This window comes from Chitinophaga rupis (assembly GCF_900109685.1).
Classification (GTDB): Bacteria; Bacteroidota; Bacteroidia; order Chitinophagales; family Chitinophagaceae; genus Chitinophaga; species Chitinophaga rupis.
This window is the reverse complement of the sequence record NZ_FOBB01000002.1, coordinates 596771-654441: the sequence shown is the minus strand read 5'-3', so window position 1 is coordinate 654441 and position 57671 is coordinate 596771. Positions and strand designations below refer to the sequence as shown.

General features: G+C 49.6%; 39 protein-coding genes (1 of these 39 cut by a window edge). 28 read left to right on the top strand and 11 right to left on the bottom strand.

The window, feature by feature from the left end; translation table 11 throughout:
• The first annotated feature begins 101 nt into the window (after positions 1-101).
• The 5 genes from BMZ54_RS09725 (at position 102) to BMZ54_RS09705 (ending at position 12803) form a co-directional block, all read left to right on the top strand.
• Positions 102-617: a DUF4402 domain-containing protein gene (locus BMZ54_RS09725; protein WP_089909882.1), complete on the top strand. Its 516-nt coding sequence runs from the start codon at positions 102-104 to the stop codon at positions 615-617.
• Between the two features lie 87 nt (positions 618-704).
• On the top strand, positions 705-1574 hold the full coding sequence (locus BMZ54_RS09720; protein WP_143080951.1) for a fimbrial biogenesis chaperone: 870 nt from the start codon (positions 705-707) through the stop codon (positions 1572-1574).
• Positions 1575-1616: 42 nt separating this feature from the next.
• Positions 1617-9590 (top strand): T9SS type A sorting domain-containing protein, encoded by a 7974-nt coding sequence (locus BMZ54_RS09715; protein WP_089909876.1) that lies wholly within the window; start codon positions 1617-1619, stop codon positions 9588-9590.
• A gap of 4 nt (positions 9591-9594) precedes the next feature.
• Entirely contained in the window at positions 9595-10128 is a 534-nt protein-coding gene (locus tag BMZ54_RS09710; protein WP_089909873.1) for a DUF4402 domain-containing protein, read from the top strand.
• 14 nt (positions 10129-10142) lie between these two features.
• Positions 10143-12803, top strand: coding sequence for a hypothetical protein (locus BMZ54_RS09705; protein WP_089909871.1), 2661 nt, complete (start codon positions 10143-10145; stop codon positions 12801-12803).
• Here BMZ54_RS09705 and BMZ54_RS09700 read toward each other — a convergent pair whose 3' ends face one another.
• Positions 12804-13238, bottom strand: coding sequence for a hypothetical protein (locus BMZ54_RS09700; RefSeq protein WP_089909868.1), 435 nt, complete (start codon positions 13236-13238; stop codon positions 12804-12806).
• Between the two features lie 238 nt (positions 13239-13476).
• Here BMZ54_RS09700 and BMZ54_RS09695 point away from each other — a divergent pair, with 238 nt between their 5' ends.
• The 7 genes from BMZ54_RS09695 to BMZ54_RS09665 all read left to right on the top strand — a co-directional run bounded on the left by BMZ54_RS09695 (position 13477) and on the right by BMZ54_RS09665 (position 25265).
• Positions 13477-14343, top strand: a complete 867-nt coding sequence (locus BMZ54_RS09695) for a COG1470 family protein (protein WP_202909196.1) — start codon at positions 13477-13479, stop codon at positions 14341-14343.
• 5 nt (positions 14344-14348) lie between these two features.
• On the top strand, positions 14349-15368 hold the full coding sequence (locus tag BMZ54_RS09690) for an ABC transporter ATP-binding protein (protein ID WP_089909863.1): 1020 nt from the start codon (positions 14349-14351) through the stop codon (positions 15366-15368).
• A complete protein-coding gene (locus BMZ54_RS09685; RefSeq protein ID WP_089909860.1) occupies positions 15310-16317 on the top strand; it encodes an ABC transporter permease in 1008 nt (335 codons plus the stop codon). Before BMZ54_RS09690 ends, BMZ54_RS09685 begins: the two co-directional genes overlap by 59 nt.
• A gap of 270 nt (positions 16318-16587) precedes the next feature.
• Positions 16588-17394 carry a helix-turn-helix domain-containing protein gene (locus BMZ54_RS09680; protein WP_089909857.1) on the top strand — a complete coding sequence of 269 codons (807 nt, stop codon included), beginning with the start codon at positions 16588-16590 and terminating at the stop codon, positions 17392-17394.
• Between the two features lie 65 nt (positions 17395-17459).
• Positions 17460-18899 carry an alpha/beta fold hydrolase gene (locus BMZ54_RS09675; RefSeq protein WP_089909854.1) on the top strand — a complete coding sequence of 480 codons (1440 nt, stop codon included), beginning with the start codon at positions 17460-17462 and terminating at the stop codon, positions 18897-18899.
• Positions 18900-19061: 162 nt separating this feature from the next.
• Positions 19062-20099, top strand: a complete 1038-nt coding sequence (locus BMZ54_RS09670) for a chemotaxis protein CheB (protein WP_089909852.1) — start codon at positions 19062-19064, stop codon at positions 20097-20099.
• Between the two features lie 120 nt (positions 20100-20219).
• Positions 20220-25265, top strand: coding sequence for a CheR family methyltransferase (locus tag BMZ54_RS09665; protein ID WP_089909849.1), 5046 nt, complete (start codon positions 20220-20222; stop codon positions 25263-25265).
• On the opposite strand, the gene BMZ54_RS09660 is transcribed toward BMZ54_RS09665, so the two are convergent.
• Positions 25262-25627, bottom strand: coding sequence for a response regulator (locus BMZ54_RS09660; protein ID WP_089909846.1), 366 nt, complete (start codon positions 25625-25627; stop codon positions 25262-25264). The genes BMZ54_RS09665 and BMZ54_RS09660 overlap by 4 nt on opposite strands.
• A 205-nt stretch (positions 25628-25832) precedes the next feature.
• A complete protein-coding gene (locus BMZ54_RS09655) occupies positions 25833-26738 on the bottom strand; it encodes an SDR family NAD(P)-dependent oxidoreductase (RefSeq protein ID WP_089911861.1) in 906 nt (301 codons plus the stop codon).
• A 418-nt stretch (positions 26739-27156) separates the two neighbouring features.
• On the opposite strand from BMZ54_RS09655, the gene BMZ54_RS09650 reads away from it, so the two are divergent.
• Entirely contained in the window at positions 27157-28575 is a 1419-nt protein-coding gene (locus BMZ54_RS09650; RefSeq protein ID WP_162277507.1) for an MmgE/PrpD family protein, read from the top strand.
• 71 nt (positions 28576-28646) lie between these two features.
• On the opposite strand, the gene BMZ54_RS09645 is transcribed toward BMZ54_RS09650, so the two are convergent.
• Entirely contained in the window at positions 28647-29018 is a 372-nt protein-coding gene (locus BMZ54_RS09645) for a response regulator (RefSeq protein ID WP_089909840.1), read from the bottom strand.
• A gap of 153 nt (positions 29019-29171) precedes the next feature.
• Positions 29172-30896, bottom strand: coding sequence for a tetratricopeptide repeat protein (locus BMZ54_RS09640; RefSeq protein ID WP_143080950.1), 1725 nt, complete (start codon positions 30894-30896; stop codon positions 29172-29174).
• 283 nt (positions 30897-31179) lie between these two features.
• Between BMZ54_RS09640 and BMZ54_RS09635 the strand changes: the two genes are divergently transcribed.
• The 10 genes from BMZ54_RS09635 (at position 31180) to BMZ54_RS09590 (ending at position 45330) form a co-directional block, all read left to right on the top strand.
• Positions 31180-35295 (top strand): DUF6531 domain-containing protein, encoded by a 4116-nt coding sequence (locus tag BMZ54_RS09635; RefSeq protein ID WP_089909834.1) that lies wholly within the window; start codon positions 31180-31182, stop codon positions 35293-35295.
• Between the two features lie 42 nt (positions 35296-35337).
• On the top strand, positions 35338-35919 hold the full coding sequence (locus tag BMZ54_RS09630) for a DUF416 family protein (RefSeq protein WP_202909195.1): 582 nt from the start codon (positions 35338-35340) through the stop codon (positions 35917-35919).
• Between the two features lie 38 nt (positions 35920-35957).
• Positions 35958-36539 (top strand): Crp/Fnr family transcriptional regulator, encoded by a 582-nt coding sequence (locus tag BMZ54_RS09625; protein ID WP_089909828.1) that lies wholly within the window; start codon positions 35958-35960, stop codon positions 36537-36539.
• 99 nt (positions 36540-36638) lie between these two features.
• Positions 36639-37172 carry a YceI family protein gene (locus tag BMZ54_RS09620; RefSeq protein ID WP_089909826.1) on the top strand — a complete coding sequence of 178 codons (534 nt, stop codon included), beginning with the start codon at positions 36639-36641 and terminating at the stop codon, positions 37170-37172.
• Positions 37173-37303: 131 nt separating this feature from the next.
• Complete coding sequence (locus BMZ54_RS09615) at positions 37304-38704, top strand: Gfo/Idh/MocA family protein (RefSeq protein WP_089909823.1); 1401 nt, start codon at positions 37304-37306, stop codon at positions 38702-38704.
• Positions 38705-39176: 472 nt separating this feature from the next.
• Positions 39177-40184, top strand: coding sequence for a glycosyltransferase (locus BMZ54_RS09610; RefSeq protein WP_089909820.1), 1008 nt, complete (start codon positions 39177-39179; stop codon positions 40182-40184).
• Positions 40185-40240: 56 nt separating this feature from the next.
• Entirely contained in the window at positions 40241-42130 is a 1890-nt protein-coding gene (locus BMZ54_RS09605) for a glycosyltransferase (RefSeq protein WP_089909817.1), read from the top strand.
• 3 nt (positions 42131-42133) lie between these two features.
• A complete protein-coding gene (locus tag BMZ54_RS09600) occupies positions 42134-42703 on the top strand; it encodes a D-glycero-alpha-D-manno-heptose-1,7-bisphosphate 7-phosphatase (protein ID WP_089909814.1) in 570 nt (189 codons plus the stop codon).
• A gap of 6 nt (positions 42704-42709) precedes the next feature.
• Complete coding sequence (gene rfaE2, locus BMZ54_RS09595) at positions 42710-44182, top strand: D-glycero-beta-D-manno-heptose 1-phosphate adenylyltransferase (RefSeq protein WP_089909812.1); 1473 nt, start codon at positions 42710-42712, stop codon at positions 44180-44182.
• 5 nt (positions 44183-44187) lie between these two features.
• The gene (locus BMZ54_RS09590) at positions 44188-45330 is read left to right on the top strand and encodes a glycosyltransferase family 9 protein (protein ID WP_089909808.1); all 1143 of its coding nucleotides are present in this window, start codon (positions 44188-44190) and stop codon (positions 45328-45330) included.
• Here the strand turns inward: BMZ54_RS09590 and BMZ54_RS09585 are convergent.
• From BMZ54_RS09585 to BMZ54_RS09575, 3 genes are read right to left on the bottom strand one after another with little or no spacing between them, the layout of a single operon-like run.
• Positions 45277-46284 (bottom strand): glycosyltransferase family 9 protein, encoded by a 1008-nt coding sequence (locus tag BMZ54_RS09585; protein ID WP_089909804.1) that lies wholly within the window; start codon positions 46282-46284, stop codon positions 45277-45279. The genes BMZ54_RS09590 and BMZ54_RS09585 overlap by 54 nt on opposite strands.
• 12 nt (positions 46285-46296) lie before the next feature.
• Positions 46297-47268 (bottom strand): glycosyltransferase family 2 protein, encoded by a 972-nt coding sequence (locus BMZ54_RS09580; protein ID WP_089909801.1) that lies wholly within the window; start codon positions 47266-47268, stop codon positions 46297-46299.
• A 19-nt stretch (positions 47269-47287) separates the two neighbouring features.
• Positions 47288-49006 (bottom strand): carbamoyltransferase family protein, encoded by a 1719-nt coding sequence (locus BMZ54_RS09575; RefSeq protein ID WP_089909798.1) that lies wholly within the window; start codon positions 49004-49006, stop codon positions 47288-47290.
• Between the two features lie 313 nt (positions 49007-49319).
• Between BMZ54_RS09575 and BMZ54_RS09565 the strand changes: the two genes are divergently transcribed.
• Positions 49320-50762, top strand: coding sequence for an MFS transporter (locus BMZ54_RS09565; RefSeq protein ID WP_089909792.1), 1443 nt, complete (start codon positions 49320-49322; stop codon positions 50760-50762).
• A gap of 6 nt (positions 50763-50768) precedes the next feature.
• Here BMZ54_RS09565 and BMZ54_RS09560 read toward each other — a convergent pair whose 3' ends face one another.
• Positions 50769-51932, bottom strand: a complete 1164-nt coding sequence (locus tag BMZ54_RS09560) for a zinc-dependent alcohol dehydrogenase (RefSeq protein WP_089909789.1) — start codon at positions 51930-51932, stop codon at positions 50769-50771.
• A 211-nt stretch (positions 51933-52143) separates the two neighbouring features.
• Positions 52144-53127, bottom strand: coding sequence for an App1 family protein (locus tag BMZ54_RS09555; RefSeq protein ID WP_202909193.1), 984 nt, complete (start codon positions 53125-53127; stop codon positions 52144-52146).
• A 24-nt stretch (positions 53128-53151) separates the two neighbouring features.
• On the opposite strand from BMZ54_RS09555, the gene BMZ54_RS09550 reads away from it, so the two are divergent.
• A complete protein-coding gene (locus BMZ54_RS09550) occupies positions 53152-54030 on the top strand; it encodes a diacylglycerol/lipid kinase family protein (RefSeq protein WP_089909784.1) in 879 nt (292 codons plus the stop codon).
• Between the two features lie 136 nt (positions 54031-54166).
• A complete protein-coding gene (locus BMZ54_RS09545) occupies positions 54167-55042 on the top strand; it encodes an OmpA family protein (protein WP_089909781.1) in 876 nt (291 codons plus the stop codon).
• Positions 55043-55136: 94 nt separating this feature from the next.
• Here the strand turns inward: BMZ54_RS09545 and BMZ54_RS09540 are convergent, their stop codons facing one another.
• Positions 55137-55646, bottom strand: a complete 510-nt coding sequence (locus BMZ54_RS09540; RefSeq protein WP_089909779.1) for a DinB family protein — start codon at positions 55644-55646, stop codon at positions 55137-55139.
• 83 nt (positions 55647-55729) lie between these two features.
• On the opposite strand from BMZ54_RS09540, the gene BMZ54_RS09535 reads away from it, so the two are divergent.
• Both BMZ54_RS09535 and BMZ54_RS09530 read left to right on the top strand, forming a co-directional pair.
• Positions 55730-56830, top strand: a complete 1101-nt coding sequence (locus BMZ54_RS09535) for a glycoside hydrolase family 43 protein (protein ID WP_238386539.1) — start codon at positions 55730-55732, stop codon at positions 56828-56830.
• Between the two features lie 41 nt (positions 56831-56871).
• On the top strand, positions 56872-57671 hold the 5' portion of the coding sequence (locus BMZ54_RS09530; protein WP_089909776.1) for a TPM domain-containing protein. Its footprint extends 706 nt past the window's final position; only the first 800 of its 1506 coding nucleotides appear in the window; it begins with the start codon at positions 56872-56874; its stop codon lies beyond the right edge, outside the window.

Here is a 57671-nt window from a genome sequence, read left to right as displayed (position 1 = left end):
ATCATTATCACCGAATACATTCATAACACTAATTAAACTACACTGAACGGAGAACAACTGTACATCTATGTACATCCTTCCTTGAAATTAAAATTCAAACTATGAAAAGTACGACTATTTTTTACACACTTACATTAGGGCTCATGAGCCTCGGGATCAGCACCAAAGCCCAGGAAACAGCAAGCGCTACTGCAACAGCAACTATTGTAACGCCCATTGCCATTACCAAGGACGTTGACATGAACTTCGGGATTGTATCAGTACAATCCACCACCGGCGGAACGGTTGTATTAACCCCTGCAGGTGTGCGTTCAGCCACCGGCGGTGTATCACTGCCCGTTGATAACGGAACGGTAACCGCTGCATCTTTCACCGTAACAGGGGTATCTGGCTACACTTACAATGTCACCTTACCCTCTTCAGCCCTTACCATTACGAGCGGTTCAAATACAATGACCGTTACCAATTTCACAAGCGATCCTGCAGGCACAAACGGCACCTTAACCGGCGGCACAGAGACGCTGAATGTAGGCGCCACCCTGAATGTTAGCGCAGCACAGCCCGCAGGCACCTATGTGTCCGGTACGCCTTTTAATGTAACGGTTAACTATAACTGATCCTTTATTAAGCTCCATATCCTATTCTGGCAATGGTCCGCCGTACATACGGCCGGATCCATTTCCGTATTATGAACATATAAGAGAATGCTACGTACACTGAAACGTTATTTCCCCTCTCCTTCTCTCATGCTGGTTATTGCGTTCGCAGGTGGGCTGCTTTTTATAAACACCCAAACACTTGCACAGGGCAACCTGCTGGTAACACCTATGCGGGTGGTCTTTGACGGTAAAAAAGGATTGCAGGAGCTGAACATTGCCAATACCGGGAAAGATACAGCCCGGTATCTGGTGTCCTTCATTGAGATCAGGATGAACGAAGACGGCACTTTTGAAAAGATCAGCGAACCGGATTCCGGGCAGCATTTCGCCAGCAGCTTTGTCCGCTTTTTCCCACGCAGCGTGGTATTACCCCCCAATGAGGCCCAGGTAGTGAAGCTGCAGCTGATAAATACCAGCCAGCTGGATTCCGGTGAATACCGCTCGCATATTTACCTGCGGGCAGAGCCAAATGAAAAGGCCCTGGGGGAAGATGAGCCGGCATCCGCTAAGGAAGGTGAAGGTATATCTGTCAGGCTAACGCCGGTATTTGGTATATCCATTCCCGTTATTATCCGCTATGGCCCGAAAACAGGCGCCGTCAGCCTTTCAGACCTCAACCTGGTTACTGATGGCGGCGGGACAAAGCTGCAGATGGTATTTAACCGCAGCGGTAATACCTCCGTGTATGGGGACATTACGGTAGATCATATTTCTTCCAGGGGGAAAACCACCCGGGTGGCTAATGTAAGAGGCATGGCTGTTTATACACCTACCCGCTTGCGGCATATGCAGGTGCAGCTGGACGCAAAGCCCGGTATTAACTATCACAGCGGCAAGCTGGTAGTGGTATATGGAACAACAACAGATGATGGCGCCATGACTACATTGGCGCAGGCAGCGCTGATATTGAAATAACGGCCGCCGGCAGTCACGCCCTGCTACATTCACCATATAAAAATGAATAGTAAGAACTATAAATTATCATTTTCAACGGTCATTATACAGGGCGCGCTCCTGTTTTCACCTCTGCTGTCTTTTAGCCAAACCAGCTGGAAGGGCACAGCCAGCACCTCATGGAATAACTCCGCCAACTGGACAGCAGGCATTCCCACTGCCTCGGTGGACGCTACTGTTGGCGATGCCAGCTTCACAGGACCTTATCAGCCTACCATAAGCACAAATTCAGCTACAAAGAACCTTACCATCGGCACAACCGGCACACCGGTATTAACAATAGCCAAGAACTTAACGGTGGCAGGCAATGTTACTATACAGGCCGGAGGCACTATTACCCAAAGAGGGGTTACTGTTACGGTAAAAGGGAACTGGGACAATGCAGGTACCTATACCACTACCCAGAACAATGCCAGGGTAGCTTTCGGCGGAACTACACAATCTATCGGCGGCGCAGTAGCCACCACCTTCAGAAGGCTGGCCGTGAACGCCGGCAGCACCGTTACCCTGAATACAAACATGAGTGTTTCCAATAGCTTTACGGTCAGCGGCACATTTATCCCCGCTGAAAATGCCACGCCCCGCGTAATAACAGGTACCACCCTGACCGTGGATGTTACCGGCATATTAAATGTGACCGCCGCCAACTTTACGGATAATTACGTGCTCTCGGGCGCTGTTACATTAAGCGCAGGATCTGTTGTGGCCTACAGCGCCACTCTGATCAATCAAACTATCCTCCCTACCCTTACTTATTCTACCCTGCGTGTAAGCGGGGCAGGCACTATAAAAACACCTTCTGCAAACCTGAATGCGCTGAATGCGACCACCGCCGCTACCGGGCGCATTGAAGTGCTTTCAGGTACCCTTAACCTTTCCACGTTCACCGCTAACAGGGGCACTACTGTTGCAGGAGGCGGGCTCAGTGTATCCAATGGAGCAACCCTTCAAATTGGCGGCGCCGGTAACTTCCCGGCGAACTTTAGTACCAATGCGCTGAGCCTGAATAGTACGGTGAGCTATAATGGTGGCAGCCAAACCGTTTCCCCGCAAAGCTATGGTAACCTGCTGCTCACCGGATCAACCGGAACAGCCGTGAAAACAATGCCAGGCACCGCTTTTACCATAGAAGGTAATTTAACCAGCACCCAGGGTGGCGCTACTGCCGTTAGTTTTACGGCCGCTTCCAATATTACGGTGAATGGCAGCGTGAGTATTGGCGCCGGCACTACCTTTAACGGTGGCAGTTTTATACACAATGTTGCAGGCAGCTGGGCAATAGCGGGCACTTTCAGCGGGGGTACCAGCACCGTGAGGATGACCGGAGCCGGTTCCGTGATCAGCGGCACGGGCACACATGGTTTTTATAACCTCACCATTGCTGCCAACAAGATCACCGCCACCCCGGACGCCGCCATAACCATAGCAGGCGACCTGGCCGATATAGAGCCCGGTTCTTTCACCCATACAACAGGCGGCACCGTAACTATGACCGGTGCTTCTAAAACAATATCGGGCCCTGACTTCGTTTTCGACAATCTTGTTATAAGCGGCACAGTAAGTGCGGCAACCACTATCACATTGAATGGTAATCTTAGCGTAACAGGCACTTTCAATGGCACAGGCGGAGAGGTGGATATGCTGGGCGCCGGCAAAACTATTTCCGGTGCAGGCAGCATTACGTTTGGCACCATAAAGCCCCAGGGTACAGTTACCACTGCTATTTCTTTTTCCATTAATGCTTTCCTGGATGTAAGCGGCAGCTTTACGGCCACTGCCGGTACCATTACCTTTACCGGCACCAGCAGCTTAAACGGCACAGCTAATCTTTTTAATGCCACCATTGCCGGTACTTCCCTGCGGCTTTCATCCAACGCTGTTATGGGTATTGCCGGCACCTTTACTGTTAGCAGCGGCGTGCTTGATGTTACTACTTCCACACCTAATACCATCAGCTATAACGGTACCACATCGCAAACTATTTATGCCGGTACTTATCACCACCTCCTGCTATCCAATACAGGCGCTAAAACCGCCGGTGGCGCTATTACTGTTAACGGTGATATTAATATAGCCAGCGGCTGCACCTTCAACGGATCTTCCTTTACGCATAACCTCCTGGGCAACTGGACAAATGCCGGCACCTATACTGCAGGCAGCAGCACCGTAGCAATGACAGGTACCTCCAGCACTACTATCAGCGGGGTCACTACCTTTAATGCGCTAACGGTAAATAAAACCACTTCGTCCCAGAACGTAACCTTATTAGCCAATGTAACAGCCGATGTAGTGAACATGACAAACGGCGGCCTGAGAACAGGCGCCAATACGCTGACCATTACCACTACCCGGAACGGCAGTGGTATTATACTGGGAAATATCCGGCGCCAGCATGGTTTTTCACTTGGAACAGCCTACGCATTTGAAAGCCCGGACAATACCATCACATTAACCGGCGTAAACTCGCTTACCGCCATCACCGTATCTGTAACATCCGGCGCTGTCAGCGACTTCCCTGCCGGTGGCAGCGTTAACCGGGAATACTCCATTGCCATGACGGGACTGCTGAACTTATCACTGGTCACGCTCCGGCTGCATTACGAGGATAATGAGCTGAATGGTAATGCGGAAGCTAATATAGGATTATGGCGGAACACCGGAAGCGGCTGGAGCACGGTAGGAAAAACAGCTAACAGCACAACAGCCAATTATGTAGAGCAAAGCGGCTTGCTGAGCGCAACCGGCAGGTGGAGCTTATCTGATAACGCCAATATAGTCAGGTGGAACGGTTCTGTAAGCAGCAACTGGGCTACCGCCGCCAACTGGACCAGCGTGCAGGGAGCCCCCACTACTCCCCCCGGCGCAAACGATATCGTGGAGATCGGTACTGCAGCATTTACTAACCAGCCTGTCATTAGCAGCAGCGTTACAGTTAAGAGCATTACCCTGGGCAGCGTACAGGCTGTAACCCTGGGGCTTGCAGCCGGCGGCTCCTTAACAGCGCAGGGTAATATCACCGGCGCCTGGACGGGCAACGCAACGCATACGCTTAACGTTAATGACCAAACGATGACTGTCAATGGCAGCCTCGCGCTAAGCGACGGTGTAAGCGGGCACGCCATCAACCTGAATACCGGGTCCGGCACGGTAAATATAGCAGGCGCGCTTACACATTCCGGCGGAGCCAATATTACTTTCACCGGCGCCGGCGCACTGAATATCGGGGGCGACTATACGTATACCAACGGCAGCTTTACTGCCGGCAGCAGCACGGTTACCTACAACGGCACTGCCGCACAGAACGTGGCGGGTCTTACCTACAATAACCTGGTTGTTCAGAAAACCGGCGGTACAGCCACTACCACCGCCGCTGCAACTGTTAACGGCAACCTTTCCGTAACAGCCGGTACCCTTACCCTGAATGCTGCCACCAGTATTACCGGCAATGTAACCATTGCCTCCGGCGCAGTGCTCGGCGGCAGTAGCGCTGATATTACCGTTAATGGTAACTGGGCTAACAGCGGCACTTTTACACCCGCAGGCAGCACCGTTAATTTTACCGCTTCCGGCGCCCAAAGTATATCTGCTTCCAATTTCAACAACCTGAATATTAACAAAGCATCCGGTACCGCTACCCTCACAGGCAACCTGGCTGTAAACGGTAGCTTGTCAATAGCATCCGGCACGTTGGACCTGTCTTCCTTTACTGCTAACCGCGGCTCCCTGGGCGGCACTATGTCGCTGGCCGCAGGCACGCTGCTGCTGGCAGGCGGTGCAAACAATTTCCCGGCCAATTACTCTGTATATACGCTGAACAGCAGCAGCACAGTGCATTACAATGGCACCGTTGCACAAACCGTGGCAGGCGGGCAAACATATGGCCATCTTATATTCAGCAACGGCGGCGCAAATGCAAAAACCCTCAGTGCCATCAGTACCGTGAACGGCGACCTTACCATCAACAGCGGCGCCACCTTAAACAGCGGAGGGTTTACCATGAACCTGTACGGAAACTGGGTCAACAGCGGTACTTACACCCCCTCCACCGGCACGGTAACACTGAACGGAACAAGTAAGACCATAACCGGCAACACTACCTTTAACAGGGTAACGGTATTTGGCAGCTATGCAGTAGCAGGCAGCGACATTAACTACAACGGGTTATTGCTGGTTGCAACGGGCGGCTCTTTTGACGGCGGCAGCGGCCAGGCTACTATTAACGGAGACCTTACCAACAACGGTTCGCTTATAAGCAACGGCACTACCACTTTCAGCGGCACCAGCCTGCAAACCATCCGCTTTGTGAATGCCGTTACATCTAACTCCAGCGGCATCATTAACTTCAATGGCAGTGTTTCGCCGGTATTGAACTCTACCAGCTCACCCTCTTACGCCACCCTCAATGTCAATAATACCGGGGGGGTTACCGCCAGCGTGGGATGGAATGTATTTGTTGCATTCAACATCAGCAGCGGCGCAACCTTTAACGGCGGCGCCAGTACCCATAACATTTTCGGAAGCTTTACAAATAACGGAACGGTAACCAGCAGTGGAACGCTTTTCTTCGGGCCTTCCTCCGCGCGAACCATTAAGCTAACCGGCACCGGCTTTACCAGCACAGGTACGGTATTATTCGGCGGCACAGGCGCCATAGCCGTTACCGGCACGCCTACCGCTTTAAACAATGTGGTTATTACCAACACGGCCGGCGTAACGCCTGCCACCGGTTGGAATATCGGGGGAAACTTTCAGATCGGCAATACCGGCATTTTTAATGCAGGCAGCAATACCTATACTGTTGGCGGAGATATTGAGAGCAACGGCACCCTGAACGGAGGCACCTCCATTTTCACCATGAGCGCAGCCGCCGGGTATATTACAGGCAGCCCGGGTACAACTTTTTATGATTTCACCATTACCGGCAGTATCACCGCAGAATCGGATTTCAACGTTAGCAGGAATTTCAACGTTAACAGCAGCAGCACTGCTTTTACCGCAACACCCGGCTCCCTGGTTATGACCGGTGCAGCAGCAGCTGTGATCAACGGCACACAAACTTCCTTTACGCTGGCCCAGCTGGAAGTGGCAAAAGATGCCGGCAGCACTGTAACGCTGTCCAAAAACCTTACCTCCGTTGCTTCACTGGATATTACCAGCGGCACGCTGGACATCTCAACTTTTACACTTACCCAGGATGTAGGTGACTTTAACATCGATGATAATGCCCGGCTTATCATCCGCGGCAATAACACGCTGCCGGTATTCACTACATATAACCTGGATACGCTCAGCACCGTTGAATACGCCGGCGTAACACAAGCCGTTTCAGCTGCAGCAACGTACGGCAATCTGACCATTTCAGCGGCCGGCACCAAAACAGCTGCCGCTGTGCTGAAGATCCTGAACGACTTTTCCTTATCCAACGGAACGTTTGTGCCGGGCAGCTTTGCAGATACTATCGGCGGCAACTGGAACATGACCAGCGGCGCTTTTACCAGCACCGGCTCTACCATGGTGTTTGCCGGTACCGGTACGCAGCAGGTATTTTCTACCGGCGCTTTCCAGAATTTCACCACTAACAAAACAGCCGGTTTAGTCAACTTATCTTCCAATATTACCATTAACGGTGTCCTGAACTTTATAGGCAGGAACATCCGTACCAGCAGTAATGTGGTGATCATACCAACTGGCGGCAGTGTAACCAATGCCGCACAGGCAACGGGCTGGGTGTACGGCAACCTTCAAAAGCAGGTAGCCACCGGATCCGGCATCAGCAGAACATTTGAGATAGGCGACAGCTTAAATTATACCCCTGCCACCGCTGTTTTTGCGTCGATATCAACCGGTGGCAGCCTGCAGGCCGTAACAGTATCCTCAGACCATCCTGCTATTGCTTCTTCGGGCCTTAATGCGCTTAAAAGTATTAACCGCTACTGGTCCTTCACTAACACCGGTACGGTTTTCACTACGGCTTCCGTAACCCTGAACTGGGTAGCCGGAGATATGGATGCAGGCATTGTTACAACCAGCCTTAAAGCAGGTAACTACAACGGTACTACATGGTCGCTGCCCAGCACCAATACAGCAACCTCCACCTCCATTACGGCCACCGGGGTAACTGCGCTGGGCAGCCTGGTTGTAGCGCAGCTCACAACAGCCACTACCTGGACCGGCGCTGTAAGCACCAGCTGGTTTGTGAACGGCAACTGGTCTACCGGGGCCATACCTACTGCAGCCACCAATGTGACCGTACCATCCGGCCTTACCAATTACCCGCTTATTAACACGGGAACAGCTACCGCGCAGGACCTCAGCATACAAACCGGTGCATCCGTTACCGTTAGCAGCGCATTATTACAGCTGGGCGGCGCCATTACCAGCACAGGCACCTTCACTGCTGCCAATGGCAGCATTGAGATGAATGGCACGGCGGCACAAACCATCCCGGCAAACACCTGGGCCACCAATACTATCCTGAACCTCACTATCAATAATACGGCAGGCGTTACGCTGGCAGGTACACTTAATATCAGCGGCGTACTGAAAGTTACTGCAGGGCAGCTGAACACCGGCGGTTATCTCATACTAACATCTACGGCCACACGTACCGCATTAATAGATGGCTCCGGCGGCGGGCAGGTGCTGGGAAATGTTACCATGCAGCGTTACCTGCCATCCCGTTTTGGCTATAAATATTTCAGCTCTCCCTTCCAGGCCGCAACGGTGAACGAGTTTGCCAACGAAATAAACCTGGGGGCCGCTTTCCCCGCCTTTTACCGTTATGAGGAGAACCAGGCTTCTTCCGGCTGGACCGCCTATACGAATACGGCGTCCCCGCTTGTGCCCTTACGGGGGTATGCTGCCAATTTTGGCGCCGCCACCACCCCGCTGACAGTGGACATAACAGGCGTAGTAAATAATGGTACGGTAAGCCTTACCCTGCTTAACCACAACCAGCCCTATACACTTGGCTTCCAGCTTGCAGGCAACCCCTATCCATCACCTATAGACTGGACCGCTGCCAGTGGCTGGACGCGTACTAACATTGACAATGCCATCTACTATTTTGATGCAGGCAGCACAAATCAATACACCGGCACTTACAGCTCCTATATAAACGGGGTGTCCAGCAACGGCATAGCCACTTACATTATCCCGGCCATGCAGGGATTTTTTGTGCATGTGAGCAATGGCGCCTACCCGGTAACCGGCACCTTATCTGTCAACAATAATGCACGGGTGAATGACGCAGCGCCGGTGTTCCACCGGGAAAAGCCGAACACCTCCCCCTTGCTGCGGCTGAGCGCCGGTTTTTCAGATGAAGGTTTTACCGCAGACCCGGTTGTGATCTATTTTGAAACAGGCGCTTCTAAAGCGTTTGACACGGACAGGGATGCACTAAAAATACTGAACACCAATCCGCAGGTGCCCAACCTTTTTGTGCAGGGAGCTGCAGACCAGGCCATCTCTATCTGTGCATGGCCTGCACAGCCGGACAGCACAGATGTTATACCGCTGCAGCTGCGCACAGAACGTGCAGGTATGATAGCGTTCCATACTACCAGCCTGGAAAGAATACCACCGGGGTGGCATATTTACCTGCGCGACTCCGTATCCGGCACAACAGAGGAGCTTTCCAGTCAGTTCAGTTACCGGCTGTACCTGGAAGCAGGCGACTATAAGAACCGGTTCTCCCTGGTATTTAAAAAAGAAGGTATTACACCCGTGCCAGACGGTAGCAGCGCCACCTTCCAGGCCTATAGTATAAACGGGCAGCTTTTCGGATACTTTGATAAGGTACCCGATGAACGTTGTACCATTAACGTTATAAACCTGCAGGGGCGGGTGCTGTTCAGGAAAGAGCTGAACAGCAACGGGCGGCACCTGCTGGGATCACAGTATAGCAACGGTATATACATCGTGAATTTCCATACAAAACAACAGGTAGTTTCAAAAAAAGTATTCATTCATAACTGATCTGATGAACGGAATTAGCGGCAAAAACATATTTCACAAACCGGGCTTTCAAAAATGCCTGTACCTGGCGCTGTGCCTGTTTTGCCTGCAATTGCCGGCGCTGGCGCAGGAGCCGCCGCCGCGTCCTATCGCAATCTATGTAAACCCCGCGCAGGGGCTCATATTCGGCGCATTTTTCCAGGGCCCTTCCGGTGGCACGGTGATCATATATCCGGATGGCTCCCGCTCTGTAACCGGCAGCATTGTACAGGCCAACCTTGGCTATCCCTTCTCTTCTGCGGTTTTTGAAGTGGAAGCCAATCCCGGTACGCTCATCTCAATAATGAATGGCCCCAATGCAACCCTTAGCGGCAGCAACGGCGGCACACTCACCCTGCAGATAGGCGCTTCCAGCACCGGCAGTCCGTTCATTGCCACCGCTACTCCACCCGCACGTACGCAGGTGCGCATTGGCGGAACACTGATTGTTGGCAGCCCGCTGGCCAACCCCGTAGGGAACTACAGCGGTACGTTCAACGTAACCTTCATACAGGAATAAAATAAAGCGGCAGCATGATAAACAGCATCTACAACATCATACACAGCAGGTATAGCAGCATAAAAATGCTGTACCTGCTGTTACCGTTATGCTGTTGCCGGATGTTGTTGTATGCGGCGGATAATAAGGATCCTGAGCCTGAACCCATCCTCTTTGAAACCTCTGTATTCCTGGTAGTACAGGGCGTTGGCGGGCTGGAAGTGCCTGCACTGATCAATGGAGATACCGCCTACCTTTCTGTTACGGATGTATTTGATTTTATAAAGGTCCGGAACAACCGCTCAGCTACCGGTGATTCCTTATCGGGGTATTTCCTGGGCGAGAAAGATCTTTACCTGATAGACCGGGCAAAAAATGAAATACACTATCGTGATCATGTTTACAGGCTGCATAAAGAGGACCTTGCCGTATCGGGAACCTCCATTTTTCTAAGGCTGGAATATTTCGGGAAAGTATTCGGGCTGCCATGTAAGTTCAACTTCCGCAATCTTTCCGTGAACATGAATACCAGGCTGGAGCTGCCCGCTGTGCGGGAAATGCGGCTGGCGCTGATGCGGCAGAACATAAACCGCCTGAATGGAAAGGCGAAAGCTGATACGGTGATCAAACGCGATTACCCGCTTTTCCGGTTTGGAATGGCCGATTGGTCGGTAGTAGCTAACCAGCGCACGCAGGCCAGCGATATATGGGTGAACCTCGGATTAGGCGCTACCATTGCGGGTGGCGAGGCCACGGCCTCCCTTAACTATAACAATTACGTACAGCAGCAGATAGCACCCGACAAAGATGTAAAAGAGATCCGCCCCTTTGACCAGCGGCAGCAATTTTACCGCTGGCGGTATGTAGATAATGACCAGCGCGCACTGCGTCAGATCATTGCGGGCAAGATCTTCACACAATCCATCTCCTCCATCTTTGATCCTGTAGTGGGCGTACAGCTCACCAATGCGCCTACCACCTACCGCCGCTCCTTTGGCACCTATACATTAAGTAACATTACAGAACCCGGGTGGACGGTAGAGCTGTATGTGAACAATGCTTTGGTGGATTACACGGTAGCCGATGCCGCAGGCTTTTATACTTTTGATGTGCCGCTGGTATATGGCAATTCCCAGATCCGGCTGCGTTTTTATGGCCCCTTTGGCGAAGAGCGGATCCAGGAACAGAACATCAGCATCCCGTTTAATTTCTTGCCTAAGAATGAATTTGAATACACTGCCAGCGCCGGTTTTGTAGAAGATAGTTTGAGCAGCCGGTTCTCGCGCGCACAAATGAATTACGGGGCCACCAGACATATAACAATAGGCGCAGGAGCGGAATACCTTTCCTCCATTCCCACAAACCCGGCCATGCCTTTTGTAACCACCTCCATCCGCATGGCCACTAACTTGCTGTTTAACGGAGAATACACACATAATGTAAGAACACAGGGTATCCTTACCTATCGCACACGCTCCAACCTGCAGGTAGACGTTCAATACACGCGCTATAAAAAAGGACAGCAGGCTATTATTTATAATTTCCGGGAAGAGCGCAAAATAATGCTGGCCAAACCTTTCTTCGGACAGCACTTTTCCATGTTCACTCGTTTAACACTGAACCAGCTCGTTTCCCAGGATCTGAAATACACTACTTCGGAATTGCTGTTATCCGGCGCCATATTAAGGGTAGGCACCAACTTTACCACATATGCAGTAATGGTAGGCAAGGATCAGCCTTTCATTTACAGCAACCTGGGCCTCTCTTTCCGGATCCCCGGGAAATTCCTGGTGATGCCGCAGGTACAATATGCCTACACTGATAACAGGCTGATATCTGCCCGCTGTGAAATAGGGAAATATCTTTTCCGTAACGGGTACCTGAATGCATCTTATGAAAAAAACTACAGGAGCCAGATCAGTAATTTCCAGCTGGGCTTACGGTATGATTTTTCTTTCGGGCAAATGGGAGCTTCCATCCTGCGGAGCAACCACACTACTACCGTAGTGGAATCTGCCAGGGGAAGCCTGGTATATGATGGTAAAACCGGTTATACCGGTGTAAGCAACCGCAGCATGGTAGGCACAGGAGGCATTATTCTGCAGGCATTCCTGGACCTGAACGGGAACGGGCAGCATGACAAGGGCGAACCAAAAGCAGAGGGGCTCAGGCTATCCGTTAATGGCGGGCGCGTATTCCAGAACCGGCAGGATACCACATTGCGCGTACAGGATATGGAACCCTATACCACCTATTACCTGGACCTGAGCAACAGTAATTTTGACAATATTGCCTGGCGGGCAAAAAATCAGGTGATCAGCGTGGTGGTAGTACCTAACCAGCTAAAGCTGATTGAAGTGCCGGTGGTGGTGGTAGGAGAAGTATCGGGCCAGGTGCTTTTGCATGAAAGCGAAACCACAAGAGGTCTCGGCCGCATCAGGGTTTGCTTTTACCGGCCGGATTCCAGCATGGTAGCCAGCACCTTAACAGAAACAGATGGTTTCTTTAACTATATGGGCTTACCCCCCGGAGCATATACCGCCCGGATAGATCCGGAGCAATTAAAAAAACTGGGCCTGCTCTGCACTCCTGCTTCTCTTCCATTTCATATTTCTGCAAACAAGGAAGGCGATGTAATAGATGGGCTGCGGTTTATAGTGGAGCGTGAAGCAGGGGCCATTGGGAAAGCGTGGTAGTTACAAACGCAAAACCACCATCATCACCAGGCTAAATAAAATATGCCCGCTACCAATAACAGGAAGATAAGATGAGAGCTGAACGCCGTGCGGTTTATAACGCAGGGCAAAAGTAATCCGCCACACCAGCATCGCTAAAACACCAATAGCGACTCCATATAAAGCCGCACTGGTAAATGTGTAGCTGACAACGCCCGCATCAACCAGCATACGGTACGCTATAGCAAATAAGACACCTATGACATAATGAACGACACCTGCTATTATCAATCGTGTGCGTGTGTAAGGCAAGGGCTGCACCTGTAACCGTGGTCCGCTGAGCACCGCTGCCAGCACATGTATCACCCGCCAGTTTTTATTAGCCAGAAAAGATAACAGGTAAGCAAAACCCGTCATAACCGCAGTACCGGCAATACCCGCTAAAACAAACTTCATTTTTATGATTCCTTTAAATTAAACAAGGTTATTGATTCCACCGGCGCCTCTAAGATCTCCCGGAGCTGTTTACAACCTCAACCAACATTCATGCCTTTTCTGAATAAATTTTCACATTTTATTAGCAAATGGTTTGAAATTTCACCATTAATTTGGCGCTGTTTAAAAAAAACATTTCTACTGTAGGAAAATAAATAGCTGTTATTTCATAAAGGACTAATTATTATTTATTAATTCTATGATAGCAATTTTAACTACCGGAAAACTGCATCGGCGGCTTATTCAGCTGCGTCCACGTATCCTTCTTTCAAGCTTCCTTTTACTAATGTTATGCGGCCGCCATGCCGCCGCGCAAACAGCCAACCGTTCAGCGCCACCTTTTACCGCAAGGCTCATGAACCTGGAAGCCGCAACCAACACCACATTCACCTACAACGCTCAATTACGCAATGCAGCCCCTGTACCGCGTATCTTCCGGCTTTCAGGCAAGGTGCCTGAAGGTTGGGGCATTTCCTTCAAAGTAGAAGGTATGCAGGTAACGTCCATCAACATTGATTCCGGCCGGACGCAGGACATACAGGTAGAGATCAGTCCCACACCGGAAGCAAAGCCGGCGAAGTACGACATTCCCGTGGTGGCCGTAACCGGCATGGACTCTTCCAAACTAGCCCTGGAAGCCGTGGTAAAGGGCACCTACAATGTGCAGCTTACAACACCAACCGGCAGGCTGAGTGATGATGTAACGGAAGGCAGCCGTAAAGAGATCCGCCTGGTAGTGAAGAACACGGGTACCATCCCGCTTGACAATCTAACCCTTTCCTCCCAAACACCCAGCCAGTGGCAGGCCTCCTTTGAACCGGCCACCATTGCGCAGCTGGCCCCGGGTAAGGAAACAGAGGTGGTAACCACCCTGCAGGTACCTGATAAAACCATTGCAGGTGATTATGTTACCAACTTTACCGTTAAGAATAACTATTCCACCGCTACCGCATCCTTCCGAATGACGGTAAAAACTTCCCTGCTTACCGGGTGGATAGGCATACTGGTGATATTACTGGCGTTAGGAGCTGTTTATTACCTTATCCGTAAATATGGCAGGAGGTAAAGGCTATGGAACAACCAATCATTGAGATCCATGGGCTAACCAAACACTATGGTTCCCTTAAAGCCGTCGATGATCTGCACCTGGCTATCCATAAGGGAGAGGTTTTCGGTCTGCTGGGCCCTAACGGCGCCGGCAAATCCACCACTATCCTGATGCTGCTGGGGTTAACGGAACCTACTGCCGGCGAGGCACATATCTGCGGGGTAAATGCTTCCCGCAATCCTATCTATGTAAAGAAGAAGGTAGGTTATATGCCCGACAATGTTGGCTTTTACAATGACCTTACCGCCCTGGAAAACCTGGTATATATAGGACGGCTGAACGGCATCCCGGAAAAGGAGGTGAAAGCGCGTGCCGGCGATATGCTGCAGCAGGTGGGGCTGGAAGATGCGCTGCATAAAAAGGCAGGCACCTTTTCCCGTGGTATGAAACAGCGTTTAGGCCTGGCCGATGTGCTGATCCGCCAGCCGGAAGTGATTATCCTGGATGAGCCCACCCTGGGCATAGACCCGGCCGGGGTAAAGGATTTCCTGGAGCTTATCCGGCAGCTGAACCAGCAGCAGGGAATGACGGTCCTGCTATCATCACACCACCTTCACCAGGTACAGCAGATCTGTAACCGTGTAGGCATTTTCGTGGGTGGCCAGCTGCTGGCAGAGGGCAATATTGAAACGCTGGCCGCTAACCTGTTCAGATCAGCGCCCTATGAGGTACGCGTAGCTGTTAAAAAGCTGCCGGAACAAACGGCGCTGCTGCAGGAGCAGCTGCTGGCGCTGCCTGCCGTGAAGCAGGTAACCTTATCCGCCAACAGCGCACAGATTGCGGGAGAGGAAAATATTACGCCCGAAATTGTGCGCTTCTTCGTCCACAACGGGTATGATGTAACCGGTGTACAGGAGCGCACTTACGGCCTCGATGAGATCTATCAACGTTATTTTGAAAATAATCTAAAGGAAAATATTCCCAATGCAAAGTCAACCGGCTTTTTTAAAAGGTCTTTTACCGGCAAATGGGGAAAGCAATAATGCCAGCCCATTTTCTGTAATGGTACGAAAGGAAGTGGCAGACCAGGTACGCAGCTGGCGGTTCATTATACTGGCGGGGCTTATACTGGTTACCTTCCTTGGCTCGCTGTACGTATCGCTTACCAACATAGGCAGGGCTACCGCCAATCCGCAGGATCCGGACAGGTTATTCCTTTACCTGAAGCTGCTCACCATCACCGACGGATCATTACCACCCTTCCATGTATTTATTGGTTTCCTGGGGCCTTTGCTGGGAATTGCCCTGGGCTTTGATGCCATTAATTCGGAGCAGTCCAATGGTACGCTCATCCGCCTGATGGCGCAGCCCATTTACCGGGATTCCCTGCTGAATGCAAAATTTACAGCCTCCCTCATTGTGGTCAGTATTTTATTCTTTTCACTCAGTCTTTTAATGATCGGCGGCGGGCTTATAACAACCGGTGTTAAGATGGAGCCTTCAGAGTTTATAAGGATCATGTGCTTCACTGCCCTCAGCGTGATCTATATTGCCTTCTGGCTGAACCTTTCCATTCTTTTATCCGTGAAGTTCCGGCAAACCGCCACTTCCGCGCTAACCGCCATTGCCATCTGGTTATTCTTTACAGTATTTTACCAGATCCTTTTACGGATCGTTGTGAGCGCATTCCTGCCTGATCCAGGCACTTTAAGCCAGGAGCAGGTGGCATCTTACAATGGCGCCATCATCACTATTATGCGGCTGGTACCCAGCCAGCTGTATACCGATGCCACTACCACCCTGCTAATGCCCTCCGTGCGCAGTCTGGGACCGCTGACAATGGAACAGATGGCAGGCGCCATCCCTTCGCCCTTATCAATACGGGAAAGCCTGCTGGTGGTATGGCCACAGGTAAGCGGGCTGATAGCAGCAACAGTAGTGTGCTTTGCGCTTTCCTATTATTTATTCATGAGAAGGGAGATCAGGACCTGAGAAAATGTAAAATTTCAAATGATAAACCGACGAAGGAGGTTCATAGAGACCATTGAAAAGATGTTATGAACGAAATAAACCGGTGAAGGAGGTTCATAGAGGCCATTGAAAAGACTTTATGAACGGGATAAGCCAAAAGTAAAATGCTATGAACATGGGTCTGTGCCCGGTATCACGGCATTTTACTTTTACATTTAAGATTTGAAATTTTACATTTTACATTCTTTCCGGTCAATTCTTTACATTTAGCCGTTAAAACTCCTTTCCCGGATGGTTGAGATCTTCGACAATATCAGGAAGCTATACAACTTTAGCGGCCCTTGCCCGGAGCTGTCTGATTACATTGAGTTCTTCTCTGAATCCTCCCCTGCAGCCACCAGCCTGCATGCTGCCAATGAATGTTTTACAGTAAAAATGTTCCCCAGCTGGACGCCCACCATCTGGATCAACCTGGGCGCACCCTATCATTTGGTTACCGGTAAAGATTGCCATATGATCCACCCTGCAGAGGATGTACTTGTTTTAAGGGACTCCATTGTAACCCGTTATAACCAGCCCTCAGATCATATCTTCACGGTTAAGTTCTTCCCCGGAGGCCTGGAGCGTATTTTAGGCATCCCACAGGCAAAATTCATCAGCCAGGTAGTGGCATTAAAGCACATTATACCTCCCGCGCTTATTCAGCAGGTTAAAACAGCCGTTTCCTTTGAGCAGCGGATGCAGCTGTTGCAACAATACTTTCTGCTGAATTACGTCCGAAAAAAAACAAAGGATCATTATATACAGCTGGTAAAGGATAGCATTGATCTTTACCACGGTGGCAGCATGCAATACAATACCGGTGAAACAGCAGAAAAAATGTTTGTGACCTCCAAAACCATCAACCGGTATTTTAATAATATCATTGGTATCAGCCCTAAAAAATACTTTTCCATTCTGCGTGCAAGAATGGCTTTAACAGCTTATGTAGCCAATAAAAAAGCCTTTGCTCCCTGCAACTATGGCTATTATGATATGAGCCATTTTTACAGGGAAATGATCCGGTTCACCGGCCAAAGTATGAACGGCTCCCTTTAAAATGTCCGTTTTTTACCTTCCATATTCTCTCCCTCCTTTCTACTTTTGATTAAAACAGCTCCCGGATGAAACCTGTACTCCTGATGTTTATAGCTTTTTGCTGCTGCGTACCAGCTGCCCGCGCTCAGCAAAAAGCGGTTTATACGCCAGCCATTGTTCCCTGTGCCTGCCCTGTTAAAATAGACAGCAGCTTTAAAACCCGCTGCGGTTACCTGGTAGTGCCGGAGAACAGGAAAAAGAATAATGGAAAAACAATTCAGCTCCCGTTTATTGTAGTGGAAAGTAAAAACCCGCATAAAAAGAAAGACCCGCTGCTATTCACTACCGGAGGTCCCGGAGGCAGCTCACTGGGTTGGGCAGCAGGAGCCGCCGGCAGCAACATTATTAATGACCGGGATTGTATTGCGTTTGAGCAAAGAGGTACCAATTATGCACAGCCTAACCTCTACGGCCCCGCGTTGGCAAACGCCATTAAAATCGCTTACAGGAAAAACCTTAATAAAGACAGCATGGTGATTGAAGGTGTAAAACAGTACAGGAAAGACCTGGAGGCCCGTGGCATTGACCTTTCCGCTTATAATACAGACGAAACAGTGGCTGACATCCACGACCTGCTCACCAGCCTGCGTATTGATTCCGTTAATCTCTGGGGTATTTCTTACAGCGGTGGCCTTATGCTGGCGGTACTGCAGCATGATCCTTCCCGCATCCGCTCTCTGATACTGGATTCCCCGCTGCCCACCTTTGTGCATATTGATGAAGATGAACCGGCTAATTTTAATGAAGCGCTTACCATATTATTCGCACGCTGTGAAAAGGATTCAGCAGATAAGGTTTTATATGGCAACCTGATGGAAAAGTTCCGGCAATACTTTACCTCCATTGCAGGAAAGGTCTTTTACATTCCTTACCTGGAAAAGGGCACCACAGATACCATCAACATTCAATACACCCGGAACGATCTGCTGGATATTGTCCAGAACTATCTTTCCGGTCAGCAGAAAGAGTTAGCTTTTGTTGTTACAGAGCTGATTAAAGGAAACCATCACGGCTATATGAAACAGCTGCTGGACGATCTGTTCCTGTATGGCCGGGGGCCTTCCGGCATGCGGATCTCCGTATACTGTGCAGATCAGGCAGCCTATAACCATGAAAGCGTGATGCATCAGCTTTATAATGCCTACCCTTACATGGAGGGTTATCATATAAATGATGTTTACAACGCCATGTGCGATTGCTGGGCATCATCCCCCGTTAAGGCCAGCACCAAACAACCTTTTTATTCCAATAAGCCTGCATTGCTGGCCGATGGGGAGCTGGATAATGCCTGCAGGCCGCTTTATATTGATATGATCCATCACTACATGCCTAACAGTCAGCGGCTGCTGTTCACTGAACGCGGACATGGCGTAGGCGGCCGGGATTTTCAGCATTTCATACAGCAGTTCCTCAATGATCCGTATAAAAAAGTAGGGCCCGCAAAAAGCGATATTATTGTTTATTGAATAATACGCATAGCTCCGGGAAGTTCTTCCCCGGTATGCACCGCCCGCAATCCCACCTGTTCCCAACTGGAAGATTCCGCTACATACGCGTAGCAGCCTTTTTTAGTAAAAACTTAAGGGAATGATAATTGCGGTAAATTCCCCGATACAATTGCAGCATTAATGAGTAACAGGAACATTATTGTCATTGGCGCCTCAGCCGGCGGCTTTCAGGCTATTAAACGGCTGGTAGCCAGTTTACCGGCAGACCTGAACGCGGCTATCTTCATCGTCTGGCATATGGCGCCGAACATACAGGGCCTGTTACCGCTTAACCTGAATAAGTTGGGAACGCTGCCGGCTTCTAATGCAATAGACATGGAGCCTGTAGAAACACGCCGGATATATGTAGCCCGGCCGGATTTTCACCTGATGCTGGAAAAAGGAGTCGTAAGGGTAACACGGGGCCCCAAGGAAAACCGGTTCCGTCCCGCGGTCGACCCTTTATTCCGTTCTGCAGCATTTGCCTACAGGGAAAAGGTAATTGGCGTTGTGCTTAGCGGTGCGCTGGATGATGGCGCAGCAGGTTTATGGACCATAAAACAATACGGAGGCCTGGCAGTAGTGCAGGATCCGGCAGATGCGGAAGTTTCCTCTATGCCGGAAAGTGCGTTGCGGGCCGTAAAGGCCGATTATGTTGTACCAATAAAAGAAATGGGTAAGTTATTAACAGAGCTGGTGAAAGAACAGGTAACAGTAAATGGAACAGCTATACAGGACAAGACTACGGAACTGGAGATCAATATAGCGTTGGATGAAGAAAGCTTAAAACACAATATCATGGAATATGGCAACCTTACACCTTATACCTGTCCTGAATGCCACGGCGTGTTAACGGTGTTGAATGAGGATGGCCGCCTGCGTTTCCGCTGCCATACCGGCCATGCTTTCTCAGCCAGCAGCCTGCTGGCTGCCATATCAGAACGTATTGAGGAAAGCTTATGGAGTGCAGTCCGCAACGTACAGGAAAGTGCCATGTTACTAAATCATATGGGCGATCATTTTGCGGAGCTCAATCAACCCAGGCTGGCCGCCACCTTTTTTCAGAAAGCAAAAGATGCAGAACAGCGTGCGGAGATCGTACGGCGCACCGTTGAAGATCATGAGCAGCTAAGCATAGACAGTATTGAACAACAGTCCAATAACGAACACCCATCCTGATTCCTCTCCCCTGCGTTCCCAAAATTTATGTCGTACCTGTGCAGTAACTATAATATATTAATATATTGCGGCCGCTGGCTGGCCGTAGTTAGCACAATTATATTTGAACGAGTTTAACATATGAAATCTTCCAATCCTGATTCCGATAATTTGCTGGCCGGGCGCCCTGGTAAGGACGACTTCCTGATAGTAGGGCTGGGCGCTTCTTCCGGAGGTGTGCAGGCCCTGAAGGAATTTTTTGAGCATGTACCTGCCAGCACCGGTATGGCTTATGTTGTGATACTGCACCTGTCGCCGGATCATGACAGCAAGTTATCAGAATTATTACAGCAGGTTTCCAGGATACCGGTTATAAAGGTTACGGAAAAAACAAGGGTAGAACCCGATCATGTTTATGTGGTGCCGCCTAATCAGCACCTGACCATGATGGATGAGCATATCCTGGTTTCTGTTAACATGGAAGTGGAGGACAGGCGTGCGCCGGTGGATATTTTTTTCCGCACCCTGGCCAGCTCACACGGGCCCCGTGCAGTATGCGTAATATTATCCGGCACCGGCGCAAACGGATCTATGGGCCTTAAACGTATTAAAGAAAATGGCGGCGCTGCTTTTGTACAAAACCCGCGGGAGGCGGAGTTTAATGAAATGCCCCGTAATGCCATTGCCACCGACCTGGTGGATGATGTAATGCCGGTGGCCGCTATCCCCGAAAAGATCATTGCATATAAAGAAAGCCTGGATACCGTCAGGATACCCATAGATACAGAAAAACGGCCGGAAGCGCAGCAGCATGCTTTGCGCGAGATCTTTGCGCAGCTGCGTACACGTACCGGGCATGACTTTTCCAATTATAAGCGTCCGACATTACTGCGCCGCATTGAAAGGCGGATCAATATCCGCAACCTGCCGGACCTGCCTTCCTATGCGGACTATATACAGCTTAACCCCGAAGAAACTGTAGCATTACTTAAAGACCTGCTGATATCTGTTACCAATTTTTTCCGCGACCGTAAAGCCTTTGATGCTATAGAGCGGGATATTTTGCCCAAAATAATAGAGGGTAAGCAGCCGGAAGATCAGTTACGTATTTGGGTGGCAGGTTGCGCTACCGGTGAGGAAGCCTACTCCCTGGCCATGTTATGCGCCGAAAAAGCGCTTGGTACGGCAAATATGCCCAAGGTCCAGATCTTTGCTACAGATATAGACGAAGCCGCGATTGCACAGGCACGGGAAGGTATTTATACCATCAATGACGCTGCAGATGTACCACCGGAGCGCCTGCGCCGCTTTTTTGTAAAAGAAGGCGATGGTTACCGTGTACGCAGGGAGATCAGGGAAATGATCCTGTTTGCCAGCCATAATTTTATTAAAGATCCGCCCTTTTCCCATCTTGACCTGATAAGCTGCCGCAATGTGCTTATATACCTGAACCATTCAGCACAGGAACGGGTAATGGAAACCTTCCATTTTGCATTAAGGCCAGGTGGTTTCCTGTTCCTGGGCTCCTCTGAATCAGCTACCGGGGCAAGTGACCTGTATAATATTTTCAGCCGTGAACACCACATTTTCCAGAGCCGGCATTTGAAGCTGCATGCATATCCTGTACCGGAATCAGTACCCTCCTTCCAGTTTAAGCAGCCGGATATGCCCAACAGCACAATAGAGCGCGCACAGGGTAATATGGAGCGGATAACCGTAAGTGAATTGCACCAGCGTTTGCTGGAACAATATGCCCCGCCATCTGTAGTGGTGAATGAGGAATATGATATAGTACACTTGTCTGAACGGGCCGGCCGTTATTTGCAGATAACAGGCGGCGAGCCGTCGCAGAACCTGTTAAAGTTAATAAAACCCGAGCTGAGGCTGGAGCTGCGATCTGCTTTTTACCAGTCCATGCAGCGTAAAATGCCTGTGGAAGCGCGCGGATTAAAAGTAACGGTTGAGGAACGGACGGAGACCATTAACATACATGTAAGGCCCGTATTACGGGAAGACGATAAGGCCAGAGGATATATACTGGTTGTGTTTGAAAGAACGGCCGATGAAGAAGCAAAAAAGGAAGTAGTGCTTACCACGGACGAGCCGATAGCCCGGCAGCTGGAAGAAGAGCTGATGCGGGTAAAAGCGCAGCTGCGCGCATCTGTAGAGCAGCATGAGTTCCACGCAGAAGAGCTGAAAGCGTCTAACGAGGAGCTGCAGGCTATGAATGAAGAGCTGCGCTCCGCAGCCGAAGAGCTGGAAACCAGCAAGGAGGAGCTGCAATCTATAAACGAAGAGCTGCGTACCGTGAACCAGGAATTGAAAGTACGCATAGAAGAAACCACCCTGGCCAATAATAACCTGCAAAACCTGATCAAATCAGCAGACATAGGTACTATTTTCCTGGACCGCAGTTTAAGGATAGCCCTTTTTACCCCTCCTATACGCAGCATTTTTAACCTGATACCCAATGATATTGGCCGCCCCCTGTCAGATATTACACACCGGCTGTCTTATAACAACCTGATGGCAGATGCAGAGTATGTGCTGGATAAGCTGTTGCCGGTAGAACATGAGATCCGCAATGCAGACGGGCGCCTGTTCATGATGCGCCTGCTGCCATACCGTACTTCAGAAGATCTCATTAACGGGGTGGTGATCACTTTTTTTGAAATTACAGAGAGAAAACATGCAGAGGAAGCCCTGCGCAAGAGTGAGGAACGCTACCGTAGCCTGTTTAACTCCATAAATGAAGCCTTTGCGCTTTGCGAGATCATAAAGGATGCAAACGGCAACACCATTAATTATCATATGCTGGAAGCAAATCCGGCGTTTAAAAAAATGACGGGGTTAAAGCAGGGCCTTGACCAGGGACAAACCGCATGGAAAACCGTGATGCCGGGCCTGCAGCAGCGCTGGCTGGAGGCATGTGCCGCCGTGGCTGCAACGGGGGAACCTGTATACATCGAAAACTATGTTACCGCTGTAAACCGCTGGTTTGAGATCCGCTTTTCCAGGATAGGCGGGCCAGGCAGCGTGCTGGTTGCCATTGTTATTAATGATAGCACGGAACGCAAACGTACAGAAGCCAATGTAGCTTTCCTGGCAGATATCGGTGCAGATTTTATAAACCTGACCTCACCGGAAGAAATTATGAACAGCATAGGAGAAAAGATGTACCAGCGCTTTGGTTTGTCGCGCATTAATTTCTCCTATATAAATGAAGCCTCCGATCTTGTTATAAACATTTATGATAAACATGAGCCGGCGCTGCCGGGTATACTGGGCAATCAGCAGTTATCTGATTTTGTAAATGACGAATACGGCGATTTCCTGAAAACAAGTAAAGTATATGCCATTAACGATATAAATGCGAGCCGTTATACCGCCGGTAAAGCTGCTGCCTTTAAAACTTTAGGCGCGGAAGCCCAGCTGGTGGCGCCTTTTGTAAGCGGTGGAAAGTGGCTGTTTATGATTACGCTGCAAAAAAGCGAACCTTACATATGGCGGCCGGATGAGCAGGAGCTGCTGCAGGACCTGGCCCCGCGTATTTACCTGTGCATAGAGCGGGCGCGGGCCGGAGAGGCCCTGCGTAAAAGTGAATCTACCCTGGCAACAGAGCTGGCAAACATGCAGCGCCTGCACCAGGTTAGCAGCCAGATGATCGTTGAAGATAAAAGCGATCTGCTGTACCAGCACATACTGGATACTGCGCTGGCCATTATGCAGGCAGACACCGGCTGCATACAGCTCTATATCCCTGAAAAAGAGCAGCTGCATTTACTGACCCATAAAGGATTTGATGACGATACTGCTGCCCGCTGGCAATCAGTAGCACCGGATGCAGTGCATATATTTGGCCAGGCCCTTGCAAAAAAAGAACGGGTTATTATTCCCGATATTAATGCCATTACCAGCCAGCTGGGAAAAGAGGAGCAGGAAGCTTACCGGCACCTGGGCGCCCGCGCTATGCAATCTACCCCGCTTGTGACCAGGAACGGAGACCTGGTAGGCATGATCAGTAACTGCTGGGAAGCACCTTACACACCAACAGAAAAAGCATTACACATACTGGATGTGCTGGCCCGGCAGGCCGCCGATCTTATGGAACGTAAGTTTTCCGAACAGGCCCTGCGCGATTCTGAAGAACGTTTCCGGGCCATCGTAAGCCAAACCACTGCCGGCATTTGCCGTACCACCATTGACGGGATCTTACTGTTCACAAACCAAACCTTCCTGGAAATGCTGGGGTACGATGAACCGGAGATCATTGGTAAAGCCATCTGGGATCTGACAGATGAAGACCAGGAAACCAGCCGGCAATCCCTCAGATGGCTGATGGCCGACGGAAAACCTTTTGAAACTGAAAAACGGCTGCGGCGGAAAAACGGCTCCATATTATGGGCCAGCATAAGTGTGGCGCCCATGCGGGACCATACCGGTATGCACAGCTCTACTGTAGCCGTAGTATTGGATATTACCCGGCGGAGAGCATTGGAAAAACAGAAGGAAGATTTTATAGGCATTGCCAGCCATGAGCTTAAAACCCCCATCACCAGTATTAAGGCCTATACAGAAATATTGCAGGAAATATTCCAGGAAGCGCAGGACGAACAAAGTGTGGAACTGATGAAAAAACTGGATGTGCAGATAAATCATTTAACCGACCTCATAAACATGCTGCTGGATACTACCAAAATAGCAGAAGGAAAACTGGCCCTCACTCCTCAGCAGTTTGATTTAAATGAGCTGATAGCCGAACGGGTTGAAGACCTGCAGCGCGTTTCAAAAAAACACCGGCTCATTTTACGCCAGGAAAAGCTGCAGCCTATAACCGCCGACCGTGAGCACATAAACCAGGTGTTAACCAACCTGCTGTCAAACGCCATTAAATATTCACCCAAAGGCGGCGATGTGATTATTACAACAGCGGAAGCAGACGGGCAGGTAAGTATCAGCATTCAGGACTTTGGCATTGGTATACCGGAAATATTGAAGGAGAAAGTGTTTGACCGCTTTTTCCGGGTGCAGAACATGCAGCAGCAAACGTTTCCCGGTATGGGATTGGGCCTGTATATTACAGCAGGTATAATAAAACGGCATGGCGGTACTATTGCAGTAGAAAGTGAAGAAGGTAAAGGCACCGTGTTTACTGTTACCCTCCCGTATAAAAGCAATATTATCTAAGCCTCCTGCGGCAGCAATTGTTCCAGCACGGTGTAAAGCTTTTGAATGTGAAAGGGCTTTTCTATAAAAGCGTCTGCCTTGCAGGCCGTTATAGATGCCGGGGTATAGCTTTTAGCGGAAAATAGCACAATAGGTAAGTGCTTTTCTGAAGGTGAGCTTTTAAGCTGGTAACATAACTCCCTGCCGTCATAACAGCCCATGCTGATATCCATTAACAGCAGGTCAGGTTTGTGCATTTGCAGAGACGGCATCAGCAAAGCAGGGTCGGTAATAGTAACTACTTCTATCTTTCTTCTGCTTAGAATAAAATGAATGGCATCCAGAATGGCCTCATTATCATCGAGTACTAAAATCTTACTCATAAAGGGAGAGGTTGGGAGGTAATTGTTGAGTATGCTGCCCGTTTCGTATAACTACTCTGATTATAAAGTTAAATTGTTTTTTGTTAGCAGGTTTATTTATTTATATCCGGAAAATTTGTGGCGCAATGAATTCCTCCTTAAAAATGATAGCGGATGGAAATATTAGTCTCCATCCGCTATCTGCTCTTTTTACCCTTGTACTTCATCATCTTTTATAATCACCATCTCTGCTGCTGGTTTGTTCTGTAACCATTTCACGTTCTGCCCGTGAAGCGCCATGCGTGGCTTCCGTACGGCCGTTTTCCTTATCACTGATCTCATTCAGCTTACGGGCATTCCTGGCAGCGCCCTTTGTACCTGCCAGGTCAGACATAAACACGTGCATTTTGGTTTTAGCGCCGGATATGATCTTGCTTTCACCTTTCATCAATGCCTCATAACCATCCCGGGCCACTTCTGCCGGGGGCGCCAGTTTGGATTCACGGTAAGTGACCGTATCCTCCTGCTGTGCTTTGTGGAAGAAGTCTGTATCGGTAGCGCCCGGCAACAGCACCGTTACAGTTACATCTGTATCCTGCAGCTCATTGGCCAGCGCTGCGCTGAACGACAGAACAAAGGCTTTGGTAGCTGCATATACGGATAGTAAAGGCATTGGCGTAGTGCCTGCTTCAGAGCCCAGCTGCAATATCTTACCTTCATTACGCACCACCATATCCCTTACAAAATACTTGGTAAGGGAAAGCAGGGCTATAATGTTCAGCTGTATAATATCTATGTCCCGCTCCAGGTCTGTTTCCAGGAAAGGCCCCCATTGACCCTGTCCGGCATCGTTCACCAGTACGTTTATCGTAATGCCCATTGCCTTTACTTCATTATAGATCTCTTTGGCAGCCCCGGGCTTAAAAAGGTCTTTTACTTTAGGCGTTACCTCCACACTATAGGCGGCTTTCAATTCATTGGTTACCTGCTGCAGGCGGTCCTCATTACGTGCCACAAGGATCAGGTTAAAACCATCACTGGCAAACAGCTTCGCAAGCTCGTATCCAATGCCGCTGGTGGCGCCGGTTATCAGCGCATATTGGTTTCGGTGGTCTTTATTTAAAGCTTCCATATTCATTGTTTTTCTAGCTCACACAAAAACAAGGCCATAGCAATTCCATGAAAGGCTACGCTGTAGCGGGTTCAGGCCTAACTTAAAAAACATAATAACAACATAAAATGCCGGTCGCGCTGCGGTAGCCGATACCCCACATATAAACACTGCACATCCTGTAATTTGTGCTCTCTGCATTAAGCGTTCGGTATTAAGCATTGAGCGTTGGGCGTTGTTCGGCATTCTGCGTATCCGCCAACCTCCGCTGTAACACTGCATTTCACGGGATTGCACATTACGTGGAACATTGTTCTCAATGCCCGGGAGATTGTGGTCAATATTAAAGGATTGAAAAGTCTTCAGCCCGGTTTGTAAGTAACGGCTGTGTTTACCATGGCATGCAAATTGAATGTGCTTCTTTATTAAACACAGCAGTATGAAAGACCTTAGTATTACGGAAAAAATAGCCCGTTTTGCTTTGCAATCGGCCTATTCCCATCTCAGCAATGATATACGCGATCAGCTTAAAAAACATTTATTGGATTCCATTGGCTCCATGCTGTATTCCCTGAAGGCGCCTACTGTGCAAAAGTTATTAAGACAAACAGCAGGGTTACAGCAAAACGGCGCCTGCCAGGTACCGGTGATTGGCCATACTGCTGTGGACAGGGCAGCGCAGTTATATACCCTGCTTATACGCTATCCTGACTTTATGGATAACTTCATGGGCAAAGAAGCTACCTGCCATCCCAGCGATAATATAGGCGCCCTGTTAGCCGCCGCGCAAATAGCAGGTGCAAACGGCCGTGATCTTTTAACCACCATGGCCGTTGCCTACCAGCTGGAATGCACGCTGATAGAACAAATGCCCCTGATGGCCAAAGGCATTGACCATACGGCATTACTGGCCATGTCGGTAACAGCGGCGCTTGGCAAAATGTTCTCGTTAACAGAAGAACAAACAGCTCACGCCATTGGCATTGCCGGCAGTACTTTTAACACAACGGTCACTACACGCGCCTCCTACACCTATGAGTGGAAAGGCTTTGCCTCCTCATTAGTAGCATTAGGCTGTACCAACATTATTTTGCTGGCAAAGGAAGGGGTTACCGGGCCCGTAAACTATTTTGAAGGCCCCATGGGCTTTAAGGAAGAATTTGGAATGGATCCGGCCTTTGACTGTGCACCGGGCGATTTTTCCCGCATCAAAAAATGTGTATTAAAAAGCTATAACGCAGAAGTACATACGCAGCCGGCAGTAGAAGCCATGCTGGAGCTACGGCAGCAGCATAATATTATCCCTGCCGAAGTGGAAGAAATATCAGTAACCACTTTCCTCACTGCTTACCACATTGTAGGTGGTGGGAAATATGGAACCCGCAAGCTGGTACAAACCAAAGAACAGGCAGATCATAGTTTGCCATACCTGTTGGCAGTGGCCCTGCTGGATGGAGAAGTGCTGCCCGGACAATTCCTGCCCGAGCGCATTCGCAGGGCAGATGTGCAGGCTTTATTGCAAAAGGTGGAGGTACACACGATGCTGCCATTAAAAACACCGCGAAAGCTCGCAGAGAAAATAGATCCCTACACGGTTCCATATCCTGAAAAAATGGATACCAAAGTATGCGTAAAATTAAAAGGCGGACAGGAACACTGTATAAAAAAAGAAGATTACAAAGGCTTCTATACCCGGCCGCTTAGCTGGGACGATGTTATTGCAAAATTTCATTTGCTTGGCGCCGGCAGCCTGGATGAAGCCACCCGCGAACAGATCATAAAAACCGTACAGAACCTGGAAAACGAAGAGGTGGGTGCTTTAACAAACAGTTTATCAAACTCACACGCCCTGGTATAAAACAGATCAGGGATCATATTCCGGTCTGAGAGCAAGCTAAACCTGGCTGTTGCGCAATATACCAATACGCATTATTGGTTATTGTCAACCGGCATTAACCTTTCTACCGTATCATATAATTGCTGGATCTTGAATGGCTTTTCAATAACCGCATCCGCCGCAGATCCCGCAATGGACTCCGTATTATAATACTGGGCAGTAAACAATATAACGCCCATATTACATTTTTCAGGCGTGTTTTTGATCTCCCGGCACAGATCTCTTCCATCATAAAGGCCCATGGCAATATCCATCAGTAATACATCTGGCTTATGCTCGCTGATATAATCAGAAAGCAGGGATGGATCATTCAAAGAAACAACCTCAAATTTTCTTCTCTTTAGCACAAAGGAAATAGCATCAAGTATATCCTGGTTATCATCTATCACAAGTATTCTTCCCATATTTAACGATGTTTACTGTACTGCACAATGGATAACAAGTTAGTTAATTCGCTGGAAATTTTAGTCAACCGTTCCGGCGCTATCTTATTGCAGAGCGCGTATGCAGGGTCACACGTTCCCTGTCTGCGGCCGGGCGTCCTCCCTGCAGTGCTATCAATAAACAGAGGCAGGCGGTAATTCATCTGCATGGGCAAAGGCCCGTTTAAATGCCGGCTGGTATTTACGCGCCGCGGTTGTTTTGTGCTGCATCATTAAACTTTGATATAAACCCAGCAAAGACCAGCCGTTACCGGGGTTAAGCGCCAGGTCCTGCCGGTATACGTTCTCTGCCCCGGATGCCTGTTTCATTTTCAATAAATGAGCGCCTAAAAAATGACGTGCAGGTATGGGCCAGTCTTTCGGCTCCCGGTATATCAGCTCATCCTCGTATACCACAGCCTTTTTCAGCGATTGCCTCGCAGCGTCCATCCTGCCCTGTGCAGCAAACAGCTCTCCTTCCAGTATGGCCGCTGCAATTTTTGCGGATCCCAGCGCCGCATTAAAGGGAAGGTTCCTCACCGGCAGCGAGCTGTCTTTTAATAAACCCTTCAGTGCCTGCAGCTGCTGGCCCGCAGCCGCTGTATCATGCAGCTTAATGGATGCCAGTCCTTTCCCGAAATGGTCCAGCAGCAGCGCGTAATGCAGGTCTGCGTCCGGTTCCGGCATAGCGTTAACCGCTTCCCATTTACCGGATCTTATAGCCGTGAACATGGGCAGCATGTATAAATATTGAAAAAAAGTATTCGACAAACGCGCCTTGTAATCCGTTGCTAAAATATGATGCAGCTGCCCGGCCATCTCCCCGCCCTTTTTATACATGTTTGCATTCATAGCACAAAAAGATCCTACCGCATTAAAATGGGTTAAGCTGAATACGCCCAGTTTCAGGTTCGGCGCCATAACATCATACTCCGTTTGCAATGCCCCGGCAGCCTGGTTTACATCAACGCCTTTTGCATACAGGCCATTGCGCTGGTACATATGGCTGGCCATATGCACCATATGGGATACCCCTGGCATAGCCGCTTTCAGCACATCTGCATTATGCAGCGCTTTTTCAGGATGCAGGGATGCTTCTACCAGGTGTATCTGGTAATGTAAAGCCGCCGGGTGCTCCGGATGCGCCTTCAGGATCTCGTCACAATCATTCACCAGCTCCATGGTCCATGCCTTGGGAGTACCGTCGTTATTCCAGAAGTCCCAGCTATGTTCCAGCATCACAGCATCCACATACAAGGCTTTTATATCTGCATCACCGGGATATTTTTTCACCAGGGCCGCCAGGGCTACCGCATAAGCGCGGTTTAGCTCACTGCGTTTACTGTCAGTGGTATCGGTTGAATATCTTTTATTAATGGCATTCACCAGGTCTTTTTCCTTTTCCGTACTGTTAGCGGCTGCCCGGTTCATTTGCGCCAGCACCGGCAAAACAGCGGCCGGCATTTTATAAACATAGCTGTTATAATAAGGCCCCATTGATAAGGCTTGTCCCCAGTAGGCCATGGTACAGGAAGCATCATGCCGGGCAGCCTCCTTAAAGGAGGCCAGTGCTTCGGTAAGGTGATAGCTGTAGTACATATTCAGGCCCTGGTTAAAAAAGAGCCGGGCGCTATCGCTGCTGGTATGTACCGGGTAGCTATACGTGCCCCAGCCGGGAAAAACCGGCGCATATTTTCCACTTGCATCCGGCCGTAGATCCAGGCTGGCTGGCGGCGCACAGCTGATGAAGCTGCGGTTATCCGGTACCACCCTGTTGTTTTGATGATCAGTAATGAACCGGAAAGAAAGCATTCCTGCAAGTAAAAAGACCGATGCCACAAATAAGAAGTGAACTTTCATAATAACCAGTGTTATTAAGTTAGATGTTGGCTGATTCCTGAACAGGCAATTCGTTTGAGGTTGGTTTGTTACCAGGCTGTATTGTAAGTTAAGCTGTTTTTGCCATATGAGAGATGTTACCTTAACATTAATTCATTTCAGAAAGCCCTCCTGTATGTGCAGGGGCTTCTTATCATGTGGAAAATTGGTTATATTGCAATACTACTATCTGACTCAATTAGAAAAACCGTCCTTCACCCCACAACCCTGTAAGGACCATTGTAATCGCTAAAAGCAACTCATTATGCTGGTTAGTAACAAGCATTTTACGCCGGTAATTGGTCTGGATATTCACATTGTGCTGATCTTAGGCGTTCCGGTTCCTTTGCCGCACCCCTACATAGGCCTGGTGGTAGACCCGATGGATTACATTCCGTTTATAGGCGCCACTACTAAGATCAATCATGTGCCCCGCGGTAAAAGCGACACCAGTGGTATCCTGATCATCCTTTTTCACATTCCCATGGGCGGCCCTTTCCTGCTGGCCCCTATGATAGGCCACGATTCCGTGAATTTTTTCGGCAGCCAGAAAACCAAGGTGGAAGGCAATCTTATGAGCCCCTCCGGCTACATGATGATGACCTGTAACGATATAGGCATGCCGCTCTCCATAAAACCGGGCAAAAAGTTCAAGCCCATTCCCAGCATGTACCTGCCTACCTCCTATTCCATACCGGTTTCTTTTGGTAAGCCGGTAAGTGTAGGCGGCCCCTATGTGCCGGATTGGGCCGGGGCTTTATTGAACATCGTCATGTCTTTCGGATTTGGCGCATTAATGAAAGGCCTGGGAGCAGCCGGTAAAAAGCTGGCCACCAAATTTAACCATGCATTAAAAGGAAAAATAGGCAGCAATAAGCTCAGCAAGTTCCTGTGTAAAAAAGGCCTTGAACCGGTAGACCTGGTGCAGGGCATTGTAATATATGACGGTACTGATTTTGAGCTGCCCGGCCCCATTCCTCTGAAATGGACCCGCTCCTGGAACAGCGACAGCTCATTTAAGGGGGTATTAGGCCATGGCACGCACCTGGGCTATGATATGCGCATCCGGGAATTTGCCGCGGAAAATGCTACCGTAGTGCTGCTGGGCGATGGCCGCAGCGCCGTGTTTGAGCCGCTGCCCTACACAGGGAATACGGATTACAACCGGCATGAGAAATTAACCCTTACCCGCACTGACCTGGAAGAATACCAGGTGCTGGATCATACGGAACGCTTGCAATACCATTTCCGGAAAGTACATTCAACGGATGATGACTACCGCCTGTATGCCATCCGCAACCAGGCCGGTTTCATGATCAGCTTCCATCACAACAGCAAAGGCCACCTGGTGCAGGTAATAGACAGCGCCGGGCGCCACCTGCAGGTAAGCAACGATGCGCAGGGCCGCATCACCAGCGTAACGGCACAGCACCGCGGCGCACAGCAGCTCATGGTCCGCTATGCCTATAACGAAGCCGGTGACCTCACCGGCATTACCGACGCGCTGAACCAAACTACCCGCATGCGGTACCACAACCACCTGATGGTGGAAAAAACAGACCGTAACGGCCAATCCTTTTACTGGGAATATGATCATAAGGCCCGCTGTACCCATAGCTGGGGCGAGGGCGGTGTTGCAGAAGGCTGGCTGGAATATCACCCGGAAAAAGGTTATAACTTATTCACCACTTCACAAGGCCATACTACCACCTACTACTATACGCCGGACTTTGTGGTAAGCCAGGTAAAAGATCCTATGGGTAATTCAAAGTTCTTTGAGTACACGGAACATTTTGAAATATACCGGGAGATAGATGAAGAAGCTAACGTTACCGGCTATACTTACGATGAACGCGGTAACCGCACCGGCATTGTGCAGCCGGATGGCAGCACCGCCACTTTCAGCTACGATGCTGCAGGCAGGCTGGTATTAGCCACCAATGCCCAGGGCGCCGCCCGTACTTACATCTATTATAAAACGGGAAACCACACAGGCCTGCTGCACACCCTCACAGAAGCAGACGGCAGCATCCAGATCTTCCGCTATAATGAGCGCAACCTGATAAAGAAAGTGGAGAATGAACGCGGGCAGCAAACCCTGTTGGAGTACGACCAGGATCATAACCTGGCCGCATTTACCCTGCCGGATGGCAACCGCACCTTATGGGAATATGATGCCTGGGGTAAATGCACCCGCACGGAAAATCCCCTGCATGAGCAGCAGTACCTGCATTATGATGCGCTGGGCCGTATCACAGCCATGGAGCTGGCAGATGGCAACCAGGTTACTTTCCGTTATAATGCTTATGGGAAAATACTGGAAGCCACCGACCGCAACCAGCATGTAAAATTCACCTACACACCACTGGGTAATATTAAGATCCGTGAAGAGAACGGGACCAAAGTACATTTCATGTACGATAAAGAGGAGCTGCTCACCGGCGTGGTGAATGAGCACGGGGAAACCTACCGTTTCACCAGGAACAAACGCGGTGATATTATCCAGGAAACAGGCTTTGACGGCGCTACCCGCCAGTATGAACGTGACGCTGCCGGCAGGATCACCAAAATACTGCGGCCCGGCAAACGCTGGACGATCCATGAATATGACTACAACGGCAACCTTACCCGCACAGAGCACAGTGACGGTACCTGGGAAACCTTCAGCTACAACCGTAGCGGCCAGGTAATAGAAGCCGCCAATGAGCACAGCACCGTTAAGCTGCAGCGGGATATAATGGGCCGCGTAATTGAAGAAGAGCAGAACGGTTACAAAGTATCCGGCGCCTACGATCTCAATGGCCGCCGCAAACAGGTACAAAGCACATTGGGCGCCATGCTGCAATTTCAGCGGAATGACAATGGCAGCATAAGCGGCATACAGGCTACTGCACCCGGCGCCAACACGCCCTGGATCTTAAACATACAACATAACCAGCTGGGCCTGGAAACGGAATACACATTTCCCGGGCAGGTACAAAGTAGCTGGAACTACGGGAAAGCAGGCCTTCCGGAGAGCCATACGGTTAAGGTAACAGATCACGACACGCTGCGCAGCCATTACCGCTGGGGGCCTGACCTGCACCTGAAACAGATCATTAACGGGCTTACCCATGGCACTACCCAGTACCGGCACGATGATCTTGGCAACCTGGTATGGGCGCAGTATGAAAATGGTAAGGAAGATCACCGCACACCGGATAAAGCAGGTAACATCTATAACAGCACGGATCGTAAAGACCGGCATTATGGCCCGGGTGGTAAATTGCAGGAAGACAATAACAGCAAATATCATTACGATGAAGAGGGTAATTTAATTAGAAAAATTACCCGCAACCCTTCCGGCCTGAATGAGGTGTGGGAATATGAATGGTATGGCAATGGCCTGTTAAAGCAGGTAACCCGCCCGGATGGCAAAAAGGTAAGCTTCCGGTATGATCCCTTTGGCCGCCGTATTGAAAAGGAATTTCATGGCCAGCTAACCCGCTTTGTATGGGATGGTAATGTGCTGCTGCATGAATGGAAATACAAATCTGCTGAAAGGCCGGTTGTAACTATCAATGAGCTGGGCGAGCTGCAGCAGGATCATCCCGAACCCATACCAGGAGAATCGCTTATTACCTGGGTATTTGAAGAAAGGAACCTGGCGCCGGTAGCTAAAATTCAGAATGGCCGGCAATACTCCATTGTCCGGGATCACCTGGGCACACCGGAAGCAGCCTATAATGAAGCCGGGGAAAAAGTATGGGAATGCCGGCTTACTATTTACGGCAAGCCGCAACTGCCCACTGCCAACTGCCCACTGCCAACGGTAGAACCCTTAACCGGTTCGCAGCAATTTATCCCCTTCCGGTACCCCGGCCAGTATGAAGATGAGGAAACCGGCCTGCACTACAACCGGTTCCGGTACTACGATCCTGAAAGAGGCGGCTACATTTCCCAGGATCCTATAAAACTCTACAGCAATACCTTAAACCTGTATGGTTATGTGCATGATCCGCTATCCTGGATGGATCTCTTTGGCCTCATAGGTTTCCTTAGCGGCTTAGCGAAAGACATAGCCGATTCCGGCGATCACTTCTTCTCACAAAAGCTGCGTACCGTAGCAGTGGGCCAGGATGCAAACGGCAACCTCTTTGCAGCATCCAGTAATGGTTTGGATGCAGGACAGCGCGCTAAGGCCCTTGAGCTGGGCGTAACGCCGTTAAACAGCTCCACCGTAATGGTAGATGGTAAGAACCTGCATGCAGAAGAAGTGCTGCTGAAAGAAGTGGACGACCTGAAAGCAGTAGGCACCTGGAAACGTGCTCCCTGTGGCGCCGATGAACATAACTGCCTGCAGCAGCTGGTTGATAAAGGTGTTAAAATTGAATGCAATTAATTAACTTTCGGCATGGTCTATAATGAATTAAAGAGCAGCCTTATGAATGCTACCTCCGGCCTGCCGGAGCAGCAGCAGGCACTTTTCTGTATTTACTGCACGGAAAAGATCATTGACCTGTACCGGCCCCTGGTAGATAAATTCAATTTCGGGAACTACCAGCTGATCCGGAAAATGGGCGATTTTGTATGGAGTAACCTGGCAGCCTATACGCCGGAAAATATGCAGCGGGCCGGCCAGCTCAGGGAGCAGCTGGAGCCTATTGTACCGGATGGCGATGAATACCCCGGCCTGGAAAGCGCCCTTGCCATGAACGCCTGTATATGCCTGGATACTTCACTCAACACCTTCTCCGGCAAAAAGAATGTTGCGCACATTGCCGGCCTGTATGTGTATGATACCATTACACAGATCCTGTTCAGTAAGCTAACGGAAGAAAAGCTCCTTACGGAAGAAGTGCTTACCCGGGTAGATAATATGACAGCAGTAAAAAATGAGATCGCAGACCAGGAAAGTGTATTGCAGCTGATTTCCGCATCAGCATTTGATCAATCACTGGTAGATAATTTAAGGCAGCAGTCAGTAGTGAAAAAATATACTGTTGAAAATATAGCGCTGAGTTAACGGGCCGAACCTTTTGGGTCGGCCCATAAAAACACCTGATGGACTTATCTCTATTAATTGCCCATATAACCGGATACGTTACCCCGAATGCAACAGAGCTCGACTTCCTCAGCTCCATCCTCATACAACGCCCCTTTAAGCAGGGCGAAGTGTTGATACACGCCGGTGAAGCTGCCCGGTACATGGTATTTGTAAACAGCGGGCATGTAATGACCTATTTTACAGACGATGATGCCAACGAGCATGTAATGCAGTTTGCAGCTGCCGGCTGGTGGGCCGGTGATATTTACTCCATCAGCAATCATGCTACCACCAAATATTCCACACGCGGACTGGGTAATGGCGAAGTGCTGCTGCTGCCCCGCATAGCCCATCAGCAGCTATTGGAAAAGTTCCCGGTCATGGAGCGCTATTTCCGCATGCATTTCCAGAATGCACTGATCCGGCAGCAGCTCCGCTTTATGGAAACCTATACCACTACCTCCGAAGAGCGCTACCAGAAGTTTGTGGACACTTATCCAACGCTTGAACGCTTTGTAGCACAGAAACATATCGCTTCCTACCTGGGCATTACCCCACAGTTCCTGAGCAGGATCCGTAAGCGGATCGCTGAAAAATAAATGAAACTGGTTTCATATTTCAGGCAGCATATCATCACCTTGTTTCATTTTTTTGCAGCCGGCCGGCTATAGCTTTGCATGCATAAAATCAATGATCAAATGAAAGCAAGTAACTGGACAGTAGACATGAACCACTCAGCAATACGTTTTAAGGTACGGCACCTGGCGCTTTCAAATGTGGCCGGCGTGTTCCGGTCTTTTAAAGGGCAGGTATTATCTAACAACGAAGATTTTGAGGATGCCAAAGTGACTTTTGAAATTGAAACAGGCAGCATTGATACCAACAACCCTGAAAGGGATAAACATTTAAAATCACCGGACTTCTTGGATACGGAACATTTTCCCCTGATGAAATTCAGCGGCGTTATAAAGGCCGGCGATACGCTGTTGGGAGATCTTACCATCCGCAATACCACCAAACCAGTGCAGCTGGCCCTTGAATACGGCGGCACAGGCAAAGGCCGGTTTGGCGATGTACGGGCTGGGTTTGAAGTAAGCGGTAACATTAACCGCAAGGATTATGGCCTTACCTGGAATCTTTTAACAGAAGTGGGCAGCCTGGTGGTGGGCGAGGAAATTAAATTGCAGTTTGATGTGGAGCTGATTAAGAGTGGGGAGGATACAGGACTGTAAAATAAGGTCAAACATTAAAACCCTCACAAACCAGGTTGCAATCAACCTGGTTTTTTGTATTTTTAAAGGAACCCTGCAAGGCCAACTTACCTTGTACCATCACTAAAATCCACGTTTAAAAAAAACACTTTATGTCAAACCAGGATCGTAACTCCCGCAGAAGATTTTTACGGCAAATAGGCGCCACCAGCTTACTGGCAGTAGCCTCACCGCTCGCCAGCTTAGCTGCAAAAGAAAACGCAGAAGAAAGAATGCTGCATTATGAAAAGAAAATATCCACCGGCGACAAAATACGCCTGGGGGTTATTGGCTTTGGCATACAAGGCCACTATGATCTGCAAACCGCATTAAAAGTACCCGGTGTGGAGCTGGCAGGCATCTGCGACCTGTATACCGGCAGGCTGGAAAATGCAAAGGAATTATTCGGCAAAGAGCTGTTCACCACCCGGAACTATAAAGAGCTGCTGGATAAGAAAGATATTGATGCCGTGATCATTGCCACCACCGATTGCTGGCACGCACGCATCACCAAAGATGCGCTGGCAAAAGGTAAGGCCGTGTATTGCGAAAAACCCATGGTGTATAAAATAAGTGAAGGCCCCGAAGTAATAGCCGCACAACGCAAGTCCGGCAAGGTATTGCAGGTGGGCAGCCAGCGGGTAAGCAGCATTGGCCTGGCAAAAGCAAAAGAGCTGCTGGCCGCAGGCGAAATAGGAAAGCTAAATATGGTAAATGCTGTGTACGACCGCCAAAGCTCTATTGGCGCATGGCAATATACTATACCTAAAGATGCAAACGCAGCAACAACAGACTGGGACCGCTTTATAGAAGTAACGGAAAAAATGGCCTACGACTCCAAAAAGTTTTTCTGGTGGCGGGCATTTAAAGAAGTAGGTACCGGCGTGGCCGGCGACCTGTTCATACACCTCTTAAGCGGTACGCATTTTATTACCAACTCTAAAGGCCCTCACACTATTTACAGCACCGGGCAGTTCAGCTATTGGAAAGATGGCCGCAATATGCCCGATGTAATGTCAGGCGTAATGCAGTATGCTGATACACCGGAGCATCCCGCATTCCAGTTAACCCTGCAGGTGAATTTTGTGAGCGGTACCGGCGGGCAGGAGATCATACGGTTTGTAGGCTCCGAAGGCGTAATGGAAGTACATGGAAATGATATTGCTATCCGCCACAGCATTATGCCGGAAGCGCCCGGCTTTGGCGGCTATGATTCTGTATTTACATTCTCCAAAGCCATGCAGCAGGAAATGCAAAAAGAATACGACGCTAAATGGACCGCAGCGCAAAGACGAAGCCCCCGTAAAGAAGATATTAATTTTAAAGCGCCGGATGGGTACGATGAGCATCTCGATCATTTCACTCATTTTTTTGACGCCATCAGAACAGGCAAGCCCGTGGTGGAAGATGCCGTGTTCGGCTTCAGAGCAGCCGCGCCCGCCCTCTCCTGCAATGAAAGTTATTTTCAGAAAAAGGTCATTACCTGGGATCCCCTCAATATGAAATTGGTGTAATTACATTGCGCACACTAAACACTTGCACTCGTTGTTTAGTGTGCGCTCCTCTTTCCACACCCGCCAATCGCCAACAACTAACACTAACTACTAACAACTAACTACTAACCGCTAACTGCAAACTTCCAACTGCTAACTGCCAACTGCCAACTACTCCATTCCGCCAAACTCCGCTGTAGCACTGAATTGTACAATCCTGTACACTGCGTGGAACATTATTCTCAATTCATCAACTTGTGGATTGTATTTCATTTTATTATTTGCTGTAATCAAAACATTTATCTGGTTTTTACACAATCATTTATAGAAGCGCTTCTGTAAAGCGTTTCAGCCATATCTTTTTTTCCGGTCCGGCGTCACTCCCCTGCAACCCGCCGTACGCGCAATTATAGCAGATATTATAATTAAAGCGTTTGGTTTGTTTCTTGAACGAATTTTTTATCAAACAATTTCTATCAGTAAACAGAGCAGTATGCAAACACAGCGGAAGCCAGCTTTGAAAATATTCACGTGGCATATACATGGCAGCTATCTCTACTATCTCTCGCAGGGCGATTATGATATTTATATCCCGGTAAATGAAAGCCGCACGGAAGGTTATTATGGAAGGGGCGCAACTTTCCCCTTCGGTAATAATGTGCATGAAGTGCCTGCAGCAGAAGTAAAGAACATGCAGTTTGATTGCATCCTTTTTCAGTCGGAGCGTAATTACCTGCAGGATCAGTATGAAGTGTTATCCGAAGCGCAGCGGCAGCTGCCCCGTATTTACCTGGAGCATAACACGCCTGCCGGCAGCGCCTGCAACACACGGCATGTAGTTAATGATCCCTCCATCCTGTTAGTGCACGTTACGTACTATAATCAGCTCATGTGGAACAACGGGCATACACCCACCACGGTAATTGAGCACGGTGTTATAGATGCAGCAGTGCCTTACAACGGTGACCTGGCAAGGGGCCTGGTAGTAGTGAACCACCTGCCGGACAGGGGCCGTACACTGGGCTGGGACCTTTATCAGCAGGTAAGCAAACACCTGCCGCTTGACCTGGTTGGTATGGGTAATGGCAATCATGGTTTGGGAGAAGTGCTGCATCCGCAGCTTCCGGAATTCCGTAGCCGCTACCGTTTTTATTTTCACCCCGTAAGGCACACCAGCCTGGGCCTGGCCGTATGTGAAGCCATGATGCAGGGCGTGCCTGTAGTAGGCCTCGCAACAACTGAATTACCCACTGTGATCGTAAACGGAGAGAATGGATATGTACATACAGACATCAATTACCTCATACAAAAAATGCAGGGATTGCTGGACAATCATGGCCTAGCCAACTGTATAGGCAGGGCCGGGCAGGAAACAGCGCAACGCCGTTTTAACATTCACCGCTTTACAACAGACTGGTCACATACTTTTCATAAAGCTATAGCAATGCAGCAACAACCTTTAAGAACTGTAGCAGCATTACAAACAGCCGTTTCTGAATAAGGGACAATAAGCAATCTGCCGGAAACCTCATCATTTAACTTTAACTGTTACGTATTATGAAATCACGGATCGCATTCATTAGTGAACACGCCTCTCCCCTTTCCACTATTGGTGGCGTAGATGCCGGCGGGCAAAATGTCTATGTGGGAGAGCTGGCCAGGCAGCTGGTTAAGAAAGGATATGAAGTAGATATCTTTACCCGTCGTGAAAATGCGCAGCTGCCGCAATGCCTGCAATGGGCAACCGGCGTAAGGATCGTACATGTGGATGCAGGCCCCGCTCAAATCATTCCTAAAGAGCAGCTGCTGCCCTACATGGCAGCCTTCCGGGATAACATGATCCGGTTCATACAGGAGCACGGCATCACCTACAAGCTGGTGCACGCCAACTTTTTTATGTCGGCACAGGTAGCGGTGGATCTGAAGCAGATGCTGCACATTCCCTTCGTAGTAACCTTCCATGCCTTAGGGCACATTCGCCGTTTGCATCAGGGCGAGCAGGATAAATTTCCTGCAGAGCGCATAACAATTGAAAAAGAAGCTATTCGCCAGGCCGACTGCATTATTGCAGAATGCCCGCAGGATAAGGAAGACCTGATGCAGTATTACCAGGCGCCGGCCAATAAGATCAGCATTATTCCCGGCGGGGTGAACCCGGATGAAATGTATCCCGTGGATAAACAGATTGCGCGTATGCGGTTAAAATTAGCCCCGCAGGAAATAGTGTTGCTGCAGCTGGGCCGTATGGTACCGCGCAAAGGTGTGGATAATGTAATAGCAGCTTTACCTAAGCTAAAATATACCGGCGCTAAGGTGCGCCTGATCATTGTTGGCGGGGAAGATGGAGCCCGCGACCCGGAAATAGCCCGCTTAAAGCAGCTGGCTAAAGACCTGGGTGTAGCGGCCTGTGTAACCTTTGCAGGCCAGCGTACCCGCGATGAGCTGAAATATTATTACGCAGCGGCTGACCTGTTCATTACCACACCCTGGTATGAGCCCTTTGGTATTACGCCACTGGAAGCCATGGCCTGCGGTACACCAGTTATTGGCGCCAACGTAGGCGGTATTAAATACAGTGTGCTGGATGGGAAGACCGGCTTGCTGGTACCCCCGCAAAACCCGGATGCGCTGGCAGAAAAGATCAGTGAGCTGCTGCTTAACAGAACGCTGCTGCAGGAAATGAGCGCGAACGCGGTTAAACGTGTACAAACCTTATTCACCTGGCAGCGCGTAGCGCACCTCATGAATAACGTATATGAAAAAGTGATCCTGAACCATAGCATTGCAGTGAACAGCACACTGCCGGAAGATCTCTCGCTCATAGATAATGCTTTTGAAAACCTGGTAAATACCATTACCGTTTGCAAACAGCAGCTGCGGGCGCCTTTGCAGGAAGCTGCACGCCAAATGTACCGCTGCCTGCTGCACGGTAAAAAGATCCTGGTATGCGGCAACGGCGGTTCCGCCTCGCAAAGCCAGCATTTTGCAGCCGAGCTGGTAGGCCGGTTTGAGATCCCCGATCGTCCGGGCATGCCGGCCATTGCGCTTACCGCCGATTCTGCCGTGCTCACCGCATGGTCTAATGACTATGGGTACGACCAGGTATTTTCCCGCCAGGTGCAGGCATTAGGCCGTAAGGGCGACATACTGCTTTGCCTTAGCACCAGCGGTAATTCAAACAATATTTTGCTGGCCATGGAAGCAGCGCATCAGCAGCAAATGACCTGTATTGCATTGTTAGGTAAGGATGGCGGCCCGGCCGCAGACTATGCAGACATTGGCCTGATAGTACCTTCCGGTAATACCGCCCGCATACAGGAGCTGCACATGCACCTGCTGCATGTATTATGCACACTGGTTGAGCGTAAGATTGCCGGCCTGTATGCAAATAATGAGGCACCTGCACCTAAAACCGGAGCACTGGCCATTCCTGTAATGAACGGATAACAGATGAAAAAAGCAGTATTCCTGGATAAGGATGGTACGCTGGTAACAGATGTGCCTTACAACGCAGATCCTGCACAGGTGCAATGGGCGCCGGATGCCATAGCAGCCTTACAGCTGCTGCGTGCACACGGGTATGCGCTCATTGTAGTATCCAACCAGTCGGGAATAGCCAGGGGATATTTTGATGAAACGCAGCTGCAAAAGCTCATCACCGCTATGCATAGCTTATTACACTATAATGGCCTGCACCTGGATGGTTTTTATTACTGCCCCCATCACCCGGAAGGAGCGGTAAAAGCATATGCCATTCATTGCAGCTGCCGCAAACCTTTACCCGGTATGCTGCAGCAGGCAGCCATGGAGCTGGATATCTGCTTACCATCCTCCTGGATGGTGGGCGATATACTGAACGATGTGGAAGCAGGCAACCGTGCAGGCTGCCGTACGGTGCTCATAGATAACGGCAATGAAACAGAATGGATCATGGCAGAGTACAGAACGCCCGCTTATAAAGCCCGTAACCTGGCAGATGCTGCAGCGTATATTATTTCTTCAACAACCGCTAAAAATTAACAAGGTATGTATACCCATATTACAGCGCAGTTTGCCGGCTTAAAGATCCTGTGCATCGGAGATCTGATGATGGATGTGTATCTGCGTGGCGCCAGCACACGACTTTCACCGGAAGCGCCGGTGCCGGTAGTAAATGTTACCTCCACTACAGTAGCATTAGGCGGCGGCGCCAATACAGCCGCTAACCTCAGCCACCTGGGCGCTCAGGTTACTTACTGCAGCGTAACCGGGGCCGATGCGGAAGGCGACCGCGCCTGCACCTTGTTAGAAAATGCAGGCGTAAGCTGCAAGATCATACAGCACAGCAGCCGTAACACCATTGTAAAAACAAGGGTCATGGCCGGCTCACAAATGCTTACCCGTTACGATGCAGGATCAGAGCATGCTATTTTACCGGAAGTGGAAACCGCGTTTATACAGCTGCTGCAGGAGCAGTATCCGCAGCACCAGGCACTGGTAATTGCAGATTATTGCAAGGGGCTGCTAACACCCGCTGTTATAGATGCGCTGGTACAATTAAAACAGGCACATCCCATTTGCATTGCAGTGGATTCCAAACGGCTTGAATATTTTGTGCCGCTGCGCCCTACACTGGTAAAGCCAAATTATAAAGAAGCCATTGCCATGCTGCAGCTGGAAGAGCAGCCTTACAACAGGCCGCAGCAGCTGGAAAGCCATGGCAGCAGCCTGTTTGAAAGAACAGGCGCCACTATTACCGCCTTAACGCTGGATGAAGCAGGCGCGCTGATATTTGAAGGCGATAAACCCGTGTACCGCGCTTTTGCAAAACAGGTGCCCTCCCCCAATGTTTCCGGCGCAGGCGATACCTACATCAGCGCATTTACGCTGGCTTACCTGGCAGGCGCCAATATACCGGCAGCTGCTGAAATTGCCGGCGCTGCAGCTGCAGTGGCCATCAGCAAACCGGAAACTGCGCATTGCCTGCTGCAGGAGCTGGATGCTTTTTTTGCAGTGAATGAAAAATATGTAACCGATCTGCAGCAGTTGCACCATATCTGCAACATCTATAAAGCGCAGGGTAAAAAAGTAGTGTTCACCAATGGCTGCTTTGATATTTTACACAGCGGGCATGTAAGCTATCTGAACCGCGCGCGTGAGCTGGGCGATGTGCTGCTGGTAGGCATCAACAACGATGATAGCATTCGCCGTTTAAAAGGCAGTGCAAGGCCGGTGAACCGGCTGTACGATCGTATGCAGGTATTAGCAGGGCTGGAAGCCGTACAGCATATCATTCCTTTTGGCAGCCTAGAAAACGATACGCCTGCCCCGCTCATAGAAATTATTCAGCCCCATGTTTTTGCAAAAGGGGGCGATTATACAAAGGAGAAACTGCCGGAAGCCGCGGTGGTAGAACAGTACGGAGGGGAAATAGTTTTACTGCCCTTAGTGCCCGACCAGTCTACCACGCACATAATACGGCGCATAAATATGCCGCCTGCCTTAAAGGTGGCCAAGTAAAATGAATGATAGTACAACAACAAGCAACAACAGCAGACTGGCAAAACTGTAAACGCATCCTCTGTGTGCGCCTGGATAATATGGGCGACCTGTTAATGAGCACGCCCGCTATGCGCGCGCTAAAAGCTACGCTGGGCTGCCATCTTACCCTGCTAACTTCCACCATGGCGCAGCCATTGGTAAAAAGCCTTCCTGAAATAGATGATGTGCTGCTGTTTGATGCGCCCTGGGTAAAAACAGCCACTGCCGCGGATACCGAGGCGTTTAACAGCCTGGTGCAGCAGCTGCGCAGCGGGAACTTTGATGCCGCGGTAATATTTACCGTGTATAGCCAGAATCCCATGCCCGCCATTATGCTCACTTACCTGGCCGGTATTCCTTTACGGCTGGCCTATTGCCGGGAAAACCCCTACGGCCTGCTTACACACTGGGTACCGGAAAAAGAGCCTTACACATTTGTGCGCCACCAGGTGCAGCGTGACCTGGACCTGGTGCGGGAAACAGGCGCAGTTATTACCGATGAAAGATTGTACCTGCAAACAGATGAGAGCTTATGGCCGGCCATTACCCAACAGCTGGAAAGCGCCGGTGCCGATCCGCAGCAACCCTGGCTGTTACTGCATCCCGGTGTAAGTGAGCTTAAACGCCAGTACCCCACGGAACAGTGGATCCAGGCTGGGCGCATGTTGCGGCAGCAGCTGCCGGGGTACCAGTTAGTGTTTACCGGTGTGCAGGAAGAACAAACGTTGATCAATGTTATACAGCAAGGTATAGGCCCCGGTACTTTTTCACTGGCCGGCCGGCTGCAGCTTGCAGCTTTTATTACCCTCATAAAACATAGCCCTCTGCTGCTGTCTGTAAACACCAGCGCAGCCCATTTTGCGGCAGCTACCGGCACGCCGGTGGTAGTGCTGTATGCAAAAACAAATCCCCAGCATACCCCCTGGCAGGCCCGGGGAAGGGTATTGTATTTTGATGTTCCTGCCCCACTGCAAAGCAGCAATGAAATAATACGGTATGCTTACCGCGAATTTGAAAAAGAAAATTTACCACCGGCTACGGTGGTAAATGTAGTACAGGCCGTTTTGCAGGTATTAGAAGAAACGGGCCAGCGGCTGGGTGGGGAGCTTGCCCAGGCGCTCCGCTAATAAAGCTTGTGCCGCCGCTGTTACCGCGGCTATATCCTGTTCTTTTGTCCAGTCAATGGTGCGGTGCAGCTCCGTATTCAGCGCGGCCCAGCGCTGGGCTTCCCCATCCATGCTAATGATCACGCTGGGTGTTTGCAGCGCATCTGCCATATGCGCTACACCGGTGCAGTTAGAGAGCAGCATGGCAGCCCCCTTTAACAGCACGCCCATTGCGCCCAGGTTAGTTTTCCCGGCTGTATTAAGGCTGGGGTTTTGCATATGATCTGCTACTGCTGCCATTAACGGGTGCTCCTCAGCGGTACCTGTAAGCACCACCTGGTAGCCCATTTCCGCTATCTTATCTGCCACCACCGCAAATGCAGCGGGTGGCCACTGCCGCCATGCACCCCTTGATCCGGGATGCACACAAACATAAGGGTACTTTAATTTCAGATGAGCTGCATGCAGGTCTTTCTCGTCCTGCGGGGTTAACGGGAACTCGAGCTGCTCGCCCTGCGGCTTTATACCTAAATGCTCCATCAGCATCAGGTGCCGTATCACCTCCGGTACAGTATCGGGGTATTCAAGGTAATGATCCGGGTCCGGGCAATAATCTTCCTTTCGCCAGAACCCGGCCGTATGGCGGGCGCCCATCAGGGCTACCATAGGGTTTACAATGCTGCCGTTACCCTGCATTTGCAGCACCAGGCTAAATTCCTGCTGCTGCATAGCGGTGAAAAATGCCGGCAGCTGGCGCACATCCACCTCCTGTTCCGGCAGCCCCGGAAAGCCGGGAAAAGGAATAAAGGCATCAAAGTACTGGTTAAAACGCTGCACAAGAGCTTTTGCCCAGGGTAATCCCAGCAGCGTAATATGTGCTTTGGGGTGCGCTATCCGCAGGGATCTTATAGCGGGTATAGCGCAAAGCATATCCCCCAGCTGTAATGCGCGGAAAACCGCGATCTTTCTCATCATGTTGGCACAGTTTTAAAGGAACAGCACCTTATACCTGAAAGCGCCATACAGGGTCCAGTACACGGAAAGGAATGGAATGAGCATAGAGGTCACCACCATTTCCATTACATGCGGCCATGCATGCGTAGTATAGGTAAGGCGCTTTTTAATAAAAGCGGTCAGTAAGATCATCCATACTACCAAAGCTGTTACACTAAGCCAGCTGGCCTGCAGCAGCAATCCTGCTATTACCGCCATCAGCGCCAGCACCATTCCATAGTAATTCCAGGGGGGCTGTTGCTGTATCTTACGCCGGTACAGCTGCGGGTATTTTTTATATAACAAAGCGTTAAACATGCTCTTGCGTTGCTCCTTCAGGCTTACCCCCCAATCCGCTTTCCTTACAGGATGCACTACCAGCGCATGTTGCAGGTGTATAATAGGAATGTTATGCTGCAGCAGCTTAAATTCAAGATCACTGTCCTCCCGCCAGGCTATTTCAAAACGCTCATCAAAACCGCCGGTCTTTTCCAGCGCCAGGCGCGTGCAGGCACAGTTGGCAGTAATGAATTCCGCTTTTTCCAGCTGCGCCGTATTCCATTCATAGTCGGTAGGTTTTTCCGGTGCAGGCACCATCACACGGCCGGTAAAAGCAACATACGGCTGGGAGGCATAGCTTTCCCAGATGTTGCACAGCCATCCTTTATCCGGCATCGTATCATCGTCTGTAAAAGCTATAATACAGCCCAGTGCAGCTTTCCAGCCGGCATTACGCGCAGCGGCAGGGCCTTTTTTTACGGGCAGCGGAATGTAGCGTATGTCCAGCAAGCCCGTATGTTTCCAGGATACCACCATTTTTTTGGTAACATTATCCGGCCCGTCGCTCACCACGATCACTTCAAAATCATCCCGCTTAAATTCCTGCCGGGCCAGCGCTGCTATGCATTCCATCAGCAGCTGCGGGCGCCGGTAAGTAGGGATCACTACTGAGATCTTTTTTTCCATATTGCTTTTCAGTTCATAATTACTTTTCAATTAAGAAAGAACCCATCACCAGCGCATCAAAAGGAGATGACCAGAAACATTCCAGCGCATCCCGCGGTGTACACACAATAGGTTTTCCCAGCGTATTAAAAGAAGTGTTGATCAGTACCGGCACACCGGTCTTTTTTTCAAAAGCGCTCAGCAGGTCGTAATAACGCGGGTGTTGCTGCCGGTTAATGGTTTGTATGCGCGCAGTGCCATCCACATGGGTCACAGCCGGAATCTTACTGCGCTTATCCTCTTTTACTTTATGCACAAATAACATGAAAGGGGAATAACCGGCCTGCTCAAACCATTCCGCAGCATGTTCTTCCATTACCACCGGCGCTACCGGGCGAAAGTCTTCCCGGTCCTTTACCTCGTTCAGCCTTGCCTGCATATCCGCATGTATGGGCGATGCCAGTATGGACCGGCTTCCCAGCGCACGCGGGCCAAACTCCATACGGCCCTGGTACCAGCCTATGATCTTATCCTGCGCCAGCAGCTCGGCAGCTGCTTCCGCCACATTATCCAGCTGGCGGTAGGGTGTTTTTGTCCAGTCCAGGAAAGCCTTGATCTCTTCATCCTTATATTCAGGCCCCCAGTAAGCATGCTCCATTACAAAAGAGCGGCTGCTTGCTTTCCGTTCCTGCGCATCAATCCACATGGCAGCGCCCAGCGCAGTACCGGCATCGCCGGAGGCTGGCTGTACCCATATGTTTTTAAAAATGCCGGCATCCCGTAAAGTAGCGTTTAGTACACAGTTCAGCGCCACACCGCCCGCAAAGCAAAGGTTCTCCTGGTTAGTGCTGCGCTGTAATGACTGTGCAAGGTCCAGCACAGATTCCTGCAGCACGGCCTGTAAGGAGTGTGCAATGTTAAAATGATGTGCAGTGAACTCCGCATTCCGTGTTCTTGCCGGGCCAAACCGTTCTGTCAAACGTTCGTTATCTATAGTGTAGCTTCCGTTTTCATGCATGTGGATCATTTCCCGGAAATCCTTTACAAACACGGGTTTCCCGTAAGAGGCCAGTGCCATTACCTTGTATTCATCAGAAGAGCGCAGGAAACCCAGGTAGCTGGTCACCTCCTCATACAACAGCCCCAGGGAATGCGGCATGTTCACCTGCGCAATACGCTGCAGGTTATTTTCAATACCTACATTAAAAGTAGTAGTGGCTTTTTCGCCACGGCCATCCACGGTTAGCACCGCTGCTTCCCGGAAAGGGGAAGGCAAAAAAGCGCTGGCAGCATGCGACAGGTGATGTTCTACAAAATGCCATTGCTCCGGCTGCAGGGTAGCGCCGCTGAAACGTTGCTGCAAATGATGCGGATAACCATCTACCAGCTGCCCCGGCGCATTCACAATAGACGACAGGAATAAGGGGTCCCAGGGCGACATCCACTTTTCCGGAACCCGCTGCCCTGCCGGCTTTAAAGGCAGGTTAATATTGTTTTGATCTTTTACCTGCTCTCCCAGCAGTATAAAAGGATCAAAGGAATAAGCTACATGATCTACATCGGAAAGATGTATGCCGGCTGTTTTAAGGCAATAATCAATCGCGTGAAATGGCAGCTCGTAAGCAGAAAAAGGAATGGGTCTTTTGCCATGTTTAATATGTGTGAACCGCTCGTCTTCCGCGGCTGCCAGCAGCTGCCCATCTTTCATAAGGCACGCGGAGGAGTCATGAAACGCTGCGTTAATGCCCAGTGTGTACATGTAATAATTTTAAGAAGTAATTAAAAAGGTTAAAGCAGTATACAATGCCTGTTGTAAATGGCTAACACAAATTGTTCCAGAAGTATATGCCGGTTTCATCCTTTCCATTGATGCCATTTCACCTAAACCCTTTACTATAGCAGGTTCCAGAGAAGCTACAACTAAAGTTATGGGTAGCAGCGCTTCTTTTTTGTTATAAAACCTGGTAATTTTGTGCAACGATTTTAGTGATACCACCACAACATTATTTTTTAATACCACAACATTATGTACCGCATGTTATTACATGCCATAAAGAAGAACGTTTGCACCTATGAAATTAATTCCTTCGGAAAGTCTGTCTGAGGCCCAGGTACAGCGGGGCCTGCATTTGGTGATCCGTGACGGGCTGGCTGCAGAAACAATGATCGTTTTAACAGGCGGCGCTTTCTTAACTGCGCTGGCACTACAGCTGGGCGCATCCAATTTCCAGATAGGGGTGCTGGCAGCATTGCCTACTTTCACCAATATCTTTCAGCTGCTGGCTATCTGGCTGGTACAGCGCTATCGCAACCGCCGCGCCATAGCCGTAATAGGCGGTGTGCTGGCGCGCTTTCCGCTCATTATGATAGGCCTGCTGCCCTGGCTGTTTTCGGGCGGCGCCAGCCTGTATGCGCTCATCAGCTTTTTGTGCTTCCATTATTTCTTCAGCTCCATAGCCGGCGCCAGCTGGAATTCGTGGATGAAAGACCTGATCCCCGACCGCATACTGGGCACTTATTTTTCACGCCGTACACGGCTTTGCCAAACCCTCAACGTTACACTCAGCCTTTTATCTGCATTAGCGGTCGATTATTTGAAATCCCATTACCCGGGTACAGAGGTTATCACTTACACTGCCATGTTCCTGCTGGCCGGCCTGGCCGGTATGCTGGGCGTGTGGGCGCTTGCCCGTGTGCCGGAGCCTGCGCTGCAGGCAGTGGATGAAAATGTTTTCAGGCAGCTGCGCCAGCCCTTGCAGGATGTTAATTTCCGCAACATGCTGTTGTTTAATGCCTGCTGGATCTTTGCGCTGAACCTGGCTACACCCTTCTTTAACGTGTATATGATCCAGTCGCTGGGCCTGCCCCTGTCCGGCATTATTGCGCTGGGCATTCTTTCACAGGTTAGCAGCATTTGTGCAGTAAGCATCTGGGGGCGGTATATTGACCGCTACAGCAATAAGAATGTATTATACATCTGTGCGCCGGTATATATATGCTGCCTGCTGGCATGGGCGCTTACCGCGCTGATCCCTTCCTTTACAGGTATCGTAGCATTGCTGATCCTTATTAATATCGGTACCGGTGTATCTAATGCCGGCATCACGCTTTCGCTGAATAACATTGGAATTAAGCTGGCTGCTAAAGAGCAGGCCATGGTCTATCTTACCGCCAAAAATATGATCATTGCATTTGCATCCGCCGCAGCGCCGCTGCTGGGTGGCTTGCTGGCCGATTCCTTTACATCCTGGCACCAAACGCTTACGGGGCCTTTACAGCACTTACAAACCTGGAACTTCTTTTTTGTGTTCAGCGCCTTGTTTGCCATACTGGCTATGCGCATGCTGCGCAGTGTAAAGGAAACCGGTGAGGTAAGCCGCAACATCATTACGCTGAGAATGATAGCAGACTTCCGCTACCGTATAAAGGATGTACATTCCGGGCAGGCGCTGCGCCGGATCATTTACACACCAGCCAAATGGAAGCAGCCCGGCGAGCGTAAAAAGCGTGCCTGATGCCTATCAGGGTTTCAGCACCACCTTTACGCAGCCATCTTCTTTTTTATTGAAAATATCATACATGTTCGCTGCCTCCGTTAAGGGAACCTTATGTGTAATGATATCGTCCAGGGTTACCTTTTCCTGCACCACCAGGTCAATAAGCTGATCCAGCCAGCGCTGCACCCAGGCCTGCCCGCCCATCAGGCGAATGCTTTTTTCAAACCACTGGTATAACGGAAAGTTATCGTATGGCGATCCATACACGCCTACTACTGATACGCGCCCGCCTCTGCGTACCGTATCAAAACATTGCTTTAATGCATTAATGCTCCCCTTTTCCATTTGCAGCACATTCACGGCTTTTTCAAGCACGCTTCTATGCGCTTCCATACCTACCGCATCTATGCACACATCTGCACCATAACCACCGGTCATTTCACGCACTGCCTCTGCAATATCCACCTCTGTGTAATTAAGCACCTCTGATTGTGCGGTGTTCCTTGCCTTATCCAAACGGTAAGGCAAACGGTCTACTCCTATCACTCTTTTAGCGCCATGCAGCCAGGCCGCCTTTTGTGCCATAATACCTACCGGGCCGCATCCAAATACCACCACTACATCTCCGTTCGTTACCTCCGCCCATTCACAGGCAGCCCAGCCTGTGGAGAAAATATCCGTAAGGAAAAGTATTTTTTCATCCGGAATGCCCTCCGGCACAATCCGCGGATTGTGATCAGCATACAATACCCTTGCATATTCCGCCTGCCCTCCGCTAATGGCGCCATAAATATCAGTGTAGCCATATAAGGCAGCGCCGGCGCCTTTCATTTTAACGATCTCCCCGGAAGGCCCGTACATGGATGGATTGGAGTTTTCACAATGGGTAGGCAGCTCCATATCACAAAAATGGCAATGCCCGCAGGCAATTGGAAAAGGTACAATAATGCGGTCGCCGCGTTTTAGTTTGGTAACACCGGAGCCTACCTCTTCTACTATACCCATAAATTCATGCCCCAGCACCATGTCGTGCGGCTGGGGTATCATACCATTATAGATATGGAGGTCAGAACCACAGATAGCCGTGGACGTTACACGGATAATAGCATCGGTAGGCGCCTGTATCACAGGATCATCAACCGTATCAACACTTACATCTTTGGGCTTGTGGAATACTAAAGCTTTCATAAAATTGAATGTTAAATGGTTTCTTTTCCATCTCTCAATTATGAAACCTATTTTTCGCAATACAGGAAAGGCAGCTGTAACAATGAAACCGTCTCCTTCGTAGCAGCTGAAAAACGCAATAAATATTTTCCAGCGCTGAAAGGCAGGCCCCGGGCGTGATTGTGGAGTTGAGTATATTTTTCCTGAGAGTGGGTAACGGTTTCATCCGGAATTACAATATCTCCCGGGTATGTTGGATGGCTTCAGCGCTGTGAATGAACTGTAACGTTTGTACGCCGCAGGCAGCGATCTGTTTTAGCACCTGTTCCGTTTTAAAGGAATGGCTATCATATACATTACGGATATAAACGGCAAAGATGCGGCCGGCATATTTTTCAGTAATGGTTTTATAGATCGCCGGATCGCTTTGAGAATTATCGCCCAGCAAAATAAACTGCTGGTTGGGAAAGCTTTCCAGTATACGCACAATGCGCAGCAGCTTGCCTTCATGTTTTGTTTTGCCTGTTTTCCATATTTCAAACCATCGTTTTATCTGGTTAAGCAGGAAAGCGCCTTCCGGCATGCTGTTTTGCTTAAATACGCTTCGCAGGTAATCATACAGGTTCCATTCACTGCTGGAAACATAAAAAAAGGGATTGGGCATGTCCGCTGTTGTTTGCGCCAGCGCCAGCAGCTGGTAGTGCGCACCTATGTCCTTAAAGATCTCCCGGGTACCGGGGTGCCGGGTAAACAATACTTTTAAGCGTTTTAAAATAGTAGCGGAGTGCGATATCATAATGGTATCGTCAATATCCGATATAATGCCGTATTGCGTAATGTGCGGAACCTGGATCACCCCCTGCCCCCAGGCAATGGGCTGCCCCTGCTCATTTATACATTGTACCGTTACAGTATGCAGGCCCGCCGGCACGCTCTCTATACTTTGCCATTCAAAATGGAAAAATCCGTCATCCTCCGTAGTACCATCTATCTGCTGCTGCTCCCACAACAGCCGCACCGGAACGCCGCCAAGCGGTTTCACAAAAAAAAGGCGAAGCAGGTTGTAGAGGTTGGCCAACAGGTTGTTGCCCGTACGCAGGCCGGGAGGCTGCTTTTTAAACACATGCCCGAAAACATGAAGAGCATGGGCATGCCCAAAACCATGATATACCTTTACAAAAGGAGCCTGCATATTTTTTGGATACAATTTTGCCATAACTGTTGACTATAAAAAAACACTATGCCCGATCAGTCTTTAAAGCTCCTGTTCATCATTAACCCGGCTTCCGGCAGCAATGATACTGACTGGCAAAAGGAAATAGACAACTATTTTGCCAGGTTGCCGCATCACATCACTTATTATCAGCTTCCCCAACAGCCTGACCTGGCTAAGCTAAAGGAAGTAATAAGGTCCGGCGCTGCAAACAGGGTAATAGCAGCCGGGGGCGATGGCACCGTAAAGCTGGTAGCAGAAGCGCTATTGGGCACACAAATACCAATGGCCATACTGCCTGCCGGCTCCGCAAACGGCATGGCCACTGAGCTGGGTATACCCACGACTCCATCATTAGCGCTGGATATAGTTGTAAATGGCGCCGGCAAAAAAATACACCTCGTAAAAGTAAATAATGAGCTTTGCATACACCTTAGCGATATTGGCTTTAACGCATTTGTGATAAAAAAGTTTGAAGCAGAAAATACCCGCGGCATGTGGGGCTATGTAAAAGCAGCATGGAAAGTGCTCTGGAACCATGCTTACATGAAAGTAGCCATTATGATAGATGGCCGCTATATTCAAAGAGAGGCGGCCATGGTGGTAATTGCCAATGCTACCCAATACGGTAATAAGGTTAAGATAAACCCTGAAGGGAACATAGAAGATGATCTTTTTGAAGTGGTGATCATTAAGAAGATCTCCATGGCCGAAATATTTAAAATGCGTTTTACGCATGGCGCTTTTCACCCGGCAAAAACAGAACTGTTACAAACAAGATCCCTGAAAATTGATTCACATCAGAAAGTTCATTTCCAGGTAGATGGTGAGTACCTGGGTAAGGTGAATACCGTGCAGGCTAACATTATTCCTCACGCGCTGGAAATAATAACGCCGGCTGAATAATACCACTTACATCTTTTATCTCATATATAAACCCTTTGCAACAATCAATGTATAGCGGCATCTGCCATTTTATTTTTTGATGGCACAACCTTTGCTTCTAGGGGGTTGTTATTTGTTTATATTAAACAGCAGTTATATGAAAATATATTTGTTATCGTCAGCAATGCTGGCGGTGGTTATGTTAGGCACGGGTTGCGTGAGCAATAAGAAATTTGCCCAGCTGCAATCCAACTACAACAGCCTGCAGAACCAGAACAGGGATCTTGACGGTAAGTACCAATCCTCCCAAAGGGACCTTTCCGTCGCTAATTCAAGGGTACAAAGCCTGGAAGAGCAAATTGCAGCGCAGCGTACCGGCCTTGCCGCCTTACAGGCTGCGCTGGACAAATGTTTAAATTCTACCAGCCAGGGCAACGTTAACATCTCAAAACTGGTGGATGAGATCAATGCCTCCAATAAATACATTCAGCACCTGGTGAACACCAAGAACAAAAGCGATTCGCTTAACATGGTGCTAACCAACAACCTTACACGCTCTTTAAGCAGGGAGGAAATGAGGGATGTGGATGTACAGGTTTTAAAAGGCGTTGTGTACATATCGCTGTCTGATAACATGCTGTATAAATCCGGCAGCTATGAGATCTCTGCTGCCGCAGGCGAAACACTCAGCAAGATCGCAAAGATCATCAAGGATTATAAAGACTATGATGTGCTGATTGAAGGTAACACGGATAATGTGCCTATTTCTCAGAAGAATATCCGTAACAACTGGGATCTGAGCGCGCTCAGGGCATCTTCCGTTGTGCAGTCATTGCAGAACGATCACGGCGTAGATCCTAAAAGGTTAACAGCCGGCGGCCGTGGCGAATACAATCCCATCGCCTCTAACGATACGGATGCAGGCAGAACCAAGAACAGGCGCACCCAGATCATCATCACACCTAAGCTTGACCAGTTTATGGAGCTGATAGATAAAGCGCCGGAAAGCGATAGTACCGGTACTAAGCAATAAGTTCAGACCTGCTGAATAAATTAAAAAACCGTCCTTATTAATTTAAGGACGGTTTTTTATTGCAGCCATTCCGGCTATGCATAAACGATTATTCTTAACTTTTCTGGAACTGGTTATCATCCGCGCTGGGCCCGTAAATAGAAGGCACTGGTATATCATTCATCCGCATGTACACCGTTAGCTGGCCCCGGTGGTGCACCCAGTGATTAATGGTAGAGGAAATACTGCCCATAACCGGGCTGGCAAACAAAAGCTGCCCGTTTGCTTTCAGAGCAAAATCCCCTTGCAGCTGTTCTTCCGTTGCATTGCTCAACGCCTGCTCCGCTTTTCTCAGATTTTCATCCAGGTGCGCAACCAGCTCCTGTGTGGTTTTTACTTCCTTGTGTTTGAAAGTGGCAAAGTCTATTTCACCCTGTTCTATCATCACAGCGATCCATAATGGGATCTCCGCCACCAGTAAAGCCAGGTACCCCATAGCCATAGACTTGGGATGTGGCTTGTAGTCAAACAGGTTTTCGGGGATCCTTTCCAGGCATTTGCGGCTGGCGCCTGATTCGGCTTTTAATTCTTCCAGGTAAGCAGTGACAGCTAAAGTACTTTTCATAACTAGGTTTTGATGGTTTAGTATTTATTTAATTTAATATCTTCATAGTTAACAACCAAAAAAACAATCCAAACATGCACGTTATGAACTACCCGCTATTTTTTACCACCACAGCCATCATTACAGGCATGCTATCTGCCTGTAACCAAACCGGCACAGGCAATAAGGAAGCTGAAAAGGACACCACCACCGCTGTTGCCGTTACTGAAAAAACATACCTTTCGCAGCCCCTGGTTACGAATATTTATACGGCCGATCCTTCCGCACATGTCTTTAACGGCAGGATCTATGTTTACCCCTCGCACGATACCGCTACCGGCATACCCGAAGATGATCTTGGCAGCCATTTCGATATGCGCGATTATCACATTCTTTCCATGGATAGTGTAGGCGCCAGGGTTACAGATCATGGCGTAGCGCTTAAGCTGGCAGATGTTCCCTGGGCAAGCCGCCAGCTATGGGCGCCGGATGTTGCATTTGCCAATAACAAATATTACCTCTACTTCCCGGCTAAAGACAGTAAGGGTGTATTTCACATTGGTGTGGCCACCAGCCCTAAGCCGGAAGGTCCTTTCACAGCAGCCAAAACACCCATCAAAGGCAGCTATAGCATTGATCCCTGTGTTTTCCGGGATGATGATGGCAAATATTATATGTACTTTGGCGGCATCTGGGGCGGACAGCTGCAGCGCTGGAACAATAACCAATATGACTCTACGAAAGCAAACCGCGCTGGCGATGAACAGGCCGTACTGCCACGCGTAGCCCGCTTAACGCCTGATATGATGAGCTTTGCCGAGCCGGTAAAAGAAGTAAAGCTGCTCAACGAAAAAGGGGAGCTGTATAAAGAAAAAGATAACAGCCAGCGTTTTTTTGAAGCATCCTGGGTCCACAAATACAACGGCAAATATTACTTCTCCTACTCCACCGGCGATACGCATAACCTCTGCTATGCCATTGGTGAAAGCCCTTACGGCCCCTTCACGTATAAAGGCGTTATATTAAAGCCCGTTGAAGGCTGGACCTCTCACCACTCCATCATTGAGCAGAACGGGAAATGGTACCTCTTTTATCATGATGTGCAGCTTTCCGGTAAAACATTTCTCCGCAATGTAAAAGTTACTGAGCTGCATTATAATCCGGACGGCAGCATACAAACAATAGATCCTGCCGGTAAGCAATAAGCGTTAGCTATTTTGAAAATTTTTCGCCATTTTTACTGGTCATGTTTTTAACCAACCGTTCCCGCTATTTTTCCCTTTACTGCCTGTTAATAATGCTGCTGGCCGCTGGTGCAGCCACTGCGCAGCAATTCAGTGTTGCGAAGGTACCTGATCCCATGCTGCAGGGGAGCCATGTCAGCAACCCCGATCAGCTGATCACGCCCGCTGCGGAGCAGGCGCTGAACCAGCTGCTGGATAGTCTTGACCATTCAGGCAGGGCACAGGTAGCAGTAGTGCTGCTTAAAACCATTGGTAATAATGTACCGAAGGATGTGGCGCATGAGCTTTTCAGCACCTGGAAGCCGGGCGCCGTTGAAAAAAACAACGGCCTGGTAGTATTGCTGGTAGATGATCAGCACCGTATTGAATTTGAAACAGGCTACGGGCTGGAAGGCGATCTTCCCGATGTGGTCTGTTTCCGCATTCAGCAGCAGGTAATGCTGCCCCATTTCAAACAGCAGGATTATGATGCAGGTATGCTGCAGGGCATGCAGGCAGTAGTAAGCGTGTTACAGCAGCAGGATGGCAACGGAGCGCAAACCGATCCCGCTGCACTATTTGCGCAGCCGGAGGAAAATACCCGGCAATTACCCGGCAAATTCAGCGCGTTCCTGGTCATTGGCTGCTTTTTGCTGGGCAACGCCGGTTTTTTGATGATGTTTCACCAGAGAAAGTCGCCGGCAGTAATAGCCGGCATTACCAAAGTGCCGGACCTGTACCGGCCCGGCTGGCTGGCCTGGATCTGGTTGTTCGTGACGCCATTGGTGTTAATATTTTACCTGGTAAACTACACCTCCTGGTC

Excerpts from the sequence above, each read along its gene's own strand:
- BMZ54_RS09700 (WP_089909868.1), bottom strand. The coding sequence starts at position 13,238 with ATGAAGTTTGTTTTAGCGGGTATTGCCGGTACTGCGGTTATGACGGGT.
- BMZ54_RS09665 (WP_089909849.1), top strand. The coding sequence starts at position 20,220 with ATGAAATCTTCCAATCCTGATTCCGATAATTTGCTGGCCGGGCGCCCT.
- BMZ54_RS09600 (WP_089909814.1), top strand. The coding sequence starts at position 42,134 with ATGAAAAAAGCAGTATTCCTGGATAAGGATGGTACGCTGGTAACAGAT.
- BMZ54_RS09575 (WP_089909798.1), bottom strand. The coding sequence starts at position 49,006 with ATGTACACACTGGGCATTAACGCAGCGTTTCATGACTCCTCCGCGTGC.
- BMZ54_RS09695 (WP_202909196.1), top strand. The coding sequence starts at position 13,477 with ATGATAGCAATTTTAACTACCGGAAAACTGCATCGGCGGCTTATTCAG.
- BMZ54_RS09685 (WP_089909860.1), top strand. The coding sequence starts at position 15,310 with ATGCAAAGTCAACCGGCTTTTTTAAAAGGTCTTTTACCGGCAAATGGG.
- BMZ54_RS09720 (WP_143080951.1), top strand. The coding sequence starts at position 705 with ATGCTACGTACACTGAAACGTTATTTCCCCTCTCCTTCTCTCATGCTG.
- BMZ54_RS09560 (WP_089909789.1), bottom strand. The coding sequence starts at position 51,932 with ATGAAAGCTTTAGTATTCCACAAGCCCAAAGATGTAAGTGTTGATACG.
- BMZ54_RS09670 (WP_089909852.1), top strand. The coding sequence starts at position 19,062 with ATGAGTAACAGGAACATTATTGTCATTGGCGCCTCAGCCGGCGGCTTT.
- BMZ54_RS09535 (WP_238386539.1), top strand. The coding sequence starts at position 55,730 with ATGAACTACCCGCTATTTTTTACCACCACAGCCATCATTACAGGCATG.
- BMZ54_RS09565 (WP_089909792.1), top strand. The coding sequence starts at position 49,320 with ATGAAATTAATTCCTTCGGAAAGTCTGTCTGAGGCCCAGGTACAGCGG.
- BMZ54_RS09705 (WP_089909871.1), top strand. The coding sequence starts at position 10,143 with ATGATAAACAGCATCTACAACATCATACACAGCAGGTATAGCAGCATA.
- BMZ54_RS09710 (WP_089909873.1), top strand. The coding sequence starts at position 9,595 with ATGAACGGAATTAGCGGCAAAAACATATTTCACAAACCGGGCTTTCAA.
- BMZ54_RS09580 (WP_089909801.1), bottom strand. The coding sequence starts at position 47,268 with ATGGAAAAAAAGATCTCAGTAGTGATCCCTACTTACCGGCGCCCGCAG.
- BMZ54_RS09555 (WP_202909193.1), bottom strand. The coding sequence starts at position 53,127 with ATGGCAAAATTGTATCCAAAAAATATGCAGGCTCCTTTTGTAAAGGTA.
- BMZ54_RS09630 (WP_202909195.1), top strand. The coding sequence starts at position 35,338 with ATGAATGCTACCTCCGGCCTGCCGGAGCAGCAGCAGGCACTTTTCTGT.
- BMZ54_RS09645 (WP_089909840.1), bottom strand. The coding sequence starts at position 29,018 with ATGGGAAGAATACTTGTGATAGATGATAACCAGGATATACTTGATGCT.
- BMZ54_RS09585 (WP_089909804.1), bottom strand. The coding sequence starts at position 46,284 with ATGATGAGAAAGATCGCGGTTTTCCGCGCATTACAGCTGGGGGATATG.
- BMZ54_RS09725 (WP_089909882.1), top strand. The coding sequence starts at position 102 with ATGAAAAGTACGACTATTTTTTACACACTTACATTAGGGCTCATGAGC.
- BMZ54_RS09650 (WP_162277507.1), top strand. The coding sequence starts at position 27,157 with ATGAAAGACCTTAGTATTACGGAAAAAATAGCCCGTTTTGCTTTGCAA.
- BMZ54_RS09590 (WP_089909808.1), top strand. The coding sequence starts at position 44,188 with ATGATAGTACAACAACAAGCAACAACAGCAGACTGGCAAAACTGTAAA.
- BMZ54_RS09545 (WP_089909781.1), top strand. The coding sequence starts at position 54,167 with ATGAAAATATATTTGTTATCGTCAGCAATGCTGGCGGTGGTTATGTTA.
- BMZ54_RS09640 (WP_143080950.1), bottom strand. The coding sequence starts at position 30,896 with ATGAAAGTTCACTTCTTATTTGTGGCATCGGTCTTTTTACTTGCAGGA.
- BMZ54_RS09615 (WP_089909823.1), top strand. The coding sequence starts at position 37,304 with ATGTCAAACCAGGATCGTAACTCCCGCAGAAGATTTTTACGGCAAATA.
- BMZ54_RS09635 (WP_089909834.1), top strand. The coding sequence starts at position 31,180 with ATGCTGGTTAGTAACAAGCATTTTACGCCGGTAATTGGTCTGGATATT.
- BMZ54_RS09715 (WP_089909876.1), top strand. The coding sequence starts at position 1,617 with ATGAATAGTAAGAACTATAAATTATCATTTTCAACGGTCATTATACAG.
- BMZ54_RS09550 (WP_089909784.1), top strand. The coding sequence starts at position 53,152 with ATGCCCGATCAGTCTTTAAAGCTCCTGTTCATCATTAACCCGGCTTCC.
- BMZ54_RS09680 (WP_089909857.1), top strand. The coding sequence starts at position 16,588 with ATGGTTGAGATCTTCGACAATATCAGGAAGCTATACAACTTTAGCGGC.
- BMZ54_RS09610 (WP_089909820.1), top strand. The coding sequence starts at position 39,177 with ATGCAAACACAGCGGAAGCCAGCTTTGAAAATATTCACGTGGCATATA.
- BMZ54_RS09620 (WP_089909826.1), top strand. The coding sequence starts at position 36,639 with ATGAAAGCAAGTAACTGGACAGTAGACATGAACCACTCAGCAATACGT.
- BMZ54_RS09690 (WP_089909863.1), top strand. The coding sequence starts at position 14,349 with ATGGAACAACCAATCATTGAGATCCATGGGCTAACCAAACACTATGGT.
- BMZ54_RS09675 (WP_089909854.1), top strand. The coding sequence starts at position 17,460 with ATGAAACCTGTACTCCTGATGTTTATAGCTTTTTGCTGCTGCGTACCA.
- BMZ54_RS09540 (WP_089909779.1), bottom strand. The coding sequence starts at position 55,646 with ATGAAAAGTACTTTAGCTGTCACTGCTTACCTGGAAGAATTAAAAGCC.
- BMZ54_RS09655 (WP_089911861.1), bottom strand. The coding sequence starts at position 26,738 with ATGGAAGCTTTAAATAAAGACCACCGAAACCAATATGCGCTGATAACC.
- BMZ54_RS09660 (WP_089909846.1), bottom strand. The coding sequence starts at position 25,627 with ATGAGTAAGATTTTAGTACTCGATGATAATGAGGCCATTCTGGATGCC.
- BMZ54_RS09625 (WP_089909828.1), top strand. The coding sequence starts at position 35,958 with ATGGACTTATCTCTATTAATTGCCCATATAACCGGATACGTTACCCCG.
- BMZ54_RS09605 (WP_089909817.1), top strand. The coding sequence starts at position 40,241 with ATGAAATCACGGATCGCATTCATTAGTGAACACGCCTCTCCCCTTTCC.
- rfaE2 (WP_089909812.1), top strand. The coding sequence starts at position 42,710 with ATGTATACCCATATTACAGCGCAGTTTGCCGGCTTAAAGATCCTGTGC.